54 protein-coding genes are annotated in these 55,628 nt (G+C 65.9%); 21 read left to right on the top strand and 33 right to left on the bottom strand.

The features are described 5' to 3' along the window. Positions 1–123 precede the first annotated feature (123 nt). Positions 124–1,776: a diguanylate cyclase domain-containing protein gene (locus AYB31_RS13975; RefSeq protein WP_068829306.1), complete on the top strand. Its 1,653-nt coding sequence runs from the start codon at positions 124–126 to the stop codon at positions 1,774–1,776. A gap of 1 nt (position 1,777) precedes the next feature. Here the strand turns inward: AYB31_RS13975 and AYB31_RS13970 are convergent, their stop codons facing one another. From AYB31_RS13970 to AYB31_RS13950, 5 genes are all read right to left on the bottom strand, one after another. Next, positions 1,778–3,442 carry a GMC family oxidoreductase gene (locus AYB31_RS13970; RefSeq protein WP_068829305.1) on the bottom strand — a complete coding sequence of 555 codons (1,665 nt, stop codon included), beginning with the start codon at positions 3,440–3,442 and terminating at the stop codon, positions 1,778–1,780. An 84-nt stretch (positions 3,443–3,526) separates the two neighbouring features. Continuing rightward, on the bottom strand, positions 3,527–4,270 hold the full coding sequence (locus AYB31_RS13965; protein WP_068829304.1) for a tellurite resistance TerB family protein: 744 nt from the start codon (positions 4,268–4,270) through the stop codon (positions 3,527–3,529). Positions 4,271–4,395: 125 nt separating this feature from the next. Beyond that, positions 4,396–4,833, bottom strand: a complete 438-nt coding sequence (locus AYB31_RS13960) for a nucleoside deaminase (protein ID WP_068829303.1) — start codon at positions 4,831–4,833, stop codon at positions 4,396–4,398. A gap of 55 nt (positions 4,834–4,888) precedes the next feature. After that, positions 4,889–6,619 (bottom strand): single-stranded-DNA-specific exonuclease RecJ, encoded by a 1,731-nt coding sequence (gene recJ / locus AYB31_RS13955; protein ID WP_068829302.1) that lies wholly within the window; start codon positions 6,617–6,619, stop codon positions 4,889–4,891. 71 nt (positions 6,620–6,690) lie between these two features. Continuing rightward, complete coding sequence (locus AYB31_RS13950; RefSeq protein WP_068829301.1) at positions 6,691–7,230, bottom strand: YaeQ family protein; 540 nt, start codon at positions 7,228–7,230, stop codon at positions 6,691–6,693. A gap of 199 nt (positions 7,231–7,429) precedes the next feature. Between AYB31_RS13950 and AYB31_RS13945 the strand changes: the two genes are divergently transcribed. Beyond that, positions 7,430–9,148: a hypothetical protein gene (locus AYB31_RS13945; RefSeq protein ID WP_068829300.1), complete on the top strand. Its 1,719-nt coding sequence runs from the start codon at positions 7,430–7,432 to the stop codon at positions 9,146–9,148. 7 nt (positions 9,149–9,155) lie between these two features. On the opposite strand, the gene gtfA is transcribed toward AYB31_RS13945, so the two are convergent. The 9 genes from gtfA to bacA form a co-directional block, all read right to left on the bottom strand. Next, complete coding sequence (gene gtfA, locus AYB31_RS13940) at positions 9,156–10,598, bottom strand: sucrose phosphorylase (protein WP_068829299.1); 1,443 nt, start codon at positions 10,596–10,598, stop codon at positions 9,156–9,158. A gap of 99 nt (positions 10,599–10,697) precedes the next feature. Next, on the bottom strand, positions 10,698–11,390 hold the full coding sequence (locus AYB31_RS13935) for a phospholipase D-like domain-containing protein (protein WP_068829298.1): 693 nt from the start codon (positions 11,388–11,390) through the stop codon (positions 10,698–10,700). Continuing rightward, positions 11,391–11,888, bottom strand: coding sequence for a rhomboid family intramembrane serine protease (locus AYB31_RS13930; RefSeq protein ID WP_068829474.1), 498 nt, complete (start codon positions 11,886–11,888; stop codon positions 11,391–11,393). A gap of 50 nt (positions 11,889–11,938) precedes the next feature. Next, entirely contained in the window at positions 11,939–17,185 is a 5,247-nt protein-coding gene (locus tag AYB31_RS13925) for a DNA repair ATPase (protein WP_068829297.1), read from the bottom strand. A 153-nt stretch (positions 17,186–17,338) separates the two neighbouring features. Then, complete coding sequence (locus AYB31_RS13920; RefSeq protein ID WP_068829296.1) at positions 17,339–17,578, bottom strand: hypothetical protein; 240 nt, start codon at positions 17,576–17,578, stop codon at positions 17,339–17,341. A gap of 70 nt (positions 17,579–17,648) precedes the next feature. Further along, positions 17,649–19,712, bottom strand: a complete 2,064-nt coding sequence (locus tag AYB31_RS13915; RefSeq protein ID WP_082805307.1) for a flotillin family protein — start codon at positions 19,710–19,712, stop codon at positions 17,649–17,651. Positions 19,713–19,752: 40 nt separating this feature from the next. Then, positions 19,753–20,391 carry an OB-fold-containig protein gene (locus tag AYB31_RS13910; protein ID WP_068829294.1) on the bottom strand — a complete coding sequence of 213 codons (639 nt, stop codon included), beginning with the start codon at positions 20,389–20,391 and terminating at the stop codon, positions 19,753–19,755. Between the two features lie 60 nt (positions 20,392–20,451). After that, positions 20,452–21,147 carry a PspA/IM30 family protein gene (locus AYB31_RS13905; RefSeq protein WP_068829293.1) on the bottom strand — a complete coding sequence of 232 codons (696 nt, stop codon included), beginning with the start codon at positions 21,145–21,147 and terminating at the stop codon, positions 20,452–20,454. Positions 21,148–21,158: 11 nt separating this feature from the next. Next, a complete protein-coding gene (bacA, locus tag AYB31_RS13900; RefSeq protein ID WP_068829292.1) occupies positions 21,159–21,779 on the bottom strand; it encodes a biofilm formation regulator BacA in 621 nt (206 codons plus the stop codon). A gap of 263 nt (positions 21,780–22,042) precedes the next feature. Here bacA and AYB31_RS13895 point away from each other — a divergent pair, with 263 nt between their 5' ends. The 5 genes from AYB31_RS13895 (at position 22,043) to AYB31_RS13875 (ending at position 26,455) form a co-directional block, all read left to right on the top strand. Beyond that, positions 22,043–23,239 (top strand): CaiB/BaiF CoA transferase family protein, encoded by a 1,197-nt coding sequence (locus tag AYB31_RS13895; protein ID WP_068829291.1) that lies wholly within the window; start codon positions 22,043–22,045, stop codon positions 23,237–23,239. Further along, on the top strand, positions 23,226–23,471 hold the full coding sequence (locus tag AYB31_RS13890) for a hypothetical protein (protein WP_153020718.1): 246 nt from the start codon (positions 23,226–23,228) through the stop codon (positions 23,469–23,471). The genes AYB31_RS13895 and AYB31_RS13890 overlap by 14 nt, the downstream gene beginning before the upstream one ends. 129 nt (positions 23,472–23,600) lie before the next feature. Next, positions 23,601–24,542 carry an ornithine cyclodeaminase family protein gene (locus tag AYB31_RS13885; RefSeq protein ID WP_068829289.1) on the top strand — a complete coding sequence of 314 codons (942 nt, stop codon included), beginning with the start codon at positions 23,601–23,603 and terminating at the stop codon, positions 24,540–24,542. Beyond that, the gene (locus AYB31_RS13880; RefSeq protein ID WP_068829288.1) at positions 24,539–25,663 is read left to right on the top strand and encodes an NAD(P)/FAD-dependent oxidoreductase; all 1,125 of its coding nucleotides are present in this window, start codon (positions 24,539–24,541) and stop codon (positions 25,661–25,663) included. The genes AYB31_RS13885 and AYB31_RS13880 overlap by 4 nt, the downstream gene beginning before the upstream one ends. Positions 25,664–25,825: 162 nt before the next feature. Beyond that, positions 25,826–26,455: a helix-turn-helix transcriptional regulator gene (locus AYB31_RS13875; protein WP_068829287.1), complete on the top strand. Its 630-nt coding sequence runs from the start codon at positions 25,826–25,828 to the stop codon at positions 26,453–26,455. Between the two features lie 2 nt (positions 26,456–26,457). Here AYB31_RS13875 and AYB31_RS13870 read toward each other — a convergent pair whose 3' ends face one another. The 3 genes from AYB31_RS13870 to AYB31_RS13860 form a co-directional block, all read right to left on the bottom strand. Beyond that, positions 26,458–27,984, bottom strand: a complete 1,527-nt coding sequence (locus tag AYB31_RS13870) for a flavin-containing monooxygenase (protein WP_068829286.1) — start codon at positions 27,982–27,984, stop codon at positions 26,458–26,460. An 82-nt stretch (positions 27,985–28,066) separates the two neighbouring features. Next, the gene (locus tag AYB31_RS13865; RefSeq protein ID WP_068829285.1) at positions 28,067–28,414 is read right to left on the bottom strand and encodes an antibiotic biosynthesis monooxygenase family protein; all 348 of its coding nucleotides are present in this window, start codon (positions 28,412–28,414) and stop codon (positions 28,067–28,069) included. Next, a complete protein-coding gene (locus AYB31_RS13860; RefSeq protein WP_068829284.1) occupies positions 28,411–28,743 on the bottom strand; it encodes an NIPSNAP family protein in 333 nt (110 codons plus the stop codon). Before AYB31_RS13860 ends, AYB31_RS13865 begins: the two co-directional genes overlap by 4 nt. Before the next feature lie 73 nt (positions 28,744–28,816). Between AYB31_RS13860 and AYB31_RS13855 the strand changes: the two genes are divergently transcribed. Beyond that, the gene (locus AYB31_RS13855; protein WP_068829283.1) at positions 28,817–29,497 is read left to right on the top strand and encodes an ArsR/SmtB family transcription factor; all 681 of its coding nucleotides are present in this window, start codon (positions 28,817–28,819) and stop codon (positions 29,495–29,497) included. Between the two features lie 16 nt (positions 29,498–29,513). Here the strand turns inward: AYB31_RS13855 and AYB31_RS13850 are convergent, their stop codons facing one another. From AYB31_RS13850 to AYB31_RS13830, 5 genes are all read right to left on the bottom strand, one after another. Continuing rightward, a complete protein-coding gene (locus AYB31_RS13850; RefSeq protein WP_068829282.1) occupies positions 29,514–30,290 on the bottom strand; it encodes an ABC transporter substrate-binding protein in 777 nt (258 codons plus the stop codon). 242 nt (positions 30,291–30,532) lie between these two features. Then, positions 30,533–30,988 (bottom strand): molybdopterin synthase catalytic subunit MoaE, encoded by a 456-nt coding sequence (gene moaE / locus AYB31_RS13845; protein WP_068829281.1) that lies wholly within the window; start codon positions 30,986–30,988, stop codon positions 30,533–30,535. 1 nt (position 30,989) lies between these two features. Continuing rightward, on the bottom strand, positions 30,990–31,235 hold the full coding sequence (locus tag AYB31_RS13840; RefSeq protein ID WP_068829280.1) for a MoaD/ThiS family protein: 246 nt from the start codon (positions 31,233–31,235) through the stop codon (positions 30,990–30,992). After that, positions 31,232–31,723: a cyclic pyranopterin monophosphate synthase MoaC gene (gene moaC, locus AYB31_RS13835; RefSeq protein ID WP_068829279.1), complete on the bottom strand. Its 492-nt coding sequence runs from the start codon at positions 31,721–31,723 to the stop codon at positions 31,232–31,234. Before moaC ends, AYB31_RS13840 begins: the two co-directional genes overlap by 4 nt. Before the next feature lie 109 nt (positions 31,724–31,832). Continuing rightward, the gene (locus AYB31_RS13830) at positions 31,833–33,224 is read right to left on the bottom strand and encodes a PhoH family protein (RefSeq protein WP_068829278.1); all 1,392 of its coding nucleotides are present in this window, start codon (positions 33,222–33,224) and stop codon (positions 31,833–31,835) included. Between the two features lie 475 nt (positions 33,225–33,699). Here AYB31_RS13830 and yaaA point away from each other — a divergent pair, with 475 nt between their 5' ends. The 5 genes from yaaA to AYB31_RS13805 all read left to right on the top strand — a co-directional run bounded on the left by yaaA (position 33,700) and on the right by AYB31_RS13805 (position 37,595). Beyond that, positions 33,700–34,479, top strand: a complete 780-nt coding sequence (gene yaaA / locus AYB31_RS13825) for a peroxide stress protein YaaA (protein WP_068829277.1) — start codon at positions 33,700–33,702, stop codon at positions 34,477–34,479. A gap of 76 nt (positions 34,480–34,555) precedes the next feature. After that, positions 34,556–35,386 carry an SDR family oxidoreductase gene (locus AYB31_RS13820; RefSeq protein WP_068829276.1) on the top strand — a complete coding sequence of 277 codons (831 nt, stop codon included), beginning with the start codon at positions 34,556–34,558 and terminating at the stop codon, positions 35,384–35,386. Then, on the top strand, positions 35,383–35,760 hold the full coding sequence (locus tag AYB31_RS13815) for a hypothetical protein (protein WP_236715557.1): 378 nt from the start codon (positions 35,383–35,385) through the stop codon (positions 35,758–35,760). Before AYB31_RS13820 ends, AYB31_RS13815 begins: the two co-directional genes overlap by 4 nt. A gap of 3 nt (positions 35,761–35,763) precedes the next feature. Continuing rightward, positions 35,764–36,465 (top strand): 2'-5' RNA ligase family protein, encoded by a 702-nt coding sequence (locus AYB31_RS13810; protein WP_068829275.1) that lies wholly within the window; start codon positions 35,764–35,766, stop codon positions 36,463–36,465. Continuing rightward, entirely contained in the window at positions 36,414–37,595 is a 1,182-nt protein-coding gene (locus tag AYB31_RS13805; protein WP_068829274.1) for an AAA family ATPase, read from the top strand. The genes AYB31_RS13810 and AYB31_RS13805 overlap by 52 nt, the downstream gene beginning before the upstream one ends. On the opposite strand, the gene AYB31_RS13800 is transcribed toward AYB31_RS13805, so the two are convergent. Next, positions 37,592–38,494 (bottom strand): DMT family transporter, encoded by a 903-nt coding sequence (locus AYB31_RS13800; RefSeq protein ID WP_068829273.1) that lies wholly within the window; start codon positions 38,492–38,494, stop codon positions 37,592–37,594. The two genes, AYB31_RS13805 and AYB31_RS13800, sit on opposite strands and share 4 nt — an antisense overlap. Before the next feature lie 142 nt (positions 38,495–38,636). Here AYB31_RS13800 and AYB31_RS13795 point away from each other — a divergent pair, with 142 nt between their 5' ends. Further along, a complete protein-coding gene (locus AYB31_RS13795; RefSeq protein ID WP_068829272.1) occupies positions 38,637–39,506 on the top strand; it encodes a helix-turn-helix domain-containing protein in 870 nt (289 codons plus the stop codon). Here AYB31_RS13795 and AYB31_RS13790 read toward each other — a convergent pair whose 3' ends face one another. Next, on the bottom strand, positions 39,507–39,974 hold the full coding sequence (locus AYB31_RS13790; RefSeq protein WP_068829271.1) for a phosphate-starvation-inducible protein PsiE: 468 nt from the start codon (positions 39,972–39,974) through the stop codon (positions 39,507–39,509). 151 nt (positions 39,975–40,125) lie between these two features. Here AYB31_RS13790 and AYB31_RS13785 point away from each other — a divergent pair, with 151 nt between their 5' ends. Continuing rightward, positions 40,126–40,389 carry a YebG family protein gene (locus AYB31_RS13785; protein WP_068829270.1) on the top strand — a complete coding sequence of 88 codons (264 nt, stop codon included), beginning with the start codon at positions 40,126–40,128 and terminating at the stop codon, positions 40,387–40,389. Positions 40,390–40,487: 98 nt separating this feature from the next. On the opposite strand, the gene AYB31_RS13780 is transcribed toward AYB31_RS13785, so the two are convergent. From AYB31_RS13780 to AYB31_RS13760, 5 genes are all read right to left on the bottom strand, one after another. After that, positions 40,488–41,597: a dihydrolipoamide acetyltransferase family protein gene (locus AYB31_RS13780; RefSeq protein WP_068829269.1), complete on the bottom strand. Its 1,110-nt coding sequence runs from the start codon at positions 41,595–41,597 to the stop codon at positions 40,488–40,490. A gap of 101 nt (positions 41,598–41,698) precedes the next feature. After that, a complete protein-coding gene (locus AYB31_RS13775; RefSeq protein WP_068829268.1) occupies positions 41,699–42,688 on the bottom strand; it encodes an alpha-ketoacid dehydrogenase subunit beta in 990 nt (329 codons plus the stop codon). Beyond that, on the bottom strand, positions 42,681–43,778 hold the full coding sequence (gene pdhA, locus AYB31_RS13770; protein ID WP_068829267.1) for a pyruvate dehydrogenase (acetyl-transferring) E1 component subunit alpha: 1,098 nt from the start codon (positions 43,776–43,778) through the stop codon (positions 42,681–42,683). The genes AYB31_RS13775 and pdhA overlap by 8 nt, the downstream gene beginning before the upstream one ends. A gap of 94 nt (positions 43,779–43,872) precedes the next feature. Beyond that, the gene (locus tag AYB31_RS13765) at positions 43,873–44,895 is read right to left on the bottom strand and encodes a Leu/Phe/Val dehydrogenase (RefSeq protein WP_068829266.1); all 1,023 of its coding nucleotides are present in this window, start codon (positions 44,893–44,895) and stop codon (positions 43,873–43,875) included. 119 nt (positions 44,896–45,014) lie between these two features. Further along, entirely contained in the window at positions 45,015–46,007 is a 993-nt protein-coding gene (locus AYB31_RS13760) for an NAD-dependent epimerase/dehydratase family protein (protein WP_068829472.1), read from the bottom strand. Between the two features lie 203 nt (positions 46,008–46,210). Here AYB31_RS13760 and AYB31_RS13755 point away from each other — a divergent pair, with 203 nt between their 5' ends. After that, on the top strand, positions 46,211–48,169 hold the full coding sequence (locus AYB31_RS13755) for a methyl-accepting chemotaxis protein (protein WP_068829265.1): 1,959 nt from the start codon (positions 46,211–46,213) through the stop codon (positions 48,167–48,169). A gap of 88 nt (positions 48,170–48,257) precedes the next feature. Here AYB31_RS13755 and AYB31_RS13750 read toward each other — a convergent pair whose 3' ends face one another. Further along, entirely contained in the window at positions 48,258–49,142 is an 885-nt protein-coding gene (locus tag AYB31_RS13750) for a LysR family transcriptional regulator ArgP (RefSeq protein ID WP_068829264.1), read from the bottom strand. Between the two features lie 97 nt (positions 49,143–49,239). On the opposite strand from AYB31_RS13750, the gene AYB31_RS13745 reads away from it, so the two are divergent. The 4 genes from AYB31_RS13745 to sodB all read left to right on the top strand — a co-directional run bounded on the left by AYB31_RS13745 (position 49,240) and on the right by sodB (position 51,962). Next, entirely contained in the window at positions 49,240–49,641 is a 402-nt protein-coding gene (locus AYB31_RS13745; protein WP_068829263.1) for an ACT domain-containing protein, read from the top strand. A gap of 1 nt (position 49,642) precedes the next feature. Next, entirely contained in the window at positions 49,643–50,251 is a 609-nt protein-coding gene (locus AYB31_RS13740) for a LysE/ArgO family amino acid transporter (protein ID WP_068829262.1), read from the top strand. Between the two features lie 59 nt (positions 50,252–50,310). Beyond that, entirely contained in the window at positions 50,311–51,153 is an 843-nt protein-coding gene (locus AYB31_RS13735) for an EamA family transporter (RefSeq protein WP_068829261.1), read from the top strand. A 227-nt stretch (positions 51,154–51,380) separates the two neighbouring features. Then, positions 51,381–51,962 (top strand): superoxide dismutase [Fe], encoded by a 582-nt coding sequence (gene sodB, locus AYB31_RS13730; protein ID WP_068829260.1) that lies wholly within the window; start codon positions 51,381–51,383, stop codon positions 51,960–51,962. Between the two features lie 299 nt (positions 51,963–52,261). On the opposite strand, the gene AYB31_RS13725 is transcribed toward sodB, so the two are convergent. The 3 genes from AYB31_RS13725 to AYB31_RS13715 all read right to left on the bottom strand — a co-directional run bounded on the left by AYB31_RS13725 (position 52,262) and on the right by AYB31_RS13715 (position 54,999). Further along, entirely contained in the window at positions 52,262–53,587 is a 1,326-nt protein-coding gene (locus tag AYB31_RS13725) for an OprD family porin (protein WP_068829259.1), read from the bottom strand. Positions 53,588–53,769: 182 nt separating this feature from the next. Further along, positions 53,770–53,994 (bottom strand): hypothetical protein, encoded by a 225-nt coding sequence (locus AYB31_RS13720; protein ID WP_236715556.1) that lies wholly within the window; start codon positions 53,992–53,994, stop codon positions 53,770–53,772. A 75-nt stretch (positions 53,995–54,069) separates the two neighbouring features. Next, a complete protein-coding gene (locus AYB31_RS13715; RefSeq protein ID WP_068829258.1) occupies positions 54,070–54,999 on the bottom strand; it encodes a LysR family transcriptional regulator in 930 nt (309 codons plus the stop codon). Between the two features lie 147 nt (positions 55,000–55,146). Between AYB31_RS13715 and AYB31_RS13710 the strand changes: the two genes are divergently transcribed. Next, a partial coding sequence (locus AYB31_RS13710; RefSeq protein WP_153020717.1) for a biotin/lipoyl-binding protein occupies positions 55,147–55,628 on the top strand: 482 nt, incomplete at its 3' end.

Here is a 55,628-nt window from a genome sequence, read left to right as displayed (position 1 = left end):
GCGCAAGATGTGGGGAGTTTGCAGATTGCGTGGGCTTTGTGTGGAATGTTCGAGCCATACCCTGAACTATGCTCAAGGGTGGGTTACCCTCGCCTCCCGTCAAGCATTCGGAGTCGCCGCCACATGCGCACCCCCGCCAGCCTCCGCAGCCGTTTCGCCCTGCTCATCGCCCTGCTGGTCGCGGCGCTGAGCTGGCTGCTCGGCGGCCTGATCGGCCACGACTCCAGCCAGCGCATCCGCGACGAGATCGGCCGCGACCTGGCCGAGACCTCGTTCCAGATGATCGATCGCCTGGATCGCGACATGGCCAGCCGCGCCGACTACCTGCAGGTACTCGGCAGCCTGCGTGCGCTGCGCGAGCCGACCGACCCTGGCGAGATCCGCCGCCTGCTCGACCGCCTGCAGCAGCAAATCCCCAGCATCGCCTGGATCGGTTACACCGATCCGCAAGGCACGGTTCTGGCCTCCAGCAACGGCATTCTCGAAGGCGCCAGCCTGGCTCAGCGCCCGGTCTACCTGGAAGGACGCAAGGGCCTGTTCGTCGGCGACGTACATGAAGCGGTGCTGCTGGCCAAGCTGCTACCCAATCCCAGCGGCGAGGCGATGAAGTTCGTCGATATCAGCCTGGCCACCTATGGCCTGGACGGCGAGCTGAGTGGCGTACTGGCTTCGCACCTGTCCTGGGGCTGGGCCGAAGAAGTGCGCCAGTCCCTGCTGGAGCCCATGCAGCAGCGGCGCAATGTCGAATTTCTGGTCCTCAGCCAGGACCACACGGTGCTGCTCGGCCCCAAGGCGCTGATCGGTCAGATCCTCGACCTGCCGGCCCTTAATCAACCGAACAGCGACAGCAATCACTGGGCGGTGCAGCAGTGGCCGGACGGCCAGGACTACCTCACCGGGTTCGCCGCCAGCCAGGGCCACCAGGGCTATGCCGGCCTGGGCTGGACAGTGGTCGCCCGTCAGCCCCTGGACGAGGCCTACGCCCCGGCGCGCGAGCTGACCCGTAACATCCTGCTCTGGGGTAGCGCACTGGCGCTGCTGTTCGCCGCCATCGGCTGGTTGCTGACCGGCTATTTCACCCGCCCGCTGCGGCAGATCGCCGAAGCAGCGGATCGTCTCAGTGTCGGCGAGATCACGGTGATCCCCGACCTGCACAGCCCCAGCGAGATTGCCGTGCTGAGCCAATCGATCCGCCATCTGGTGGAGAGCCTGACGCACCAGCAGACCGCCCTGGGCATCATGGAGGACCGCGCCCACAGCGACCCGCTGACCGGTCTGCCGAATCGCGCCGCGCTGGAGAAATACCTGCCGCGCATGCAACAGGACGCCAGCGCCAGCCATAGCTGCCTGGCCCTGCTCTATCTCGATCTGGACGGTTTCAAGCCGGTCAACGACCGGTTCGGCCACGCCGCCGGCGACCTGCTGCTACAGGAAGTCGCCAAGCGTCTGCGCGCCTGCCTGCGCGACGGCGACCTGGTGGCGCGCCTGGGCGGCGACGAGTTCCTCATGATCCTGCGCGTATCGGCCAGCGATGCCCTGCCGCAGGCCAGACAGATCGGCGAGCGCGCTCTGCAGGCACTGGCCGAGCCGGTCGAGCTGGGCGAACAGCAGGCGCGAGTCGGCTGCAGCATCGGCGGCGCCTTCTGGCCGCTGGATCACGCCGAGCTGGGCCAGGCGCTGGAGCTGGCCGACCAGGCCCTGTACCGCGCCAAGCACGCCGGCAAGAACCGTGTGGAATTCCAGCGCCCGGAGCTGCCTGACGCCTTGACGTCCTAATTCACGCCGTCCCTGCCGACACCACGCCAGGCGCCGCCGCAACGACGCTGGAGTGACGTGCTGCGGCGTCGGCGAGAATCATCTGCGCGGCCTTCTCCGCGATCACCAGCACCGGCGAGCAGCTGTTGCCGGAAGTCAGCGTCGGCATGATCGAGGCATCGGCAATGCGCAAGCCGGGCACGCCGTGCACGCGCAAACGGCTGTCCACCACCGCCTGGGCCCCCTCGCCCATGGCGCAGGTACCCGCGGGGTGGAAGATGGTGGTGCCGATCTCGCCGGCCGCCCGCTGCAGATCCTCCTCGCTCTGGTAGTCCGCCCCCGGCTTGTATTCCTCCGGGCGAAAACGCGCCAGCGCCGGTGCCGCAACGATGCGCCGGGTCAGGCGAATGGCGTCGGCGGCCACCTTGAGATCGCGCGGGTCGCTCAGGTAATTGGGCTGGATCAGCGGCTTGTCGCGCGCCTCCGCGGAACGAATGGTCACGCTGCCCCGGCTATGCGGGCGCAGGTCGCAGACCGACGCGGTGAAGGCCGGAAAAGCATGCAGCGGCTCGCCGAAACGCTCCAGCGACAGCGGCTGCACGTGGTACTGCAGGTTGGCCCTGGCCTGGCCGGGGTCGGACTTGGCAAAGGCGCCCAGCTGACTCGGCGCCATCGACAGCGGACCGCTGCGCCGCAGCAGGTACTCGACGCCCATGCCCAGCTTGCCCCACAGGCTGCCAGCGATGCGATTCAGGGTCGGCGCCCCGCTGATACGGTAGATAAGGCGCAACTGCAGATGATCCTGCAGATTGCCGCCGCCCCCCGGCAGAGCGTGGTGCACGCCGATGCCCAGACGTTCGAGCAGCTCGCGCGGACCGATGCCGGAACGCTGCAACAGGGTCGGCGAGCCGATTGAGCCGGCGCACAGGATCACCTCGCGGCGGGCGTGCAGCTCGCGGCGCGCGCCCTGCCAGTCCACCAGCAGGCCACTGGCGCGGCCGCCCTGCAGGATCAGGCGCTGCGCCTCGACACCGGTGAGCACGGTCAGGTTAGGGCGCGCCATGATCGGCCGCAGGAAAGCCTTCGAGGCATTCCAGCGCACGCCGCGCCGCTGGTTGACCTGGAAATAACCGCAACCGGCGTTGTCGCCACCATTGAAGTCGTCGACGCTGGGGATACCGCTCTGCGCCGCCGCCTCGCGGAAGGCATCGAGAATCGACCAGGACAGGCGTTGCTGCTCGACCCTCCACTCGCCGCCGGCACCGTGCAGAGCGCTGGCGCCGGCATAGTGGTTCTCCATCTGACGAAACAGCGGCAGCATGTCCTGCCAGCCCCAGCCCGGGCTGCCGGCTGCGGCCCAGCCGTCATAGTCGGCGGCCTGGCCGCGCATGTAGATCATGCCGTTGATCGACGAGCTGCCGCCGAGCACACGGCCACGCGGATACTTCAGGCTGCGACCGTGCAGGCCAGGCACCGCCTCGGTATCGAAGCACCAGTCGGTGCGCGGGTTGCCGATGCAGTACAGGTAGCCGACCGGGATATGGATCCACGGGTAGTTGTCCGGCCCGCCGGCCTCCAGCAACAGCACGCGGTTGGCGGGGTCGGCAGACAGCCGGTTGGCCAGCAGGCAACCGGCAGGGCCGGCGCCGACGATCAGGTAGTCGTAGCAATCCGCAGGTAAAGGCATGGCGTGTCTCGCTCGGACGGTTCTTGTTGTTCTGCCCTTTCGAGCCTAACTGCAGCGACCGTCCAGCGAAACCACCTACGCGACTTAACCCAGTTCCTGGCGCACCTGGGCTTCCAGTTCGGCCTTGAGCGCGGGCTCCAGCTTGAGCTGACGGGCCAGCTCTTCCAGGTAGGCGCGCTCCATGAAATGTTCCTCATCGACCATCAGCACGCTGGCGATGTACATCTCGGCAGCCATTTCCGGAGTACTGGCGGCACGCGCCACTTCCGCCGGGTCCAGCGGCTTGTTCAGCTCGGCATCCAGCCAGCGCAGCAGCTCGGGATCATTGGCCAGCGCACCGATCTGCTCCTCGATCAGCTGGCGCTCCCTGGCATCCACATGACCGTCGGCCTTGGCCGCCGCCACCAGCGCCTTGAGGATGGCCTGGCTGTGCACCTCGGCCTGCGGTGCCGGCAGGCGGTCGACGGTCTGCGGCTCGATCTGCCGCTGCCCGGTGGCGCCCTGCTGCTGGGCCTGCCAGTTGCCGTAAGCCTTGTAGGCGATCACCCCGAGGGCGGCCAGGCCACCGTAGGTGATGACCTTGCTGCCCACCTTGCGCGCACTCTTGTTGCCCAGCAGCAGGCCCAGAGCACCGGCTGCCAGCGCACCACCGCCGGCGCCCTTGAGCAGGGTAGAGAGATCGCCGCCGCCCTTGCCGCCACCGGCCGCGCCACCAGCCATCCCCCCGAGCAGGCCGCCCAGGCCGCCGGACGAAGAGTTGCCGGACTTCTGCTGCAGCAGGTCCTGGCCGGATTTGAGCAGTTGATCGAGCAATCCACGTGTATTCATTCCATCTTCCTCGCACGCATGGTCACTCCATGAAGTGACCGATTCTAGCCGTCGAGGTTGCCAGCGGGCCCGTGGCGCTGTGCTTCCGAATATTGCAGAGAACCAAGAGGCCGCCTTGGCATGCCTTATTCGCCGATATCCTCGTTCCACAGCTCGGGGCGGGCGGCGATGAAGTTCTCCATCAGGTGTACGCACTCGGCATCCTGGAGTACCTCAAGCTGCACGCCGCGTTCGCGCAGCCAGGCCTCCTCGCCCATGAAGGTGCGGTTTTCGCCAATCACCACCCGGGGTATGCCGTACAGCAGGATTGCGCCGCTGCACATGGCGCAGGGCGACAGGGTGGTATAGAGCACTGCATCGCGATAGACGCTGGCGGGCTGGCGCCCGGCGTTCTCGAAGGCATCCATCTCGCCATGGCGGATGGCGCTGCCCTGCTGCACCCGACGATTGTGGCCACGGCCGATGATCACGCCGTTGTGCACGATCACCGAGCCGATGGGGATGCCGCCCTCGGCCAGGCCCTGACGGGCTTCCTCGATAGCGGCTTGCATGAACGGGTCCATAGACACTCCTCGCTGGTTTTGCCCTAAACCCTAGCGCAGAAGTGACCGACAGCGCCTAGCGCGGTGCCAGATGCGCCACCAGCAGCTGCACGCTTTCCTGGCCGCGGTACTCGTTGACGTCCAGCTTGTAGGCCAGCTCGACCCAGCGCAGGTTGGGGTTGGGCCAGATCTCACGGTCGACGTTGAAGGCGATGCCATCCAGGGTCTGGCTGCCGCACTCGGTCTTCAGCACCAGTTTCAGGTGTTTCTCACCCACCACGCGCTGCTGGACGATCTGGAACACGCCGTGGAACAGCGGTTCGGGAAAGTGTTGCCCCCAGGGTCCGGCGTTGCGCAGGGCGCGAGCCAGTTCCAGGTGGAACTCCTCGGCACCGAGCTGGCCGTCGGAAAGCAGGCGACCGGCGAGGTCGTCCTCGCTGAGCTGGCGTCGCACCTCGGCGTCGAAGGCCGCGGCGAAGGCGCCGAAGTTTTCCTGCGGCAACGACAGGCCGGCGGCCATGGCGTGACCGCCGAACTTGCTGATCAGCCCCGGATGCTTGGCCGCCACCGCGTCCAGCGCATCGCGGATATGCAGCCCCGGTACCGAACGCGCGGAGCCCTTGAGCAGGCCGTCACCTGCATCGGCGAAGGCGATGGCCGGGCGGTGGTAGCGCTCCTTGAGGCGCGAGGCGAGGATGCCGATCACGCCCTGGTGCCAGTCCGGTTCGAACAGGCACAGACCGAACGGCAGGCTGTCCAGCGGCAAGTCCTTGAGCTGGGCCAGGGCCTCGCGCTGCATGCCCTGCTCGATGGCCTTGCGATCCTTGTTCAGTTCGTCGAGCTGCTGGGCCATGTCGCGGGCCAGGGCTTCGTCCTCGCACAGCAGGCACTCGATGCCCAGGCTCATGTCGTCCAGGCGCCCCGCGGCATTCAGGCGCGGGCCGAGGATGAAGCCGAGGTCGGTGGAAGTGATGCGCCCGTGCTGGCGGCCAGCCACTTCCAGCACCGCCTTGAGCCCCGGCCGCGCCCGGCCGGCACGAATGCGCGCCAGGCCCTGGTGCACCAGGATGCGGTTGTTGGCATCCAGCGGGACCACGTCGGCCACACTGCCCAGGGCGACCAGGTCGAGCAGCTCGCCCAGATTCGGTTCGGCCGGACGCGGCTCGGCCATGCCCGTGCTGGCGAACCAGCCCAGCTCGCGCAGTCTGGCGCGCAGGGCCAGCAGCACATAGAACATCACCCCGACCCCGGCCATGGCCTTGCTGGGGAACTCGCAGCCAGGCTGGTTGGGGTTGACGATGGCGTCGGCCGCCGGCAGTTCGGGGCCCGGCAGGTGGTGGTCGGTGACCAGTACGCGCAAGCCCGCTGCCTTGGCGGCGGCCACGCCGTCGACGCTGGAGATGCCGTTGTCCACGGTCAGCAGCAGGTCGGGCTGGCGTTCCAGCGCCACGGCGACGATCTCCGGGGTCAGGCCGTAGCCGTATTCGAAGCGGTTCGGCACCAGGTAATCGACATGCGCCGCACCGAGCATACGCAGGCCGAGTACACCAACCGAGCTGGCGGTGGCGCCGTCGGCATCGAAGTCGCCGACGATGAGAATGCGCTGGCGCTGCTGCAGCGCCTCGACCAGCAGCTGCACCGCCGCTTCGATGCCCTTGAGCTGCTGATACGGCAGCAGCCGCGCCAGGCCCTTGTCGAGCTCGGCGGCGGACTGCACACCACGCGCCGCGTACAAGCGGGTCAGCAGCGGCGGCAGTGCGCCCAGGTCGGGCAGAGTTTCGGGTAGAGGGCGAAGATCGATGCGCATGGGTATTCCGGTTGTTCTGCTGGGCTGGACGGCTAGCTACCTCTCCCTGCGGGAAAGGGTAAATCCGGCGTTCAACGCTCGCCGGCCAGCCACTCCAGGGGAATCTCGTGCTGGCCGCGCTCGTCGGTCACGAACAGCTCGCCATCGCTGATCATCACGCTCCAGGTCAGCGAACGCGGCAGGTCGCGGGCCAGCGCTTCCAGCGCCTCCTGCTGCACGGCCACCACATTGATGTTCTTCAGGCTGCGCACGGTGTCGAGCACCTTGGTCTGCCACACGCGCAGGCTGCCGTAGGCGACCAGGCTGAACTTCTCGGTACGCCGCGAGCACCAGGTGATGCGCTCGGCATCCGGTTGGCCGACCTCAATCCAGTGCAGCACGCGGTCGTCCAGGCTCTTCTCCCACAACGCAGGCTCGTCGACATCCGACAGACCGCGACCGAAGGCCAGCTGCTCGTGGTACCACAGCGCATAGGCGATCAGCCGCACGCACAGCCGCTCCTCGGTCTCCGAAGGGTGCTTGGCCACGGTGAAGCGCAGGTTCTCGTAGACATTGCGGTCGATGTCGGTGAGGTTCAGTTCGATCTTGTAAGGCGTGGCTTGCAGGGCCATAGGAGCGGTACCGGCTGGGAAGCGAAGGGGCGCAAGTCTAGCGCGAAAGCCTTCACAGGTGCGGAGCACACGACCGGGCGAGGTTGGCAAATGGCGCAATGCGCGGTTGTCGCATCGCGGCGGGCACCGTATAAGACCGCGCACGCGCTTCTTCATGGTCGAAGGAGCCGACAAGGACTCTAAGCAGGAAAGGACTTCCATGGATATCTTTTTAGTATTCATTTTCATCGTCGTCGTCTTCGCCGTCATCGCAATGACTTCCGAGCCTCCCAAGGATGCTGCAGAGCTGGCGCAGATGCGTCTGCCCGTGCAAGGCAGCCCGGCGCGGATCACCCTGGCAGAAGCCGAGTACATCAACCGCGTCGCCTATTTACAGAACCTCAACCCCGGACTGGCCCTGAGTCTGGCCGAGCGCATGCAAGGCGATGCCTGGCAAATAGCCTGCAGCAGCTTGTGCCCTGACTTACTCATGCAGACCGGCGAAGAACCCGCCCTGCAGTTACTGAGCCGGCTCGACCCGCACCATCGACAGCAAGCCCTGAACGGCATGCTGAATCGACTGATCGAAGCAGGTGAAGAGCAACGCGCACTGGATCTGCTGCAACATTTGGGAGAGGAGCTACCGCAAATTCCGCAAACGCGCATCGCGCTACTGCATGCAAGCGGGCGTGAACAGGAGGCCGAATCCGAACTCCTGCTTCTAGTAGGTGAACAACAAGCGGAAGTCCGTGAACGCCTGACGCTGGCCAGGCTACAGCGTCGCCTCGGCCAGCGGGAGGCAGCCACCATCAGCCTCGAACGTGCCTGGCAGCAAATGCAAGCGGAGCAAACAGACGCCTTGCTGGATGAGCTGATCGAGGAACTGTTCCAGTTAGGCCAGTTCGAGCGCGTGCAACAGATGGCCGAGCAGCTGCCTGCTGAGCAGCATGCGCCCCTGATCTCAGCACTAACCAAAGCGGGTCTGTTCGAACAGGCTAACAGGCTTATCGCCGGCCTGACTCCGTTCGCTCAGAAGCAGGCTCGAGAAGGGTTGCTCGACGCCATGCTGGAGCGCAACCAACTGCGTCTGGCAGAGGAGCTACTGGACGCCTGCGAAGACTCAACACGCTACCCACTGTTGCTGCACTGGGCACAATGGCTGTTGCAACGTGACGACCTGGCTGGCCTGAACGCACTGATCGAAACACGCAGCGCGTCCGACGAAGAGCGCGTCCAACTCTACTTGCTGCTCCCCCATCTCACTCAAACCAACCCGCAGCAGGCGGCGGACCTGCTGCAGCAAGCCGAGCGCTGGTACGAGACGCTGTCGCGGGAGCAGCAACAGGAATGGCACTTCAATTTGCTGGAAGCCAAGCTCAAGCTGCAGAGCCAAATGCCTCCACGTGAACGCACCAGCTACGAGCTGCGCCGCGGGCTGGACGCAATGAGCCGACTGACCCGCGATGAGGATATCGACTGCCATATCAACAAACTCATCCGGCTGGCTCGCCTGCAGCAAAGCCTGGAGCGCCATGAAGACGCCAAAGCCCAGATGAACGAGGCCCTGCAAAAACTACGCGACAACGCGGACGACCTCGACAAGCTGGACTGGGAGCTACTGCTCGACAACATGATCGGTGGCTATATGGACCTTGGCGACTTGGAGCAGGCCCGTGCGTTACACATCGAGCATCAGAGAGCAGCGCCCCTTGATAGCGGCGAGTGGATCAGCAGCCTTCTGCGGCATGACCATCTGGAACTGGCTATCGACTCGCTCAACTATTTCGACCTGCTCCAACCCGAGCCGCCTCTGACCAAGCTAGAGACACGCATAGAGCAACTCGCAGAACAGTCGCCCGAGCGCAGCCAATCCCTCAAAGAGCGCTTGCTGGAGCGCCTGGAGCAACCGAGCTTCTGGGCAAGCAGGCAGCCGGCCTGAGTCGCGTTCAGCAGAACAGCTGTTTAACCTGCTGATCCTCCAGGTCGCTGTAGTCGATGATCGCCTGCGCCGTGCCCAGGTCGACGCACAGCCGGCAGTAATGCTCGCCATGGCGCCAGGCCATGATCACGCTGGCATCGCCGGACTGGTTGAGTTCGAAGCGCCCGTCGAAGGCCGGATGCCTGTTGCGCAAACGCATCAGCGCCAGCAGGCGCTGCACCAACGGTTGCTGCAGAGCCTCTTCGGCTTCCGTCAGGCTGTAGTAGTGACGATTGACGTCACGCGCCTCGCCGCTCGCCTCGCACAGCTCGAAGTCGTTGCAGCCGGCCAGCAGGCCGACGTAGTAGACCTGCGGGATGCCTGGGGTGAAGAACTGGATGGCGCGGGCGGCGATGTAGGCATTCTCGTTGCGCATCAGCGCCTCGAAGAAGGTGCAGGTCAGCTGGTAGATGGCGCCGACGCTGTGCACGTTGACCGCCGAGCGGCGCATGATCGGGTCGGCGCTGCGCGCCGAGACCTCGTCGATGAGGAAGCGGATTTCCGTCTCCGGCAGCATGCTTTCCACATCGGGAATGCAGATGCCGTCGTGGGTATCCAGCACCGTGACCTGGTTGCGCGGGCACATGCGCAGCCACTGCTTGAGGTAGCGGCTGTTGCCGCTGAGAAAGGCATGCAGCACCAGCGGCGGCAGGGCGAAGGCATAGGGCCGCATGTGCCGCCGCGAGATGGCGTACTGGTAGCTGATATGGTCGTGTACTTCGGGCAGCATCTCGGCGCCGTACTTCTCGCCGGTCTCGCGGAACCAGTCAAGGATGCGGTAGACGTCCGGCTCGACCAGGAAGCAGCTGCTGCCGATCTTCTTGGTGGTGTAGCCGAAGGCATCCAGACGGAACAGCTTGACCCCGCGCGCGGCGAGGAAGGCCAGGTAGCGTTCCATCAGCTGGTAGGTCTGTGGCGACTGGTAGTTGAGGTCGATCTGTCGCTCGGTGAAGGTGCACCACACCCGGCAGCGCTCGCCGCTGGCCAGCTGTACCTCGCGAAACGGCTCCTTCTCCTTGCGGATATGGATCTTGGCCAGGTCTTCCAGGGTGATCTCGCCCAGCTCGTCTACCCGCACGAACAACTCGGCATGGGGCGAGGCGTGCCCCTTGGCCAGGAAGTCGAGAAACTCCGGCGACTCGTCGGAAATATGGCTGATCACCAGGTCGACACACAGGTCGAACCGCGCGGAGATGCGCTCGACATCGGCCCAGTTGCCATAGCGCGGATCGACTTCCATATGGGTCAGCGGCGAGAAACCACCATCGGCATTGGACGGGTACAGCGGCAGGATGTGCACGCCACCGAGTGCATCGGCCAGGTGCTCGTCGAGCAACCGGTAGAGACCGGCCAGGTTGCCGCCCAGACGATCCGGATAGGTGATCAACTGCACCGCGTTACGCAACGACATGCGCCCTCCCCCCCCTGACAGTGGCAAACCCCTACCGTCCGTTAAAGCAGGCTGAGCGCTGAGGTCAAGTGAGCACAGGGGGAGTCCTGCGCGGATGGCTCAATGATTGTTGGCGTATCGCACCCACAACTCGTCGAACTGACGGGCGTAAGCCGCCAGCAGCTGAGGGTGGTCGATCACCAGCAGGTTCTCGGCATTGCTGGTGCTGGCACTGCGGGTCCAGTTGAAGCTGCCGCTGAGCAACCACTGACCGTCGAACAGGGCGAACTTGTGGTGCATGTGGTACGGCCCGGCATCGATACGCAATGGCACGCCCTGCCCGCGCAGATAGGCGATGTCGCTGCCTTCGTCATACTGTTTCTCGTTGTCGGTGATCACCCGCACGGCCACACCGCGCTGGTGGCAGGCCAGCACCTCGCTGCTGAGACGATCGTCGGAGATGGTGTAGACGCAGATATCCACCGTCTGCCGCGCCTGGCGGCACAGCTCGCGAATCTTGCGCAGGCATTCTTCGCCCGGACTGAAGTGGGCGCTGGCGACGGCCGGGCGCGGGGGGGTGCTGGCAGCGTCGAGAGTCTTGACCACCTGCTCCAGCCACTTCAGCGCCGCCTGGGCATTGGCCGGCTCCACAACCAGCTCGCGAACCAGGGCGAAGGCGCGGTTGCGCAGATAACGCACCTGATCGGGGCTCAGGTCACTGCCTAGCTGGCGCAGTTCGTCGCGCTCCTCGTTGCTCAGTCGGAGATCGGCCAGGCTGTCGCGCAGCTGCTGGTCGAGGCGTGCGAAATCCATTCAGTTTCTCCTTGAGGTGCGGCTCAGAGCGGCATACAGCACCCCGCACAGGGCACCGGCCAGGTGGTATTCGAACGAGATGCCCTGGCGCGGCAGCAGGCCGAACCACCAGCCGCCATAGTAGAACAGCACCAGCACGGCGATCAGCAGGCTGCCCAGGCTGCGCTCGAACCAGGCACGGCCGAGCAACAGGCCCCACAGGCCGAAGACCCAGCCGCTGGCGCCCAGGTGCATGCCCGTCCGGGCGAACAGCCAGACCAGCACCCCGCTGCCGAGGATGATGAAGGCACTGGCGGCGAGGAACTGGCGCGGCGAGCCGAGCATGGCCAGCCAGCCCAGCAACAGCAGGCCCGGCAGGTTGTTCAGCAGGTGCCACCAGCCGGCATGCAGCCAGGGCGCGAAGAGAATGCCGGGCAGGCTGCCGACATGCCGGGGCAGCACGCCCCAGACATTCAGGGCGTTGCCGCTCAGGCTGTTGATCAGTTGCAGCGCCAGCATCAGCGCGGCAATGCCGGCCAGCAGCTGCAGACGCGGCGCCAGCCAGGCCGTCACGCCTGCTCCGGCCCTGGTTCGACAGGCGGTTGTGGCGCGCCGAGAAACTGCCCCAGCTCGCGCAGGCGCTGGGACATCTCGTGCATACGGTTATGCGTGCGCAGGTCGATGTCGATCTTCTTGTCCATGGCGTTCATCAACGGCAGGAAGCTGTTCTGCAGGGTGCCGGCCAGGCTCTCCAGCAATGTCTGCACGCCAGGTTGCGGCGGTGCCTGCACGGCCACCTCGACCTGCGGTTGCAGGGTGCCAAGGCGCTGCAGCCCGGCCAACAGCTCGTCCCAGGGCACCTGCGGGGCGGCCTGGGGCTCGCGCTGCAGATTGCCGCCAAGGGCGCGGATGCCTTCGACCAGGTCGTTGAGCTGGGCCACCACACGGGCCCCAACATCGCTGTCGCTGCCGCCCATGGCCTTGTTGCGCAGGAAGTCGCGCTTGATCTGCGCCCAGCGCTCGCCCTGCTCCGCGGTCATGTTACCGCGCAGCTCTGCCAGCTTGAGCAGGTTCTCCTCGGCCCCAGTGGTGAGCAGTTGCGACTCGCCCTGGTAATGGTCGGCGATCAGCTGCAGCAGCTCGGCGTCGTTCATCACCGAGCTGATCTTCTCCGCCATCTTGTTCATGTTGCGATAGCTGCCCTGAAGCTTGAACGGCGGCTCGCTGCGGTAGTGGTCGGCCTGGGCGGCGCTGGCGATGTACTGCTGGTTGACCTTGAGCACCACGTCACGCACCTGCATCAGACGCTGCAGGGTACTGACGATCTCGTTGATCTCGGCGCCGCTGTAGCCATGGCTCAACTCGTTGGCGGAGAACGGCTTGCCCTCGGCCTTGGCGACGAAGCGGTAGACATCGGCCATGTCGCGGGTAGCCAGCGGCGCCAGCACCGGGTTGGAGGTCAGGCCGTTCTCGATGTAGGACAACGCGAAGGCTTCCTGCATGCCGCCCAGGGTGTCGCCGAGGTTGTAGATGTCGGCGCGGTTGGCCAGCATGTCCGGAATCTTGAAGACTTCGCCGGACTCGGTGTAGGGGTTGCCCGCCATCACCACGCAGAACTTCTTGCCGCGCATGTCGTAGGTCTTGGTCTTGCCCTTCCACACGCCCTCGATGCGCCGGGTCCCGTCGCACAGCGAGATGAATTTCTGCAGGAATTCCGGGTGGGTGTGCTGAATGTCGTCGACATAGAGCATCACGTTGTTGCCCATCTCCAGCGCCAGGTTGAGCTTCTCCAGCTCCTGACGCGAAGTGGCGTCCGGCGCCTGCGCCGGGTCGATGGAGCGCACCTCGTGGCCCAGCGCCGGGCCGTTGATCTTCATGAAGATCAGGCCGAGGCGGTGCGCCACGTATTCCATCAGCGTGGTCTTGCCGTAGCCGGGCGGCGAGATGAGCATCAGTAGGCCCATCAGGTCGGTGCGCTTGTTCTCGCCGGCGGTGCCCATCTGCTTGGCCAGGTTGTCGCCAATCACGCCCAGGTAGACGTCGTTGATCAGCTTGTTGCGCACGAAGGAGCTCAGCGGCTTGGGCTTGAACTCGGCCAGGCGCAGGGCCTCGCGCTCGCGGTTGATCACCTCCTGACGCAGCGCCTGGTAGCGCTGCAGTCCCGGCAGGAAACGCTGGCGATGCGCGCGCAGACGGGCGAAGAAATCGTCTACCGCCAAGACCAGCTGCTGCTCCTGGATGCGCGGGTGCTCGCCCATCAGACCGCTGACGGTGAAGCGCAAATCCACTTCGCTGGAGCGACCGGGGAAGCCTTCATCAAGCAGCGCCAGGGCGGTGGCTTCGGCCACGTAGCCGCGCAGCGCGGCGAACTCGTCCTGGGCACACAAGCCCTGCAACCAGTTGCCCGCCAAGGCCCACTGCGCCGCCGGGCGGCCTTCGAGCTTGGCCAGGGCCTGCTGGTAGTCGTCCCACATGCGCGCGCCTTGCAGGCGCAGCTCGAGGCCTTCAAGTAGTTGCTTGGCGTATTTGCTGAAAACGAATTCGATGCGCTCGGCAGCCAGCTCCTGCACCAGGTACTCGGCCGCCTCGCCTACCACCGCCGTGTCCAGTCCCAGCGGCTGCTCGCCGAGGAAGACCTGCAGCGCGCCGTCGATCTCGCCTTGCAACTGGCGCAGGCCGGCATCCTGACCGAACAGCTGCTGGATATGCCGACTGGTGCGCGCCCGCTGCGGCCACTGCGCGGCAGCCTCCACGCCCGACTGAATGTCCCAGAACAGGCAGGCCAGCGCCCGCGCCTCGGCGCCATAGCGCAGCAGCCCGGCGCTGTCGCGCAGCGGCAGCAGGGCGGCGAGAATCGCGGCGGCGTCGTGGTCGTGAATGCCCTTCTCGTAGCCTTCCTTGTAGCGCGGCGCAGCGAAGTCGCGGATCAGCTTGGCCAGTTCGTCCGGTTGCGCCAGCAGGGATTTCAGGCGTTCCAGGTCGAGGCCTTCGCGGCCCTCGTCGGCGGCGGCAAGCACCTCGCCGGCCAGGTATTCGGCACGGTACAGATGCTCGGATTCGGACTCCAGCGCCACCTGCCAGAACGGCTTGAGCGCCTCCAGCTCGGTATTGGCCAGGGGTTCGAGGAAGTCGGTGCCGGTCAGGTGCAGGTACAGCGCATCGCCGCGCGGCAGCAAGGTCAGGTCCAGCTCCTGGGTGTTGACGCTGAAACGGTGACGCGGGCCGAGCTTGATGACGTTGCCGCCCTCTTCGAACAGCTCGCTCTTGTCGCGCAGTGCACGCACCGCCTGGTCGCGGGCACCCTTGAGGCGCGCCTCGATATCGTCGGCCTTGACGCTGTCCTTCAGCGCCCGCAGGCGCTCGCCCATCTCGCGCAGCTTGAGGATCAGCGGGTCGGCGGCGAAGAAGGCGTTGAGCTCCTCGGCCAGGGTGAACTTGGCGGTGCGCCGGCCGAGGCTGTCGAGGATGCGCTTGGCCGCATCCAGCACGCTCTGCGCCTTGCGCTGACGCTCATCGAGCAAAGCCTGTTTGTGCGCCTCGAAGGTTTCCAGCAGCTCCTCGCGCTTGGCCAGGATGTCGCCGAGGAACTGCTCCTGGTCGCCGAACTGGCTCTCCAGTTCCTCCAGCTGCACCAGCAGGCGCGCCAGCTGCTCGTCGCAGCGCTCCGGGTCCTGGGCCTGGCCTAGGGCGTTGGTGATGCCCTGGCTGAACAGTTTGAACTGGGCACCGAACTGCGCCACCGTCTCGGCCGAGCCCAAGCCTTTGCGCCGCTGCTCGGCACGCGCCTTGGCCTGGTTGAGGCGCGCATAGATCTCGGAAATCGACTCGACGATACGCGTGCGCTGGGTGGCGTCGTCGATCTTCAGCGACGCCATCAGACTGGACAGCATGTCCAGGTCCGCAGCCATGGTTTGAAGCTCGCCCAGCGGCTCGTTGAGCTGGGCCACGCTCTCGGCCTTCTGCGCCTGCTCGTCGAGCGCCTGCAGGCGGGTGACGAAGGGCTGCAGCGCCGCCTCGCTGGCGAGGAAGCTGGCAGTGGCCGCCGCGGTGCGCTCCTGGGCGGCCAGCAGTTCGGCCTCCATCGCATCCAGGCGCGCGATGTCGATGTAGCGGTACTCGCGAATGGTCAGCAGCAGGCCGCGCTGAGCGGTGATGCCGTTGAGGCCATCGACGAAGCTCTGCACCTGATCCCAGCTGTCCGGCAGCAGGCCGCCGAGCAGCGTCTTGTGGCGGCTTTCGGCGTCGACCATGGCCTGCGCCGACTGCTTGCGGATGCTCTCGACCTTCTCGTACTCGTCCAGCACCAGCTCGGCGGTGGCGGCGATCTCGCGCAGCAGCGGCGCCAGGCCGGCCAGCTGCTCACTGCCCAGCCAGTGGTAGGCATCGAACAGGCGACGGGTGTTCTGGCACAGCAGACCATAGCGCTGCACCGAGACTGACGGCGTGTCGATCTCGCGGCACAGGTCGTAGAGGTCGGAGACGCCTCGTACCAGCTCGGCGTTGCCGATCTTGCCGAGGAAGCCGCTGCGCGCCGGCTGGCGGGCGGCGAATTCTTCGCTGCAGAACGGCGTCTGCCAGATCTGCATCGGGTGGATGCGCGTCGGCTCCTCGCCTTCGGCGGCGAAAATCACCGTGCGCCCATCTTCCAGGCGCGCGTAGCCATGACCGAACAGCGGGTTCTGCAGCTGGCGGTTGATCATGTTGTAAGTGAGCAGTACCGAACGACCTTCCTCCGGGTGGTAGAAGATGTACTGCACGTCCTCGCCGTTGGGCGAGCGCACGGCGCGCTTGAAGCGCATGCCGTCCATCGACTGTTCGAAGGTCTTGTGCTCACCGCTCTGCAGGTAGTAGCCGCCAGGGAAGATGATGCCGTGGTCTTCCGGCAGCTGCACGCAGGCCAGGCCGATGGCGTCGATGCGTTCGACCTTGCCGGTGAGGCCATTGAACACCAGATAGCGCCACTGCTCCTCGCGGTACGGCAGGATCTTCAGCAGGATCAGGCCGCCCAGGCGGGCGAACTCGATCTGGCCGTCGTCGAGCGACTGGGTCTTGTCCAGCACCTCCTCGCGGTAGATGCCCAGGCCATCCTCGGTGTTGTTCTCGACCTTGATGGTGAGGTCGCCGCCGATGGTCTCGACGAACAGGGTATCGAGGATATTGATGTGCGGATGGCGGCCTTCGACCACCATCTCGCGGGTGGCCTTGGTCCACTCGAAATCGAACGGCGCCGGCAGGGCGATGTCACGTTCGCCACGGTTGTCGATGTAGCGCACGTCCTTGCCGTCGACCGAGATCGACCAGCGAAACACGCGAATGTCGCTGATCCGTTCGCCGATCTGGAAGCTGGCCAGCAGCTTGCCGTCGCGCACCATCAGCTGCAGCAGACGGGTGTTCTTGTAGTAGCTGTACAGCTCGTTGAAGTCGGCAACGAAGCTGGCCTGGGCCAGGAAGCTGCCCTCCAGTGGCACCGGCTCGGCTTCGTAGCCTTCGTCCTGTTCGACCAGCCGATAGAGCGAGAACACATCCTCGACGCGGGTTTCCTTCTTCAGGCCGAGGAACACGTTGTAGCCGAACAGCAGGCAGTCGCCGACCTGGACGATGTCGCGGGCGATGCAGTTGTTCTCGGTGCGGATGCGCACCCGTCCGACCACTTCCATCTGGCTGCTGCCAAACTCCTCCAGGCGCTGCTGGTTGAGCTGGTCGGTGGTCTGCCGCAGACGCTGGCCCTGGTCCAGCAGGCGCTTGTGCAGCACCTCGTAGGCGCCGCCCTCGGCGACGGCCTTGTCCAATACGTCCTGGGTGTGTGCGTCCGACATCGTGACCTTCCTGGATCTGCCCGGCGGGTGGGCGATAACGCCCGACCGAGCGTGACTGAACTAGCGAGTGAAACGGGAGCTCGGGCGAGCCCCGCGAGCCGTCGGCAAGCACGTTCGACGGCTCAAGGCGGCACAATGCCGCCTGGGCGGCATTCAGGCGCCGATTTTCTGCATGACCTGGGCGATCTTGTCCTGCATGGGGGCATCGATCTCCTCAGGTTTGATCCGCGCGACGATGTTCTTCAACACGCGGATCTCGTTGTCGTCGATCACGCCATCGCGCTCGGCGATGGCTAGCAGCGAGCCCAGCTCCTGCACATCCAGGCGGCCGTCGTTGGCGAAGCACTGGATCGAGCGGAAGGACATTTCCAGATAGTCTCTTGGTTCAGACATAAGCGTTCCTTGTCTACTGACGTTGAATGGAGAGGTATGCAGCGGACGCTACGTCCGCTGCGCAGGTGCATCAGGCGCCGGCGGCCGGTGCAGCGCCGTCGAGCTTGCTCTCGGCGAGTACCGAGGCGGCTGGCGCCTTGCCGGCCAGCAGGCGCGACAGGACGTCCTGCACCACCGGGCTCTTGCCGACCACGCCTTCGATGGCCTTGCCCACCGACAGCGATTTGGCGAAGGAGTTGAAGAAGTCGCCTTCGCCGCCGACGATTTCGATCTTCGCCTTGCCCAGCGCGGTGGCGAGCACCTCGGCCTGGTCCTTGGCGATGTCCTTGTTGGCGGCGATGGCGGCCATGGCCTCCTCGAAGCTCTTCTCCAGCTGCATGCGGAACTCTTCGTGCTGACGCGCGCTGTCGCTGAGGGCGTCGAGCGCACCGAACTTCTTGCCCAGGCCCTCGGCCTCGGCATTCAGGCGTTGCAGCAGGATGTCCGCTTCGGCAGTGCCCAGATCCTTGGTCGCCTGGGCCTTGGCGGTACCGAGCTGCTGCTCGCCGCGCGCCTGGGCGCCCAGCTTCTCTTCCAGCACCTTGGCTTCGGCCAGGCCGTCCTTCTCCTTGGCAGAGGCCTGGGCCTCCAGCACACGGGCCTCGGCCAGGCCTTTCTCCTGTTCGCCCTTGGCTTCGGCGATCAGCTGCTCGGCACGTACGCGGGCCTCGGCCAGACCTTCCTTCTCCTTGGCCGCAGCGGTGACTTCCAGTACGCGGGCGTCGGCCAAACCAGGCGCGGCGCGCTCGGCCTCGATGCCCTCGGCCATGCGCTTCTTGGCCTCGGCCTGCTTGGCCGCGGCTTCCAGTTCGGCCTGGGCCAGGTTGTTGATTTCCACTGCACGGTGCTTGGAGCGGGTCTCGTCGGCTTCGGCCTGCTTAACCTGGCGCACCAGCTCCTGCTCGGCCTGCGCCTGAGCCTGCAGCACGATGACCTGCTTGGCGCGCTCGGCCTCGGAGACCTCGCGCACTTCCTTGATGCGCTCTTCTTCCTGGGCCACGGTCTTCTCGACTGCGACGCGCTCGCGGATCACGTTGGCGATGTTCTTGCGCTGCTCTTCCAGAGCCTTCTCGGCCTCGATGCGCTGCAGCTCGACCTCGCGCTCGCGGGCGACCACTTCCAGGTCCTTGGCGCGGGTGACTTTCTCCACCTCGATGACCACGGCACGCTGGCGGTTCTGCTGCGCCACTTCCACTTCGCGCTGGTGATTCTCGGCGCGGATGTCCAGCTCCTGCTGGGTCTGGATGCGCGCCTGCTCGGCTTTCAGACGTTCCTCTTCCTTGACCTTGAAGGTCTCGGCCTCTTCGCGGGCACGGATGGTCTCGATCTCACGCTTCTGCCGCGCCTCGGCATCGGCCTGCTGGCGCTCCAGGGCCAGGGTGGCCTCGCGGGTCTCGACGTTCTTCTTCTTGATCGCCAGTTCCTCGTTGCGCTCCAGGTCATTGGTGATGACGTTCTGCGCGGCGGTCAGCTGGGTGATCTTGCGGATACCCTCGGCGTCGAGAATGTTGCTCGGGTCCAGCGAGGCCTTGGAGGTCTGCTCCAGGTAGTCGATGGCGACGTCTTCCAGCACGTAGCCGTTGAGGTCGTTGCCAATCACCTCGACGATGCGGTCGCGGAAATCCTGACGGTTCTCGAACAGCTGGACGAAGTCGAACTGCTTGCCGACAGTCTTCAGCGCCTCGGAGAACTTGGCGTTGAACAGCTCGTTGACCGCCGCGCGATCGGAAGCCCGGTCCACACCGATGGCCTTGGCCACCTTGAGCACGTCTTCCTGGGTCTCGTTGACGCGCAGGTAGAAGGCCACGGTGATGTCGGCGCGCATGTTGTCCTTGCAGATCAGGCCGTCCTTGGCGCGACGGTCCACCTCCAGGGTGATCAGCGAGATGCGCATGAACTCCTTGAGGTAGATCACCGGGTACACCAGGGCACCGGTGAAGTGCACCTTGGGCGTCGAGGACATGTCGTTGACGATCAGCGCCGTGCCCTGCGGGACCTTGATGTAGAAGGCCTTGAACAGCACGAAGAAGCCAAAGATCACCAGGAAGAAAATACCGACGCCCATCAGGAACGGCATCACCATTTCGAGGCTCATTACAATCAATCTCCTTTGATTCTGAAGGTGGTTCTGCGGCTCAGAGGCCCTTGAACTCGTCCTCGGTTATGACCCGGTAGGCGTGTTCGCCCTCCAGATACTCCAGCAACACGACTCGGTCGCCACGTTTGAAACCACGTGCCTCATCGGCACGCACGCGCAGGATCAGGCCCGCGCCACCGTCTTCCAAAGTCGCTTCGCCATGACTGAGGGTCACCCGCCCGCTACGCACCACGGCGGTCTGTCCCAGCACTGACTTGCTGGTGGTGGCCTCCAGCTTGCGAAACAGCGGGCGCAGCGGCCGGCACAGCGCAGCGCTGACCGGCACCGCCAGCACCAGCGCACCGAAGGCAATCACCAGGCCCAGCGGATAACGCAGAAAACCCAGCGGCAGATAGCGCAGCAGCAGCAACTCGACGAAGTAGCTGACGAGCCAGGCGAAGAAGAACAGCAGGGTCAGCACCAGAGTCACCGGCACCCCGTTCAGCCCCAACTTGAGCAACAGGCCAGCCAGCCCCTCGGGCTGCACCGAGTCCAGAGTGGAGTCGGCCTCGATATCGAGCAGGTCCACCTCAAGGATGCCCAGTGCGGCGACGCACCAGTACAGCACCGCCACACACAGCAGGAAGCTGAAGATGACGGTGGGAAAGGCAAAAGCGGTGAGCAGGAAATTTTCCATGGTGTTCCTATTCCTGAATCAAGAAGCAGGGCCCGCAGGCCCCACCCACTGCCACCAAGATCAGGACTTGGCCTTGTCCTTGAGGCGCGCCAGCACGCTGTCGGCACTGCCGTTGTCAGCGACGATACCGGCAGCACGCAGCTTGGCTTCCAGCGACTCGTCGACGTTGCTCGCCTCAGCCAGCTCGGCGGTCGCCTCCATCTTCGCTGCCCGCTCGGCCTGCTGTTGCTTGATTCGCTCCAGCGACTCCACTGCGGTGTGCAGCTTGGCCTGCGAGCCGCCATAGCGCTGGGCCACGGCCATCTGCGCCTTCTGCACGCTCTCGGTGGCCTTGACCGTATCCACCTGTTGTTTCAGGCGTTTGATGTTGGCCTCGGCCTGGCTCACTGCCTTGCGCAGCTGGGCCACGCTGGCGGCATAGGCCTCCGCCTGCTCGCGCTCGCCAGCCTGCTCGGCTTCCAGGTTGGCGATCTTGATCGCCACTTCCTTGGCCAGCTCCTCGTTACCAGCCTCCAGGGCCTTGAGCGCGTACTGCTCGTACTCGTCGACCTTGGCCGTGCTTTTGCCGGCGCGCTCGGCGGCCAGTTTCTGCTTGGCCATGATCTCGGCCAGCGCTTCCTTGGATTTGCGCAATTCCAGGTCGGCGTCGCGAATCTCCTGATCGAGAATGCGCAGGGCCTGGCTATCCACCATGGCTTCGCCCACTTCGTTAGCACCGCCGCGCAGTGCGGTCAGCAGTTTGCTCCATACATTCATGGCAAAACTCCTTAGGCAGCGGCCTTGAGGAAGCCCTCATAGGCTTCGGTGGCCTTGATCACGTTGTCCGCCAGCAACTCGATTTCCAGCACCACGTTGGACAGGATCGAGGTCGCGCTCAAGGCGCCGAACATGGTGTAACAGTCCTGCCCATCCGGCAGCTTTTCCAGGCCGATGCAGGACAGCGGGAACAGCTTGTGGCTGCGCAGCACTTCCTCGTTGAAGGCCGCAACATCACGTACCTCGCTGGTCGGCCAGAGCACCGCCTCGACGATGATCTGCTCGCCAACCACCGCCATGAACAACGGCAGGTCGCCGTACTCGGCCATGGTGATATGCAGACTGGCGTCCGCGCCCTGGATCAGCTCGATAGCTGCGCGCCCATCCTTGAACAACTCCGTCGCGGCCAGCGCATCGAACAGCGCCTGCGCGTTCCACACCTGAGGCATGCTCATACCTCCCTCCTTCTCCGTAGAGTCCAGCCTCGGTTGAGGCTGGCGTAGTTTGCGTTCGAACGCCGCGAGCAACGGGGCGTGCTCGGGCAGGATCCACACCTCTTTCTTGACCAGGCCCTGCTCACGCAGGCGCTGGCGAAAGAGACGTTGGTAATGGGCTGATGATTTGCTTTCCATGAGGGCAGACTAGGCAATCACATGTAATGAATCAACAACTCACATGTAATATTTTCAAACGAGTGTATGAGGCCCGCGCAAGACTCGGCCTTGCAGCATGACAGCCACCGGATAATCAACGAGAAAGGCAGACGAACAGCAGGAGGGGAGCCATCCTGGCCCGAAGGAGAGAGTGCGCATCCTTTCGCTCGGTGATTTAACCGCAGATACTGCGCCGACGAAACCCACGGAGCGCCGACCAGGTCGCACTAAGAGGAAGCCAGATGACCCCCAGCAAACCCCTCGCCGGCCTGAAAGTGATCGAGCTCGGCAGCCTGATCGCCGGCCCTTTCGCCTCGCGTATCTGCGCCGAGTTCGGCGCCGAGGTGATCAAGGTCGAGTCGCCGGATGGCGGTGACCCGCTGCGCAAGTGGCGCAAGCTGTACGAGGGCACCTCGCTGTGGTGGTTCGTGCAGGCGCGCAACAAGCGCTGCATCACCCTCAACCTCAAGCACGAGGACGGCCGAGAAGTCCTGAAGAAGTTGCTGGCCGAGGCGGACATCCTGATCGAGAACTTCCGCCCCGGCGTGCTGGAAAAGCTCGGCCTGGGCTGGGACGTGCTGCACGCGCTCAATCCCAAGCTGGTGATGGTGCGCCTGTCCGGCTTCGGCCAGAGCGGCCCGCTGAAGGATCAGCCGGGTTTCGGCGCGGTCGGCGAGTCGATGGGCGGGCTGCGCTATATCACCGGCTTCGAGGACCGTCCGCCGGTGCGCACCGGCATCAGCATCGGCGACTCCATCGCCGCCCTGTGGGGCGTGATCGGCGCGCTGATGGCGCTGCGTCAGCGTGAGGTCAATGGCGGCGCCGGCCAGGTGGTCGACGTGGCGCTGTACGAGGCGGTGTTCGCCATGATGGAGTCGATGATTCCGGAGTTCGATGTGTTCGGCTTCATCCGTGAGCGCAGCGGCAACATCATGCCGGGCATCACGCCCTCCTCCATCCACACCTGCGCGGATGGCAAACATATCCAGATCGGCGCCAACGGCGATGCGATATTCCAGCGCTTTATGCGCGCAATCGACCGAGAAGACCTGGCTAGCGACCCGAGCCTGGCCGACAACGCCGGTCGCGACACCCGCCGCGACGAGCTCTATGGCGTGATCGACCGCTGGGCCGGCTCGCTGCCCCTGACCGAGGTGGAAGCCGTGCTGGTGCGTGCCGAGGTGCCGGCCAGCCGCATCTACTCGGCCGAGGACATGCTCGGCGACCCGCAGTTCCTCGCCCGCGAAATGTTCCTCAGCGCCAAGCTGCCGGACGGCAAGCCGTTCAGGATGCCCGGCATCGTGCCCAAGTTGAGCGAGACGCCGGGCAGCGTCGAGTGGACCGGGCCGCAACTGGGCGAGCACAACGCGCAGGTGCTCGGCGAACTGGGCTACAGCGCCGAGCGCATCGCCGAACTACAGGCCCGTGGCGCGATCTGAGGTGCGCCGGGCCATCACGCTGCTTCTGACCAGCCTGGCTGCCAGCTACCTCGGCAGCGCCTTGCTGGCCGCCAGCTGCGCGGCATTCGTCTTCGCCCAGGCCTTCGGCAACACCTGGAGCAGCCGCGAAGTCATCCTCGGACTCGTCGTGATGCAATTGCCCCTGTTCGCCCTGGCGGCGCTGCCGGGCGCTCTACTGGCGGCCGTGAACCGCAGCCCTTCAGGCCGCTGAAGCCACGGGGTTCGCCCCAGCGGTTTGATCATCCTGCGACATAAGCGACCAACCAAGCGTCAGCCCGATTGCCGATATAAACTTTTATGTCCAATATAGACTTAATAGTTTACATCTTGGAGAGTCGCCATGACCCGCGTGATTGACCAGACCGAGGCCGAACGCCTGCTCGCGCGCATCGACGTGCACCAGGCCATGCGCACCATGTTCGCCAGCCTGGCCAGCGGCCGTGCCGTACAACCGGCCCAGCAACTGGTCGAATTCCCCGGTGGCGGCGACTTCATCAACTACCTGGGCGTGCTGGCCGACGAGGGCGTCTACGGGGTCAAGACCTCGCCCTATCTCCCCGGCCCGCATGGCGCCACCGTCACCGCCTGGACCCTGCTGATGTCCATGCGCAGCGGCCAACCGCTGCTGCTGTGCGACGCCAAGAGCCTGACCACCGCGCGCACGGCCGCCACCACCGCCCTGGCGGTGGACGAACTGGCCCCCGCAGGCGCCAGCCGCCTGGCCATCATCGGCAGCGGCCCGGTGGCCCAGGCCCATCTGCACCATGTGCAGAACCTGCGCGAATGGCAGAGCATCGGCGTCTACTCCCCAAGTCTGGCCAGCAGGAGTGCAAGCGAACGCGAGGCGCTCCAGGCGCTCGATCCACGCCTGCAGCTGTGCGCCAGCCAGGACGAGGCCGTGCGCGAGGCCGAGGTCATCCTGCTGTGCACCTCCTCCGCCGCGCCTATCCTCGATCCGCTGAGCCTGGGCCACAACGCGCTGGTCACCTCGATCAGCACCAACGCGCCCCGCGCCCACGAAGTGCCGCCGGCCAGCCTGAGCGGCATGGATGTGTACTGCGACTACCGTGTCACTACCCCCGGGGCGGCCGGCGAAATGCTGCTGGCCGCAGAGCGCGGCTGGAGCCCGAGCCTGATCCGCGGCGACCTGGCCGAGCTGGTCAGCGGCCTCGCCGAGAAGCCGGACTACACCCGTCCGGTCTTCTTCCGCTCCATTGGCCTGGGCCTGGAAGACATGGCCCTGGCCAACGCCCTTCACCAGTTGCTGGAGCAAGACCTGTGATCGACGTCGACTACCTGATCATCGGTGCCGGTATCGCCGGTGCCAGCACCGGCTACTTCCTCGCCCCACACGGCAAGACCGTGCTGCTGGAGCGCGAAACTCAGCCCGGCTACCACAGCACCGGGCGTTCGGCAGCGCTCTACACCCTGGCCTATGGCACGCCCCAGGTGCGCGCCCTGACCGCCGCCAGCCGTGCCTTTCTCGACCAGCCGCCAGCCGGCTTCAGCGAGCACCCGCTGCTCAGCCCGCGCGGCGAGCTGGTGGTGGATTTCAGCGGCGACCCGGACGAACTGCAACGCCAGTTCGCCAGCGGCAAGGCCAGCGTGCCCGACATGCGCCTGCTCAGCGCCGACGAGGCCTGCGCACTGGTGCCGGTATTGCGCCGTGACAAGGTGCACGGGGCGATGCTCGACCCCAGCGCGGCCGACATCGACACCGACGCCCTGCACCAGGGCTTCCTGCGCGGCATCCGCCAACAGGGCGGGGAAATTCATTGCGGGCAGGCGGTAAGCGATATCGACCCGCTTGCCGATGGCTGGCAGGTGCGTTGTGGCGAGCAGCTGTACCGCTGCCGCGTGTTGGTCAACGCTGCCGGCGGCTGGTGCGACGAAATAGCCCGGCTCGCCGGCGTCGACCCCATTGGCCTGACACCCAAGCGCCGCGCCGCCTTCACCTTCCTGCCACCGGAAGGGCTCGACAGCCATGCCTGGCCCTGCGTGGTCGACCTCAATGAAGCCTTCTACTTCAAACCGGACGCCGGCCAGCTGCTCGGTTCGCCGGCCAACGCCGACCCGGTCGCCGCCCACGACGTGCAGCCCGAGGAGCTGGACATCGCCATGGGTATCTACCAGATCGAGGAGCACACCAGCCTGACGATCCGCCGCCCGCAACACACCTGGGCCGGCCTGCGCAGCTTCGTCGCCGACGGCGATCTGGTGGGCGGTTACGACACCAACGCCGCCGGTTTCTTCTGGGTCGCCGCCCAGGGCGGCTACGGCATCCAGACCAGCGCGGCGATGGGCGAAGCCTGCAGCGCCCTGATCCGCCAGCAACCGCTGCCGGCACGCTTCGCCGAGTTCGGCCTGAGCGCCGCCATGCTCTCACCCGCACGCCTGCGGTAACGGGCAACAACCTCTGTGGGAGCGGCTTCAGCCGCGCGATTGGCAGCGCGGCGCCGCACCGTTCCAGCAAAGGCCTGCACCGACCACAAGATCGACGCGAGCCTGCGCCATGCGGCACACTCGCAACGCTCCGCCTCGCGGAGCGCCGAACGGAGCCCTTGCATGAAGCCAACCCCCGCCGCCGACCTGGACAACTTCCGCGCCGTCGCCGATGCCATCGCCACCCTGTTCTTCCCGCATGTCGAGGTGGTCCTGCACGACCTGCGCACGCAGAAGATCGACCACATCGCCAACAATATTTCCAAGCGCGCAATCGGCGACGAAGCGGCGCTGGAAGACCTGCTGGAAAACACCCCGGACGAGCGCAATATCGGCCCCTACGAGAAGCTCAACTGGGATGGGCAGAAGATCCGTTCGCTCAGCACCGTACTGCGCGACAGCGCCGGCACGCCGATCGCCGTGCTGTGCCTGAACCTGAACATCTCCATGTTCGAGAGCGCCAAGCAGGCGCTGGACCTGTTCCTCTCGGCCAGCAAGCTGATCCCGCAGCCCGACGCCCTGTTCCGCGACGACTGGCAGGAACGCATCAACACCTTCCTGCATGGCTGGCTGCAACAGCGCCAGCTCGGCCTCAACCTGCTGACTCGCGAGCACAAGCGCGAGCTGGTCGAGGCGCTGCACGCCGAAGGTGCATTCAAGGGCAAGAGCGCCGCCAACTACATCGCCAACGTGCTCAACATGGGTCGCGCCACGGTGTACAAGCACCTCAAGGAGATCAAGGGCGAGGCCTGAGCCTAGCGCCCGGCCTGCAACTCCTGCACGCAGTCGCCCTCGGCGCCTGCCGTCTCCTCGGCGCCCCCTGCACGGAACGCCTCGAAGCGCAGGATGCCATCCTCGATCGGCCCCTTGCACAGCAGCTGCACATCCTTGCGATAGTCGTTGAGCACCTGCCAGGGCGCGCGATCCCCCTGGCGCGGCAGGATGCCGTCGGCACGCCGCACATAGCCCGAATTCAGCGAGCTCATCACGCTGCTGTCCAGCGCACAGCCCTGCTCGTCGCGAGCCACGAATACCTGCTGGCCGTGCTCGCCCAGGTGATTGAGCAAACGACAGACATACTCGGCGGCGATATCCGCCTTGAGCGTCCAGGACGCGTTGGTGTAGCCGAATATCCACGCCGCATTGGGCACGTCCTGCACCAGCACGCCCTTGTACACCAGCTTGCTGGGCACCCGGCAGGGCTCGCCATCGATGCTCAGCTGCATGCCGCCGAGCAGCTGCATCTTCAGGCCGGTGGCGCTGACGATGATGTCCGCCGGCAACTCCTGCCCCGACTGCAGACGCACCCCGGCGGCAGTGAGCGTCTCGATGGCACCGGTCACCACCTGGGCCTTGCCGGCCTTCAGCGCCTTGAACAGGTCGCCATCGGGTACCGCGCACAGGCGCTCGTCCCACGGCTGGTAGCGCGGGGTGAAATGACTGAGGTCATGGTCCTCGCCCAGCTCCTTGCGCACGCCACGCAGCAGCAGCCAGCGCATGAAGCGCGGCCAGCGCTTGGCCGCCTTGAACATCTGCCGTTGCACGGAGATGTTGCGCTGGCGCGCCAGGTGATACACCCAGCGCTCCGGCAGCACCTTGAGCAACAGTGCCGAGAGCTTGTCCCGTGAGGGCATCGAGAAGATGTACGACGGCGAGCGCTGCAGCATGGTGACCTGCGCCGCCTGCTCGGCCAGCGCCGGCACCAGGGTCACGGCGGTGGCGCCGCTGCCGATCACCACCACGCGCTTGTCGCGGTAGTCGAGATCCTCGGGCCACTGCTGCGGGTGCACAAAGCGTCCGCGAAACTGCTCCATGCCGGGAAAGTCGGGCTGATGCCCGGCAGCATGGTCGTAGTAGCCGGTGCAGGACAGCAGGAAGTCGCAACTGAAGTGACGCGCCTCGCCGGTTTGGCTATCGCGGCCGATCAGCTGCCAGCGCCGCTGCGCGCTGGACCAGTTGGCCGCGAGCAGATCCACGCCATAGTGAATGTGCTGATCGACCCCGAACTCGCGCGCCGTATCCCCCAGGTACTGGCGGATCGAGGCGCCGTCGGCCAGCACCTTCAAGCCGTTCCATGGGCGCAGGGCATAACCGAAGCTGAACATGTCGGAATCGGAACGGATGCCGGGGTAGCGGAACAGGTCCCAGGTGCCACCCAGCGCCTGCCTGCGTTCGAGGATGGCGAAGCGCCGCTGCGGGCAGTGATGGCTGAGGTGACAGGCCATGCCGATGCCGGACAGGCCGGCACCGATGATGAGGACTTCGAAGTGCTGCGAATCCATGAACACGACTCTCCTGCGGCGACTGTTTTGACCCGCAAGCATGGACCCGAACCGGGCTGCGCGCCTAGTGGCATGCACAGACTCAGGCGCCGTGCAGCTCTCGAGAGTCGCGCGGCGCCTGTTCACGCTCGTGCAGGCCGTAGTCTCGCAGCACCTGAGCCACGCGCAGGCGGTAGTCGGCGAACACGCCGTCACGCCCGGCGCGCTGGGCTCGGCGATGCTCCTCGCCATTGCGCCACTGACGAATCGCCTGCTCATCGCGCCAGAACGACAGCGACAACAGCTTGCCCGGTTGGCTGAGACTCTCGAAGCGTTCGATGGACAGAAAGCCGTCGATACCTTCGAGCTGGCCACGCAGGTCGGCGGCCATGCCGAGATAGGCATCGTGCTGCCCCTCGGCTGGCTGCACCTCGAAGATCACCGCGATCATGTCCAGGCCTCCAGGCCCAGGGTGCCTTCGACGCCCTCGAGGAAGCTGCGCTGCTCGCGCAGGATGAACCGCTTGTCCTGGGCCAGGGCGAAGTTGGCTCGGCCTTCGGCATCGGTTTTCAAGCGTGCCCGATAGGTTTCATAGGCCGCCAGACTGGGAAAGGCGATCAGCCCCCAGGCAATGTCGTTGCTGCCCTCATGGGGCAGGAAGTAGCCAAGCAAATGACCGCCGCAACGCGGAATGATGCGCCCCCAGTTTTCGGCATATTCGCGGAAAGCCTCGCGCTGGAATGGGTCGATCTGATAACGGATGAAGCAGGTAATGGGCATGGGCCTGTCCTCCTGATTGACGTGCCCAGGCTAGCCCTTTGTCGACAGACAATGGTTCGACTAGGATCGAACCATGAAAGACGGACCCAATATCGCCCGCATCGCCGCCCTGATCGGCGACCACGCCCGTGCCGAGGTGCTCACCGCGCTGATGGCCGACCGCGCGCTGACCGCCACCGAACTGGCCGATCTCGCCGGCGTGAGCAAGTCGACCATGAGCACGCACCTGGCCAAGCTGCTCGACGCCGGGCTGATCGCCGCGGTCGCCCAAGGCCGTCACCGCTACTTCCGCCTGGCCGATGCCGATGTCGCCCACCTGCTCGAAGCCCTGATGGGCGTGGCCTTTCGCGCCGGCGCCGTGCGGGTCCGCTCCAGCCCACGCGAGCCCGCTCTGCGCAAGGCGCGCGTCTGCTACGACCACTTGGCCGGGGAGCTGGGAGTAAAGACCTACGAAGCGTTGGTGCAACGCGGCTGCATCGAGGAAAGCGCCGCAGCCCTGCACCTGACCGAGCGCGGTCGACAGTGGTTCAGCGCCCTGGATATCGACATCGAGGCTGCACAACACAAGCGCCGCCAGCTGTGCCGCCGCTGCCTGGACTGGAGCGAACGGCGCCACCACCTCGGTGGCGCACTGGGCGCGCAGTTGCTGCAACGCCTGCTGACGCTAGGCTGGGCCAGGCGCGACCCGGCATCGCGGGTCGTCACCTTCGGCCCACACGGCGAGCGCGAACTGCTGCGCCTGCTGCAGGACTGAGCCGCGCAGCCCGCCCTCAGTCGCCGTAGATATCGAAGCTGAAGTACTTGTCCTGGATCTTCTGGTACTCGCCACTGGCGCGGATACCGGCGATGGCGGCGTTGAGCTTGTCCAGCAGCGCCTGGTCGCCCTTGCGCACGGCGATGCCGGCGCCCTCGCCGAAGTAGTGCGGGTCGGTGAAGGCCGGGCCGACGAAGGCGAAGCCCTTGCCCTGCTCGGTCTTGAGGAAGCCCTCGTCGACCGGAATCGCATCGGCCAGGGTGCCGTCGACGCGGCCGGAGACCAGATCCAGATAGATCTCGTTCTGCGAGCTGTAGCGCACCACTTCCACGCCCTTGGGCGCCAGCACTTCGCTGGCGAAACGGTCGGTGGTGGTGGAGCGCTGCACCGCGATGCGCTTGCCCTTGAGGCTGGAGAAGTCCGCGCTGACCTCGGTGCCTTCCTTCATCGTCAGGCGCGCGGGGCTGTAGTAGTACTTGCCGGTGAAATCCACCGACTTGCGCCGCTCGTCGGTGATGGTCAGGGACGACAGCACCGCATCGACCTTCTTCACCTTGAGCGAGGGGATCAGGCCATCGAATTCCTGCTCGACCCACTGGCACTCGACCTTCATCTCGGCACACAGGGCGACGCCGATATCCACGTCGAAACCGGCGATGGAGCCATCGGCCTGCTTGAAGGCGAAGGGTGGGTAAGCGGCCTCGATCCCCAGGCGCAGGGGCTTGTCGGCGGCGAACAGGCTGGAGGCCATCAGGCCCAGGGCGAGACCGCCCAACAGTGCGAGTTTCTTCATGGTGTGACTCCCGGATGCGCCCACCACAGGGTGGGCAGGTTGGCGAGCAATAGCTGGGCAGAAGAACGCGCCGCCGGCCTAGGCCGGAGCAAGCAGAGCATGGGATTGCGCAAGAGCGTGAGCATGATCGGCAAACCGCTGATTTATACTTATAAGTCCATGTTGGACTTTTATGTATATATCGTCAACAGCCTGTCACAACCGCCAATCGGAGCGAGTGGCGGGTCTGGGTGTAGCCAGTCTCAGGATTTCGACCAGCGCTCGACGGCCTGCTGGTCGCTATGGCGCCCTTCCACCCAGCGCTGCCCGTCCGGGGTGTCTTCCTTTTTCCAGAAGGGCGCGCGGGTTTTCAGGTAGTCCATGATGAAGTTGCAGGCGTCGAACGCCGCCTGACGGTGGGCACTGGCGGTGCCGACGAAGACGATCGGCTCGCCCGGTTCGAGCCGGCCCACCCGGTGCAGCACCTCCACGCGCAACAGCGGCCAGCGCTGCTCGGCTTCGCTGACGATCTTCTCCAGGGCCTTCTCGGTCATACCCGGATAGTGTTCGAGGAACATGCCGCGCACGTCCTGGCCGTCGTTGTAATCACGCACATAGCCGACAAAGGTGACCACCGCGCCGATGCCCAGGTTGGCGGCATGCAGGGCATTGACCTCAACACCCGGATCGAAGGCTTCGACCTGCACGCGAACAGTCATCTCACCCCCCCGTGACCGTGGGAAAGAACGCCACTTCGTCGCCATCGGCCAGCTCGGTTTCCAGGCCGCACAGCTCCTGGTTGCGCGCGCACATCAGGTTCTGTTCGGCCAGCACCTGCCACACCCCGCCGCGCGCCAGCAGGTGCTGACGCAGCTCGTCGAGGGTCGCCAGCGCAGCGCGCTGCAGCTGTTCACCATCGATGCCCAGCACCTCTCGGTAACGGGCGAAATACTGTACGCGGATCATGTCGGGCTCCCTGCCACTTGGTCTTCCAGTTTGAAACTACCGCTCTTGCCGCCGGACTTCTCCAGCAGGCGCACGGTCTCGATGGTCATGCCGCGATCCACCGCCTTGCACATGTCGTAGATGGTCAGGGCAGCGACGCTGGCGGCAGTCAGCGCTTCCATTTCCACGCCGGTCTGCCCGGCCAGCTTGCAGCGCGCCTGAATACGCACGCAATCCACGCCTTCGGCCTGCAACTCAACCTTGACGCTGGTGAGCATCAGTGGGTGGCACAGGGGAATGAGATCGGACGTTTTCTTCGCCGCCTGGATGCCGGCGATGCGCGCCACGGCGAACACGTCACCCTTGGGGTGGCTGCCGTCGGCGATCATCGCCAGGGTGGCTGGCAGCATGCGTACGCGGGCTTCGGCCACCGCCTCACGCGAGGTCACCGCCTTGTCGGTGACGTCGACCATGTTGGCGCGGCCCTGGGAATCGAGATGGGTCAACACTGCGAAAATCTCCTCGTCGGTGCCGCTCGGGCGGCACGCGTCGAGTCGATTGTATACAAGTCAGTCGGTGAATAGGCAGCGGGCGGCCGCAGCCGCCCGCCCAGCGGTACTACATGTGGCTTTCGGCGTACTCGGCCAGCAGCGAACGCGGCACCCCTTGCAGGGTGATGTGCACGCCGTGTTCGAAGTCCTTGAAGCGCTCGGTGAGGTAGGTCAGGCCGGAGCTGGTGGCGGACAGATAGGGAGTATCGATCTGCGCCAGGTTGCCCAGGCAGATCACCTTGGAGCCGTTGCCAGCGCGGGTGATGATGGTCTTCATCTGGTGCGGGGTGAGGTTCTGGCACTCGTCGATCAGGATCAGGCTCTGCTGGAAGCTGCGCCCGCGGATGTAGTTGAGCGACTTAAATTGCAACGGCACCTTCTGCAGGATGTAGTCGACGCTGCCGTGGGTGCTCTCGTCGTCCGAATGCAGGGCCTCCAGGTTGTCGGTGATGGCACCGAGCCAGGGCTCCATCTTCTCCGCCTCGGTGCCAGGCAGGAAGCCGATGTCCTCGTCCAGCCCCTGCACGCTGCGGGTGGCGATGATGCGCCGGTAGCGCTTGCTGACCATGGTCTGCTCGATGGCCGCGGCCAGCGCCAGGATGGTCTTGCCCGAGCCGGCGGCGCCGGACAGGTTGACCAGGTGGATGTCCGGATCGAGTAGCGCATAGAGCGCCAGCGACTGGTACACGTCACGTGGGCGCAGGCCCCAGGCCTCCTGGTGCAGCAATGGCTCCTGGTGCAGGTCGAGGATGGTCAGGGTGCTGCCCTCGATGCCCTTGACCCAGCCGACGAAGCCCTGCTCGTCGATGATGAACTCGTTGATGTGCACGGCCGGCAGGTTGTCGGTGAGCTGCACCTGGTGCCAGGTACGGCCATGGCCCTGGCGGGTCTCGACCTTGCTCACGCGGTCCCAGAACGAGCCGTCCATGTTGTGGTAGCCGCGCGACAGCAGGGACACGTCGTCCACCAGCTGGTCAGTGTGGTAGTCCTCGGCGGCGATACCACAGGCACGCGCCTTCAGGCGCATGTTGATGTCCTTGGTCACCAGCACCACGGGCGAGCCGCTGCGCCGGCTCTGCAGTTCCACCAGCTGGTTGATGATCTTGTTGTCGTTGAGGTGCTCGGGCAGCCAGGTGATGGGCTCCGCGCGTTTGCTCATGAGAATCGACAGGGTGCCCTTGGGTTCGTTCTTGCCACGCTGAATAGGCACGCCCAGCTCCACCTCCTCCGGCGTGGCTTCGCCCAGCATCTGGTCGATCAGGCGGATGGCCTGGCGGCATTCGGCGGCGACCGTGTGCTTGCCGGTCTTGAGCTTGTCCAGCTCCTCCAGCACGGTCATGGGGATGGCGACGTGGTGTTCCTGGAAATTCAGCAGCGCGTTGGGATCGTGGATCAGGACGTTGGTGTCGAGGACATACAGGGTAGGCTGGGTGGAGCGGGTGCGTCCGTGATCATCCATACTCGGTCACCTTATCGAGAGGCCAGACGGCGACGGTGCGACAACGCTCCGTCGCGGGAGAACCGTCTTCCTGCCGGGACTGTCGACAGGATGCCTGCAAGGTGATGGCCGAGGCCCGCCACCTGATTTGCAGGGTTCGGCGGTCTGACTTCGTTAATACCCCAATCCTGATGACGGAAAAAAGACTTTTTTCTTCCCTTCGAGGCTTTTTTATCGGCACGACGAATAACCCTTGGCGCATCGGATAAGCGCCGTTACAGTCGGAAGTCCGGCCTCCTCGAATCGCCCCGGCGATTTCCTTCTCTCGGCCTCGACCGCCTCCGCCGAAAGCCCCGCACCACGTGCTCTGTAGCGCACATCAGTGTTCTGAACAGCCAGCATCTGCCGCGTGTCGACAGAACCAATCGCCCCCATAGGTAGAGTCACCACCCCCATCCGGCCTAGAATCGCGCCACGCTTTCTGGAGAGCCATTCGATGCTGTTGGTGATATCCCCCGCCAAGACCCTGGACTACGACACCCCTCCGGCCACGCCGAACTTCACCCAGCCGCAACACCTGGACCACGCCCAGGAACTTATCGGCCAGCTGCGGCAGATGAGCCCGCAGCAGATCGGCGAGCTGATGCATCTGTCGGACAAACTGGCCGCCCTCAACGTGGCGCGCTACGGCAGCTGGCAGCGGCCGTTCAATCCGTCCAACGCCAAGCAGGCGCTGCTGGCCTTCAAGGGTGACGTGTATACCGGGCTGGCCGCCGAAGACTTTTCCGAGGCCGACTTCGACTTCGCCCAGCAGCACCTGCGCATGCTCTCCGGCCTTTACGGCGTGCTGCGCCCGCTCGATCTGATGCAGCCTTACCGCCTGGAAATGGGCACCAAGCTGGCCAACGCCCGGGGCAAGAATCTCTATGACTTCTGGGGCGACGCCATCAGTGGCTGGCTCAACCAGGCACTGACCGAACAGGGCGATGACGTGCTGCTCAACCTGGCCTCCAACGAGTACTTCGGCGCGGTCAAGCGCAAGGCCCTGAACGCACGGGTCATCGACACCGAGTTCAAGGACCTGAAGAACGACCAGTACAAGATCATCAGCTTCTACGCCAAGAAGGCCCGCGGCCTGATGGCCCGCTACGTGATCAAGGAGCGTATCCGCGACCCCGAGCAACTCAAGGCCTTCGATTACCAGGGCTACCGCTACAGCGCCGAGCAGTCCAAGCCGGACAGCCTGGTGTTCCTGCGCGACCACGCGGAAGACTGATCTGGCCGGCAAAGCCAGTTCGGCCACGGCCGCTGGCAGCTATGCTCGGCGCACGAACCACGACAAGGAGCGCTCCATGAGTCAACCCGTAGCCCTGATCACCGGCTGTTCCAGTGGCATCGGCCGTGCCCTGGCCGATGCCTTCAAGGCTGCCGGCTACCGGGTGTTCGCTGCCGCGCGCAAGGGCGAGGATCTGCAGCGTCTGAACGCCGCCGGATTCACCGCGCTCAAGCTGGACGTCAACGACGCCAGCGATATCGCCCGTGCCAGCGAGCGCTTAAGCGCCGAGGCCGGGCGTCTCGATGTGCTGATCAACAACGCCGGCTACGGTGCCATGGGTCCGCTGCTCGATGGCGGCGCCGAGGCCATGCGCCGGCAGTTCGAAACCAACGTGTTCAGCCTGGTCGAGCTGACCCGCGCCTGCTTTCCGCTGCTGCGCGCCAGCAAAGGCCTGGTGGTGAACATCGGCAGCGTGTCCGGGGTCATGGTCACGCCATTTGCCGGCGCCTACTGCGCCTCCAAAGCGGCGGTGCATGCGCTCAGCGACGCCCTGCGCCTGGAGCTGGCGCCCTTCGCCATCGAGGTCATGGAAGTGCAGCCCGGGGCCATTGCCTCCAGTTTCGGTAACAGCGCCAGTGCCCAGGCCGAACAGCTGATCCGCGAGGACTCGCCCTGGTGGCCGCTGCGCGAAGGCATCCGCGCCCGCGCCAAGGCCTCCCAGGACAACCCCACGCCGGCAGAGGACTTTGCCGCCACCCTGCTGGCCGCCGTGCGCAAGCCCAAGCGCCCGGCACTGCTGCGTATCGGCAATGGCAGTCGGGCCCTGCCGCTGCTGGCGCGCTGGGTACCGCAGGGCCTGCTGGACAAGGCTCTGAGCAAACGCTTCGGCCTCGGCCAGCGCCTGTGAACAGGGCCCGGCGTTTCCCGCTGCATCACTACGCGCTCGGCGCCGCCGCGGCGGTATTCGTGCTCAACCTGCTGGTGCGCGGCCTGCTCAAGCTCGGTGGCTACCCCGCCACCCTGCTGGTCGCCGTTGCCGTCGCCCTGGGTTTGCGCTGGCTGTTCCTGCGCCTCGAAGGCCACCTGCCCCGCCACGCCGAAGCCTGGGGCCTCAACTTGCTCTACGCCGGGGTGCTTGGCCTGCTCTATCTGGGCATATGGGGCCTGATGTGGCTGAAGGATGAACCTGGGCGCATGGGCCAGCTGATTTTCCTGCTGCACTACCTGAGCTATCCGGCCGCCCTGGCGCTGACCCTGCACTGGGGGCGCCGCCCGGCGTAATCCGTGCAGCGCACTCTCGACGGCTACCGCCACAGTCTGGTCAGTGCACAGCGCGACTACCCGGAGTGGCATCGCGGGCGCCCACGCTACGCACTCTGGGCCATCGAGGTGGCCAGCCCGGCGATCCTCGCGCGCCTGCACAGCGCCCGTGAGCTGCTCGGCGACTGGCTGCATCCCGCCGGTCAGCGCCAGGCCCATATCACCCTGTTCGTCTGCGGTTTTCCCTGCCAGGCAGCCGGGCACGACGACGATATTCCGCTGGCCCTGCTGGAAGCCCAACGCATAGCCCTGCAGCGCCTGCACGCGGAGCGCTTCGAGCTGCACATCGGCGGCCTGGACAGCTTTGCCAGCGCGCCCTTTCTGCGCGTGGAAGACCCACAGGGACGCCTCCCTGCCCTGCGCCAGGCACTGGCGGCAGTCCACCCGGAGATCCGCCAGGCCGCGTACCTGCCGCACCTGACGCTGGGTCTGTATCGCCGCCGGATCAGCCCGGAGCAATGGCATGCCCGCAGCGCGGCGCTGCGCGACTGCCCGGCACTGAGCCTGCCGGTGACTGCCCTACAGCTGGCCAGCTACCGTGCCGCTGAGTTGCAGGGCGCACTGCGCTACGATAGCCGCGTCGCGCTGCATCCACCCCGTCAGGAAGACTCCCCATGCTGCACACCCTCGCCGTTGGCAACTACCGCTCCATCAACAATCTGGTGATGCCCCTCGGGCAACTGAACCTGATCACCGGCGCCAACGGCAGCGGCAAGTCCAACCTGTACAAGGCCCTGCGCCTGCTGGCCGAGACGGCGCGCGGCGGAGTGGTCAATGCCCTGGCCCGCGAGGGTGGGCTGGAGTCGACCCTGTGGGCCGGGCCGGAGAAGATCAGCCGGCGCATGCACAGCGGCGAAGTGCCGGTGCAGGGCGGCCCGCGCCGTGAGGCGATGCGTCTGCGCCTGGGTTTCGCCGGCGAAGACTTCGGCTACGCCGTAGCCTTCGGCCTGCCGGAGTCCAACTCCGGCGAGGATCGCCACACGCCCAGCGCCTTCTCCCTGGACCCGGAGATCAAGCGCGAATGCATCTGGGCCGGCCCCAGCTATCGCCCGGCCTCCCTGCTGGTGGATCGCCAGGGGCCGATGGTGCGCCAACGCGAGGGGCGCAGCTGGCAGGTCGTGGCCCAGCACCTGCCGAGTTTTGACAGCCTGTTCGACCAGATCGGCAACACCCCCGACTGCCCGGAAGTCTTCCACCTGCGCGAGCAGATCCGCCGCTGGCGCTTCTATGATCACTTTCGCACGGACGCCCAGGCACCGGCACGCCAGCCGCAGCTGGGCACCCGCACCCCGGTGCTGCACCACGACGGCCGCGATCTGGCTGCCGCCCTGCAGACCATCCGCGAGATCGGTGATCCGGAGGCACTCGACCATGCCATCGAAGACGCCTTTCCCGGCTCGCGCCTGCGTATCGACTTCCAGAGCGGCGGCCACTTCACCCTGGCCTTCCATCAGGACGGCCTGCTGCGCCCGCTATCGGCCGCCGAGCTGTCCGACGGCACCCTGCGCTATCTGCTACTGGTCGCCGCTCTGCTCACGCCGCGGCCACCGTCGCTGATGGTGCTCAACGAACCGGAAACCAGCCTGCACCCGGACCTGCTGCCGGCCCTGGCGCGCCTGATCGTCGAGGCCTCGCGGCATACCCAGGTGTGGGTGGTGTCCCACGCCAGCCGGCTGATCGCCGCGCTGCAACAGCACCCGGAATGCAACTCCATCGTTCTCGACAAGCACCTCGGGCAAACCGCCATCCAGGGCCAGGGCCTGCTCGACGAGCCGCTCTGGCACTGGCCGGACTAGCCCCGGGCCGGCTCGACCACAGGGGCCGCCGGCTTGGGCTGGCGGAACACCAGTACGTTGCCGAGCATCACCAGCAGCAGGCCGCACAACGCCGGCGCCGTCCACTGGTAGCCCTCGACGAACACCGAGATGTTCAGCGCCACCACCGGGAACAGCACGGTGCAGTAGGCCGCGCGCTCTGGCCCCATGCGGCCGACCAGGGTCAGGTAGGCGGTGAAGCCGATCACCGAGCCGGGAATCGCCAGGTACAGCAGCGAACCGATGTAGCGCGGGTTGGCCTCGAAGCCGAACGGCACGCCGGCCACCAGGCAGTAGCCAACCAGCAGCAGCGCACCGTAGAACATGCCCCAGGCGTTGGTGGTCAGCGGCTTGAGGCCTGCCTGCTGCTGCAGGCTGGAGAGCAGGTTGCCGGCGGAGAAACACAGGGTACCGAGCAACGCCAGGCCGATGCCGAGCAGGGTTTCATGGCTGGCTTCGTGGTGCGCCAGCTCCGGCCAGAACAGCAGACCCAGGCCGAGCAGCCCCAGGGCGCCGCCGGCCAGCACATTGACGGCGACCCGCCGGCCCATGAACAGCCGGGCATTCAGCGCGTTCCACAGGGTTGCGGTGGAAAAGATCACCGCCACCAGGCCACTGGGAATCCACTGGCTGGCGGTGTAGAAGCACATGAAGTTGAGGCAGAACAGGCACAGCCCCTGGGCCAGGCACAGCAGCTGGCCACGCCGGTCGAGGCGCTGCAGGCGGCGACTGAGCAGAAGCACGCCGAACAGCACGGCGGCCGCCAGGGCGAAGCGATAGGCGATGGACACGGGGATGGCCACCTCGCCCAGTTGCAGCTTGAGGGCGATCCAGGTGGTGCCCCAGATCAGCACGGTGAGCAGGTACAGCGACAGGTTCATGGCAGGGCTCCGTAGACCCCTGCAGTCTCCTCCCCGGCAGCCGCGCCGCGCTTGCACAAACTTGCGCTTATCTGCCGCCAGACGCTGGCGAAGGCACGCAGCGGGAGTAGGATGGCAACATCGCACCGCCTGATCCCCAGCCATGGCCGCACTCGAACATAACCAGGTCTTCCAGTCGCTCAGCAGCTCGCCCAACGCGCGTCTGCTGCGCGGCGCCGAGCTGGGCGACGAGCTGGCCGCGGCACTGTGGAGCAACCATCACGACGCCCGCGACTACCAGGGCCCGGAGCATCACACGCTGTCCTGCTACCTGGCCGGCGGCACCGGCACCTTTCGCCGTGAGCGCCCCGGCACCAAGGGCTCACCGGACAAGCTGTGCGTGCTGCCTGCCGGCCACGAGTCATCCTGGGTGATCAACGGCGACATCCGCCTGGCCCACCTCTACGTCAGCCCGCAGCGTTTCGCCGCCAGCGCCGTCGCCCTGCTCGACCGCGAGCCGCGCGAGCTGCAACTGCGCGAGAGCACCTTCCTCGACGATCCACGCCTGGCGCTGCAATTCCGCCAGCTGGCGATGCTGACCTGGGACGAACCCGGCGAGCGCCTGCTGGCCAGCAGCCTGGCCCACGAGATGATCAGCCACCTGCTGCTGACCCAGGTCGGGCTGCGCCAGGGGCTGAAACTCAAAGGCGGGCTGGCGCCGCATCTGCGCCGGCGCCTGGTGGACTACATCGAGCAACACCTGGATCAGGCACTGACCCTGGGCGAACTGGCGCAGCTGGCAGCGCTTTCCGAATACCACTTCGCCCGCATGTTCCGCGAGAGCTTCGGCCTGCCGCCGCATCGCTACGTGCTGCAGCGACGCCTGCTGCGGGCGCGCGAACTGTTGCAGCACGGAGACCTACCTCTGGGCGAGATCGCCCTGGCCTGCGGCTTCGCCAGCGCCAGCCACTTCAGCAACCGCTTTCGCGAAGCCTTCGGCGGCGCCCCCGGCCTGCTGCGCGCCGCGCGCTGATCAGCTTTCCTCCGTATCCTTTCCCAGTCGCGCCGGCACCTGCACCGAAGGGAAGCGTGCCGAGGCGTAACGCACCACCAGGATCGCCACTGCCAGCAACAGAATGGCGCCGGAGACGTAGACCACGCCCATGTCCGGACGATGATGGTGTGACACGTCGGAGATCAGCAGGCGGGTCAGCGCGGTGATCGCCACGTAGATCAGGAAGCGCACCGGCATATGGTTGGTCTTGAAGTAGATGCCGACCATGGCGCCCAGCTCCAGGTAGATGAACAGCAGCAGGATGTCGTCCACCGTGATGTGGCCCTTGTCCAACATGCCGAGGAAGGCCACCACCGAGGCCCAGGCGGTAATGCCGCCGATGGCGAACAGGGCCAGATAGTGGAAGCTTTCCACCAGCAGGTTGCCCAGGGATTGGGCCAGATCATGCACGCCTTCACGCAAGCTATCGATTCTCTTCAGGCTCATCGCACACTCCTTCGATCACTGCAGCTCAGACTGGACCCATTCGATGACAACGGCTATGCAGGATGAAGGCCATGGGGGTTGCACCCGGCTAAGGGAATCAAATACTGTATATCCATACATATCAGCCAAATATACGGGAATGAGGTGATGAATGGCCGTCGAAGTGGTGTACCGCAGCAGTCGCGATCCGGAGCGCCTGTTCATGGATAAATCCGAAGCCGATCGTTACGACAAGATGCTGGAGCTGGCCGAGGCCCTGTCCGGCGCGCTGCACAAGGCGGTGCCCTCGCTCAGCGAGGAGCAGGTGGAGGAGCTCGGCATCTTCATGGCGAAGAACCGCGACACCTTTGCCAAGGCCTTCAAGAACCAGCCCGATGCCCTCGCTGAGCTGGAGCAGGCAGAGGCTCAGGAGTAAGCCGATATTGATCGCCCGAGGGGGCTAGCGCCCTGGCCCCTTCAGCGGTCGCCCCAAGCCTGCTCTCCCCCGTCACAACCGCCCGACGTCTATCCAGACTAGGCCTCGACCTCCAGCGCCTGTACCAAAGCCTTGAGAAAACGCGCCGCCTCGCCGCCGGTCACGGCGCGATGATCGAAGGTCAGCGACAGCGGCAGCACCGGATGCACTGCCGGCTGACCCTGCCAGGCCACCACCTCGTCGCGGATACCGCCAGCACCGATGATCGCCACCTGCGGCGGCACCACGATGGGGTTGGCGTAGCGGCCGAACAGGTTGCCGAAGTTGGACAGGGTAATGGTCGCGCCCATCATCTCCTGCGGCGGGATGGAGCGCGCCTGCACGTCGGCGCGCAGGCGCGCCATGCCTTCTTTCAGGTCCTCCGCGCTGCGTTCGCCGACATTGCGCAGCACCGGCACGAACAGGCCGTCCGGGGTGTCCACGGCGATCCCCAGGTCGAGCTTGTCATGCTGGCGGATCGAGGGGCCGCGCCCGTCGAACCAGCTGTTGAGCACCGGCTCCACCGTACAGGCATGGGCGATGGCCTTGGCCAGGCGAATCAGCGGGTCGCGCGCCTTGCCCCAGCGATGTAGATCGGCATCGCCGTAGATGGTCACCGGCACGACCTCGGCATGCGACTTGGCCATGTTGATCGCCATGCTGCGCCTGACTCCACGCAGGCGCTCGCCGCCGATACGCGACGAGGCCACCTGGGCGGCGCCCTCCACATCGGCAGCGGTGATCAGCCCCTCGGCGCCACTGCCGGCCAGCCCTGCCAGGTCGACGCCGAGCTTGCGCGCCAGTTGGCGTACTGCCGGCGTGGCCCGTGGCGCCATATGCTCGCGGGTCGAGGGGGCGGCGCCGACGCAGAAGCTGTCCTCCTGCGCACCGCCGGGCCCACCTTCCAAGCGGCCGACCACGGTGCCGGCATCGTCCTCGCCCTCGTAGGCCAATAGCGGTTCGCCCACGTGCAGCAGGTCGCCCTCGCCGCCGAAGGTCTTGGCCACCACGCCGTCATAGGGCGCCGGGATATCGACGATGGCCTTGGCCGTCTCCACCGAGACCAGCAGCTGGTCGGCCTTCACCGAATCGCCAGCCTGCACGTGCCACTGCACGATCTCGGCCTCCTGCAACCCTTCGCCCAGGTCGGGCAGCTTGAAGTATTTCATCGTTCCTCCTTGTTCTCCCCTCTCCCTCTGGGAGAGGGGCGGGGGGGCGAGGGATTTCCAGACCACTCCGAGCAGCCGATGGCACCCTCACCCCTAAGTTGTTACGCGTAGTTCAGGGCGGCATCGCAGGCGGCGAGGATGTCCTCGACGCCGGGGATGTACAGCTGTTCCAGGCGATACAGCGGCGGCGGAATATCCGGCGCGGTGACCCTCTGGATCGGCGCCTGCAGGTCGAGCAACGCGCGCTCGTAGAGGCTGGCGGCGATCTCCGCACCCACGGCGCAGGATTTCGGCGCCTCGTGCACGATCACGCAGCGCCCGGTCTTGCGCACCGAGGCTTCCAGGGTGTCGAGATCCAGTGGCTTGAGACAGGCCACGTCGATCACCTCCGCGACCACACCCTGTTCGGCCAGGCGTGCGGCGGCCTGCAGCGTTTCGTGGATGCTCGCGCCCCAGCTGACAAGGGTGATGTCACCGCCCTCGCGCAGGGTGAAGCAGCTGTCCAGCGGCAGACGTTTGCCATCGTCGAGCAGCGGCTGCGGGTTCATCCGATACAGACGGGTCGGTTCGAGGAACACCACCGGGTCGGGATCGTCGATGGCCGCCAGCAGCAGGCCGTAGGCCCGCGCCGGCGACGAGGGGATGACCACGCGCAGGCCGGGGATATGGGCGAACAGCGCCTCGGTGCTCTCGCTGTGATGCTCCGGCGCACGGATGCCGGCGCCCATCGGGCTGCGCAGCACCATGGGGCAGCTCAGCCGGCCACGGGTACGATTGCGCATGCGGGCGGCGTGGGCCAGCAGCTGCTCCATGGCGGCGAAGACGAAGCCGAGGAACTGGATCTCCATCACCGGCTTCAGCCCCTGCGCCGCCATGCCCACGGACAGGCCGGCAATCATGGTCTCGGCCAGCGGCGTGTCGAGCACGCGCTTGAAACCGTAGGCCTCGCGCAGGCCCAGGGTGGCGCGGAAGACCCCGCCGTTGACGCCGATATCCTCGCCCAGCACCACCACGTTCTGGTCTTCCTGCATGGCGCGGTGCAGGGCCAGGTTGACGGCTTCCAGCAGGGCGTACTTCTTCACCTCATTCATGCTCCTGCCCTCCCGCGCGGCGCGCGGCGCGCTCCAGCAGCATCTCGCGCTGCTCGGCCAGGGCCGCCGGCCAGCGCGCATAGACATGCTCGATGGCCGCCTCGGCTGGCGGCACCTCGACCGCCTCGAAGGCCTCCACCGCCTGTTGCACCAGGGCCTGGCACTCGCCGATCAAGGCCTGCTCGCGGCCCTCGTCCCACACCCCCTGGTGCAGCATGAAGCGCTGCAGGCGCTTGATCGGCTCCTCGTCCCAGGCCTTCTTCACTTCCTCGCCGCTGCGGTAGCGGGTGGCGTCGTCGGCGGTGGTGTGGTCGCCCAGGCGATAGCTGAGGCACTCCAGCAGCGCCGGCCCCTTGCCCTGGCGCGCACGCTCCAGCGCCACGCCAATGCGGTCGTACACCGCCAGCACGTCATTGCCGTCGACCTGCTCGCCGTGGAAGCCGGCGCCGATGGCCTTCTGCGCCAGAGTCGGCGCGCCGCTCTGGATGCGCCGTGGCGTGGAGATGGCCCACTGGTTGTTGTTGATCACGAAGACCACCGGCAGCTGCCAGGCGCCGGCCACATTGAGTGCTTCGAGGAAGTCGCCCTTGCTGGTGGCGCCGTCGCCGCAGGTGGTCACGGCCACCCGGTGCTGGCCGCGAATCTTGAACGCACTGGCCACGCCGCAGGCATGCAGGGCCTGGGTGGCGATCGGCACGCAGAGCGGGAAGTCCTCGGCCACCGCCGGGTCGACATAGGCACTGCCGCGCTCGTCGCCGCCCCAGTAGAGCAGGATTTCTTCCATCTTCACGCCGCGCATCAGCTGCACGGCGGTGTCGCGGTAGTAAGGCACCAGCACATCTTCGGCGTGCATGCGGCAGCCGATGGCCACGCCAATGGCCTCCTGGCCGAGGGTCGGCGCGTAGGTGCCGATGCGCCCGGTACGCTGCAGGGCCACGGCCTTCTGGTCGAACAGGCGGGTCAGCTGCATCTGCCGATACAGACGGGCGAGCAGGTTGAAGTCGTCGGCCCACTCCGGCAGCTCGCCAACCAGGCTGCCGTCGGGGGCCAGATAACGGGTCAGGGGTAGTTCGAGCGAGCATTGGCTCATGGCACTCCTCCTCGCGGCACGCCGGATAGGCATGCGCTGTGGCCCCGCGCTTGTGGCGCCAGGCATGGGGGCAGCAAGGCTCCGGGTGGGGAGGCTAGCTGCCGTAGAGCAGACGTTCGGCCAGGGCGTCGGCAACCCGCGCCGGCGAGCGCTTGTCGGCCTGGGCGTGGGCGTAGATTTCGGTCAGGCGCTGGCCGATCTTGGCCAGGTGGGCGGTGATCGCCGGCAATTCCTCGCCGCGATGCTTGAGCGCCACGTAGATCAGGCCGCCGGAATTGATCACGTAGTCCGGCGCATAGAGGATGCCGCGCGCCTCCAGTTCGTCGGCCACCTCGGCGCTGGCCAGCTGGTTGTTGGCCGCGCCGGCCACCGCCGCGCAGTGCAGCTCGCTCACCGTCTGCGGGTTGAGCACCCCGCCTAGGCCGCAGGGCACCAGGATGTCGCAGGGGGTGGTGAGCAGCTCCTCGTTGCTCACCCGCTGGGCACCGAGCTCCTCCACCGCCAGTTGCACCCGGCCGACATCGAGATCGCTGACGAACAGCTCGACTCCGGCCGCCGCCAGTTGCTGGGCCAGGGCATAGCCGACATTACCCAGGCCCTGGATCGCCACCCGCAGGCCCTGCAGGTCGTCGCCGCCCAGGCGCGCCCGGGCCGTGGCACGGATGCCGGCGTACACGCCCATGGCGGTATGCGGCGAGGGATCGCCAGCGGCTGTAGTACTGGTGACGTGGCGGGTCTGCTGGGCGATGCAGTCCATATCGGCGCTGGAAGTGCCGCTGTCCATTGCGGTGATGTAGCGCCCGTTCAATGACTCGATCATGCGGCCGAAGGCTTCGAACAGCGCGGCACGACTCTGCACATGGGGCGGACGGATCAGCACCGCCTTGCCGCCACCCTGAGCCAGGCCGGCCAGAGCGGCCTTGTAGCTCATGCCCTGAGCCAGGCGGATGGCGTCGCAGATGGCGCTGCTGTCGTCGGGGTAGGCCAGGTAGCGGCAACCGCCCAGGGCGGGGCCAAGTTTGCTGCTGTGAATGGCGATGATGGCTCGCAGGCCGGTGGCAGTGTCTTGGGCAAGATGCAGGGCTTCGAGCCGGGCGTTTTCCATCATGGCGAACATGCGGACGTCCTCGCTGGCTTTATCCGCCAGTATAGGTCGCCCAGCGCAACCGGCAGGATCGGCCGGCTATAAGCCGGCGCCGATAGATAACACCCCGGCCACCCTCGCCCGGGGTGACCTCATCGGTAACCCTGCACCTTCCACCAGGTGCAGAACTCTTCCAGCGCGGTCCAGATCGGCACCTGCGGCTCGTAGTCCAGGAATTGCCGGGCACGGGAGATATCCAGGGAGAAATCGCGCGCCATCACCGCCACGCCGAGGCGGAACAGCGCCGGTTCCGGGCGCCCCGGCAGCAGCTTGCACACCGTCTCGTTGAGCGTCGCCGCGCCATAGGCCAGGGCGAAGGGCATGTGCTTGGTCACCGGCGGCAGGTCGAACTGGCGCAGCACGAAGTTGACCACGTCCCACAGCGGCAGCGGCGCGCCATTGCTGATGTTGTACACCTTGCCCAGCGCCGGCCCGGCGGCCAGCAGGCTGCTGAACAGGGCGTCGTTGAGGTTCTGCATGCTGGTGAAGTCGACCTTGTTCAGGCCGTCGCCGATGATCATCAGCTTGCCCTTGCGGTGCATGTTGATCAGCCGTGGGAAAATGCTGGTGTCGCCGGCGCCAGTGACGAAGCGCGGACGCAGGGCGATCACCTCCAGGCCGAACTCCTGGGCCTCCATGACCTTCAGCTCGGCCAGGTACTTGGTCGCGCCATAGTGGTCGACGAACGTCTTCGGCACCTGCTCTTCGCGCAAACCGACATGCGACTTGCCATCGAAGTACACCGAGGGCGAAGACAGGTGCACCAGGCGTCGCACCTTCTGCCCCAGACAGGCCTCGATGACGTTCTGGGTAACACCGACGTTGGCCTGGTGGAAATGCTGGTAGGTGCCCCAGGTGCCCACGGCGCCAGCGCAATGCACGACCATTTCCACATCGCGACAAAGCTTGTGCACCAGATCGGCATCGTTGAGGTCACCCTGGACGAACTCCGCGCCGCGCTTGATCAGATGCTGCACCGCTTCGGGGCGGCGCCCATTGACGCGCACCGTCAGGCCCTGTTCCAGGGCAAAGCGGGCGAAGCGCCCACCGATGAAACCGCTCGCACCGGTCACCAGAATTTTCATCAGCATTCCCCACATTCGGATCTTGTTATGCCTGCGACTCTAGCAGCCACGACGGCCCGTGCCTGTTGCCGAACAGGCCAAAAAGACGGCCTTGCAACTCAATGCTCGACTTTTCTTACACTCGTAAAACAATTTGCACGCTTCTTGCAGAATCTTTGACAGTATCCCGATCTGTCACCCATCTACCCGCGGAGTCGTATTGCATGCCGTTGCGCCTCAAGCTAGCCATCAGCTTCCTGCTGATTGGCCTTATCCCCGTCTTGGCCATGGCCGTCACGGTCTACCTGCAAGCCAGCCAGGCCCTGCGCGAACAGGCGCTGAACGGCCTGGAGGCCGTAGCGAATATCAAACAGCAGCAGCTACAGGACAGCTGGCAGGCACGCCACAACCAGTTGAGCACCCTGGCCAGCAACCTCGGCACCAGCTACGCCGGGCTGGACGATACCGCGCTGGTCAGCACCGCCAACTATGACCGGCCGATCTTCGAAAACTTCGCCAAGACCTTCGGCTATCGCGAACTCAAGCTGGTGTCGCGCGCCGGCAAGGTGCTGTTCAGCCTGCAACGTGGCGCCGACTACCAGCAGGACCTCAACGACAGCACCTGGCGCGATACCCCGCTAGGCCGCCTGGCGCGCGCAGGGCTGAGCAGCGGCCAGGCGCAGATCGGCGACCTGGCGGTGAACAGTCCCGGCAGCGAGCCCAGCCAGTATCTGGCCGCACCGGTGCTGGACGAGGGCGAGCTGCAGTTGCTGCTGGTCCTGGAGCTGCCCCTGGCCGAACTGAACCGGGTCATGCAGGCTCGCCAGGGGCTGGGCGAGACCGGCGAAACCTACCTGGTCGGCGACGACGGCCTGCTGCGCTCGGACTCGGTACGCTTCGCCGAGCGCCAGGTGGCGCGCGACGCGACACCGGCAGAGCCTCTGCCGGGCCAGGCCATCAGCCAGGCCCTCGCCGGCCAGCAAGGGCGCCTGGCCGAACCGGGCCTCAACGGCCAGCCGGTGCTCAAGGCCTTCGTGCCCTTGCAGCTGGACGGCCGGCGCTGGGCGCTGATCGCCGAGATGGATCAGGACCAGGCCTTCGCCGCCGTGCGCACGCTGATGTGGCAGGTGGTGATTCTGGTGCTGCTGACCATCGTCGGCGTGGCCCTGGCCACCTGGCTGATCAGCCGCAGCGTGATGCGCCCGCTGGGTGGCGAGCCACGCAGCATGGCCGAACTGGCACGGCGCCTGGCCGCCGGCGAACTGCGTCTGCAGGGTGACAACGACGAACACAGCGGCCTGATGCTGGCCCTGCACGAGATGGCTCGCGCCTGGCGCGAGGTGGTCGAGCGCCTGCGCCAGGCCAGCCAAGCGGTGGACAACGCCAGCGGTGACATCCTCGGCGCCGCGGGGCAGACCAGCAGCAGCCTGGATCAGCAGCAGGAAGCCCTGGAGCTGGTGGTCAGTGCCGTCGACCAGATGGCCGCCACCGTGCAGGAAATCGCCAGCAACGCCAGCCAGAGCGCCGACGGCAGCGCCGCCGCGCGCGACGCCTTCGTCACCGTGCAGGGCAGCCTGCAGCGCATGATCGGCCAGCAGGACCAGTTGCTGGCCAACCTGCGCGACGCCGACCGGGTGGTGCAGACCCTGGCTGCCGACAGCCAGCAGATCGGCTCTGTGCTCGATGTGATCCGCGCCATCGCCGAGCAGACCAACCTGCTCGCCCTCAACGCCGCGATTGAAGCGGCGCGGGCCGGCGAGCAGGGCCGCGGCTTCGCCGTGGTCGCCGACGAGGTGCGCAACCTGGCCCTGCGCACGCGCAGCGCCACCGAGGAGATCGTCACCATAGTAGCGGCACTCGGCGACTCCTCCAGCCAGGCCAGCCAGCGCATGGTCGCGTCCAGCCAGCAGGCGCGCGATCTGGAAGTGGAAACCCAGGCGGTGCTCGGCTCTCTCGACCAGCTCGACGACTCGCTGCAGGGCGTGCATGCCCTGGCCTTCCAGATCGCTGCCGCGGCCGAACAGCAGGCGGCCACCACCCAGGAGGTCAACCAGCACATGCACCGTCTCAACGACATGACCGGCGAGAACCGCCGCACTGCCGCCCACACCCGCGACTGCGGCGAACACCTGCGCAAGGTGGCCGGCAGCCAGGAGCAGTTGGTGGCGCAGTTTCAGCTCTAACCCCTCCGGCGGGCTGGTATAGATAGAGGTTCCAGGCTGTCCCGATCCACCTATAGCCCCCTCGCCCGAGGGTGAGGGGCTCGCGTGCCTACACCAGCCAGTCCCGCACGCCGCGCTCCAGATGCCGGGTCAGGCTGGCCAACAGCTCGCCGCCGTTGCGCCAATGGTGCCAGTAGAGCGGCACGTCCAGCGGACGATTCGGCAGCAGCTCGACCAGCTCGCCAGCGGCCAGTTCGCGCCGCACCTGCAGCTCCGGCACCAGGCCCCAGCCGAGGCCGGCGCTGGTCAGGCGAATGAAGCCTTCCGACGAGGGGCACAGGTGATAGTTGAAGGCACCGTTTAGCCCCAGGCCGGCAATGTAGCGATGCTGCAACAGGTCGTCCGGGCCGAAGACGATGGCCGGTGCCCGGGCCATGCTCGCGGCATTCACGCCATCGGCAAAGTGCCGGGCCATGAAAGCCGGGCTGGCCAGCGCACGGTAGCGCATGGCGCCCAGGCTCAAGGCCCGGGCGCCGGCCACCGGGCGTTCGGCACCGCACACGCAGGCAGCCACCTCGCCGGCGCGCATGCGCTTGAGGCCGACATCCTGGTCCTCCACCACCAACTCCAGCAGCAACTTGTGCTCGGCGCAGAAATCGCCCACCAGCGGCGCCCACCATGTCGCCAGGCTGTCGGCGTTGAGGGCGATACGCAGGCGCTCCACCGGCTGATCCTCGGCCAGGGTCGGCACCTGGCCCTGCAGGTCGCGCTCCAGCAGGCGTACCTGCTGCACATGGTTGAGCAGACGCCGGCCGACTTCGGTCGGCGCCGGCGGCGTGGCGCGCAGCAGCACAGGTTGGCCGACCCGCGCTTCCAGCAGCTTGATGCGCTGCGACACCGCCGACTGCGACAGACCAAGCAGTTGCGCCGCACGCTCGAAACCACCCTGTTCCACCACGGCGGCCAGGGCCGCCAGCAGTTTGTAGTCGAACATAAGATTTCCTAATGGGAGATCAGCATGATTTGTTTTTCTTATACAGCGCCACCACCCAGACTGGCCAGCATTCGCCACCGCCCACAAGGAAACCGTCATGGCCGGAGAAACCGATCTGAAGACACTGCTGGCCACGCTCTCGCCGCGCCTCAATCCAGGCGAGTTCGTGTTCTGCTGCGTCAGCGATCCCAACCTGGCCGCCGGCGCCGAGGTGCTCGGCAGCTTCCGCGAGACCGAAGGCACCACCCTGATCCTCGCCCGAAGCGATGCCGAACGCCTGGGCCTGGCCTACGACTACGTGGCCGCCTGGATCACCCTCGACGTGCATTCGGCCCTGGCCGCTGTCGGCCTCACGGCCGCCTTCGCCAGCGCCCTGGGCCGCGCCAACATCAGCTGCAACGTGATCGCCGGCTATCACCACGATCACCTGTTCGTTGCCCGCGAGGACGCCGAGCGGGCCATGGCCGTGTTGCGTCAACTGGCCGTGGAGGGCTGCTGAGATGTGGCAGAGCTATCTCAACGGCCTGCTGGTGGCTGCCGGCCTGATCGTCGCCATCGGCGCGCAAAACGCCTTCGTCCTGGCCCAGAGCCTGCGCCGCGAACACCACCTGCCAACCGCCGCGCTGTGTGTACTGTGCGATGCCCTGCTGGTCAGCGCCGGGGTCTTCGGCCTGGCGGCGCTGCTGGCGCAGAACCCGACCCTGCTGGCCATCGCCCGCTGGGGCGGCGCGGCCTTCCTGCTCTGGCTCGGCGCTCAGGCGCTGCGCCGTGCGCTCAATCCGCAGGCCCTGCAGCGTGAGGACAACGGCCCGCGCTCACGGCGTACGGTATTGCTCGCCGCCCTGGCGGTGACCCTGCTCAACCCGCACGTGTATCTGGACACCGTACTGCTGATCGGCTCGCTCGGCGCCCAGCAGCCCGAGCCTGGCGCCTACGCCCTGGGCGCGGCCAGTGCCTCGGCGCTGTGGTTCTTCACCCTGGCCCTGGGCGCCGCCTGGCTCGCCCCCTGGCTGGCGCGCCCGGCCACCTGGCGCCTGCTCGACCTGGCCGTGGCCTGCATGATGTTCGCCGTCGCCGCACAACTGATCCTGCAGGCGCCCGGAGCATGACCTGAGTAGCGGCGCGGCGGTATGCTGCGCCGCTCACGACCAGGACATGGAGAGCGCTTTTGGATACGACGGTGTTTGCCGTAGTGATGGCCGCCGCGGCGCTGCATGCGGGCTGGAATGCCCTGCTCAAGATCGGCCTGGACCGCTACCTGACTGCCTCGCTGATCCAGATCGGCGCCGCTTGCGTGGCCCTGCCGGCCCTGCCCCTCTTCGATATCCCGGTGGCCAGCGCCTGGCCCTGCATCGCCCTCTCCGCCCTGCTACATATTGGCTACAACATCTTCCTTTCCCGTGCCTACCAGCATGGCGACCTGTCGCAGGTCTACCCTATCGCCCGCGGCAGCTCGCCGCTGCTGGTGGCGCTGCTCGCCCTGCTGGCCGGCGATATTCTGCAGGCGGGGCAGTGGGCAGGACTGCTGATTTTGGTCGGCGGCATCTGGCTGATGGCCTGGCACGGCGGCCACCAGGGCAGCACGCTGAACGGCCCGTTGCTGTTCAACGCCGTGGCCACCGCCGCCTGCATCGCCGGCTACACGGTGGCTGATGCCCTTGGCGCGCGCAGCAATGGCGACGCCATCGGCTACGCGCTGTGGTTGTTCCTGGTCAACGGAGTGGTAGCCACCACGGTCATCACCCTGCGCCGCGGGCCGCGTATCTTCCTTCAACTCGGCCCGCACTGGCGTGGCGGCCTGGGCGGTGGCGCCATGTCCATGCTGGCTTACAGCCTGGTGATCTGGGCCACTACTCAGGCACCGGTAGCCCTGGTCTCTGCTCTGCGCGAAAGCAGCGTACTGTTCGCCCTGTTGATCGGCTGGCTGTTTCTCAAGGAGTCCATGCAACCGTTACGCCTGCTCGCCTGTCTGGTAATCGCAGCCGGCGTAGCATTAATGAAACTGACCTGAAGCAAGCTGCACTTTGGCTGCCCATATCTGTCCATCCCCAAGATGGACAAAGCCCCTGGCACCGGCTTTCCCACACAGTTGCTGCGTGGTTAAGGCCCGGCTCGGGTGCTATGATCCCGGCCTCGCGGCACATTAAAGAGTTCAAGCTCGTCGCCGCCCGCATTCCGGCCGCCCGTGAACGGCCTGCGCTAGTCGCACATATCCCGACCTGATGAAGGAGATAGACCATGGCTTTCGAATTGCCGCCGCTGCCGTACGAGAAGAACGCCCTCGAGCCGCACCTGTCCGCCGAGACCCTGGAATTCCACCACGGCAAACACCACAACACCTACGTGGTGAACCTGAACAACCTGGTGCCGGGCACCGAGTTCGAAGGCAAGAGCCTGGAAGAGATCGTCAAGACTTCCTCCGGTGGCGTATTCAACAACGCCGCACAGATCTGGAACCACACCTTCTACTGGAACTGCCTGAGCCCGAACGGCGGCGGCCAACCGACCGGCGCCCTGGCTGACGCCATCAACGCTGCCTTCGGTTCCTTCGACAAGTTCAAGGAAGAGTTCAGCAAGACCGCCATCGGCACCTTCGGCTCCGGCTGGGGCTGGCTGGTGAAGAAGGCCGACGGCTCCCTGGCTCTGGCCAGCACCATCGGCGCCGGCTGCCCGCTGACCAGTGGCGACACCCCGCTGCTGACCTGCGACGTGTGGGAGCACGCCTACTACATCGACTACCGCAACCTGCGTCCGAAGTATGTAGAAGCCTTCTGGAACCTGGTGAACTGGGACTTCGTGGCGAAGAACTTCGCTGCCTGAGTCCAGCGCTAGTCGCCTCGGCGACTGCACCACAAACGCCCCGGCAGTGCCGGGGCGTTTGCGTTTCAACCAGTAGAGAAACTGCAGCGCCTGGCGGCTGAATTGAGATGGACTCAATCGCGGCTCAAGCCGCTCCCACAGGGTGCTGGGCGTTGGTGGAAGCGGCTTTAGCCGCGATGAAACCAAGTGGCAGCGAACCCTAGGAGGGGCCTTGGCCGCGACAGCTTCTGCGCCGCGGGGGGTCGCGACCAAGAACCCTCCTACATGTCTCCCGCTTCCGACATTGACTGCAGCGTTCGTCAGAACACCTCAATCGGGTAGTCGACGATCAGGCGCAGCTCGTCGACATCCTCGTCCACCGCGCTGTAGCCGTTACCGCCACGATGCTGGGCCCAGCGCGCACGCACGGACAGATCCTTGGCCGGCCCCTGCTGTACCACGTAGCGCACATCGAGATTCAGTTCGCGATGCTTGGCATGTTCGCCATCGGCGCTGTACCAGCTGCCGTAACCCGGGCTGCTCGGGTCCGGCTTGGTCAGATCCAGCTCACCACGCGAGTAGGCCGCCAGTGCGCTCAGGCCCGGCAGACCGAGACCGCTGAAGTCATAGGCGTATTGCAGTTTCCATGATTCCTCGTTGGGCCCGTTGAAGTCCGAATACTGCTGCGAGTTATCCAGATAAATGCTGTCGCCCTGGTTGATGTAGTCGAACGGCGTGTTGCCATTGACCTTCTGGTACACCGCCGTAAGCGTGTGCTGACCGACGCCAAGCCCCAGGTGCAGGCTGTAGGTGTTGTTGTCGATTTCACCGAGCAAGGCATCGCCAGTGTCCTGGGTGCGGTAGTAGTGCACGCCGGGATTGAGGCTGACCCGTTCGCTGAGCTGCCAGCGGTAGTCCAGGTCGGCGTAGTACTGGTGCCACACGTTCTGCAGCTCGGCCGCATACAGGCTGCTGGTCAGGCCTTCGATACCACTCCAGCTACCGCCCAACCAACTGATGTGATCGCTCTCGCGCCCGCCCGGCAAGCTGCCGTAGGACAGGTCGATGCGGCGGTGACCGCTCTGGTTGTAGGGCTTGTTGAAGCTGACCTGACCGCCTTCGAGCAGCAGGTCGTCGAAGCTCTGGTTGCTCAGGCTCACGCCGCGAAAAGTCTGCGGCAGCATGCGCGTGGTGCCACCGGCGATCACCGGATTGCTGATGAGCTGGTCGCCGAGCTTGAGCTCCGTGTCGAAGGCGCGCAGCTTGAGCGCCGCGCCGCCGCTGGAGAACTGATCCGGCGCCTCGCCGTAGCGCAGCCCGGCCTTGTCCGGTGCGGTCACCGGCAGGATTGACGAGCCACCCGTACCGCCACCGCCATCGAGCTTGATGCCGAGCATGCCGTAGGCATCCACCCCCACGCCCAACGGGCCCTCGGTGTAGCCGGAGCTGAAACTGGCAACAAAGCCCTGGCCCCATTCCTGGCTGTTCTGCGCATCGTCGCGGCGATCTCGATTGAAGTAGTAGTTGCGCGTCTGCACGCTCAGATGCGAGTCCGCGACAAAGCCCGCCGCGACAGGCTCGTCGGCCTGCGCGTGGCTGGCCAGCAGGGCTAGCGCGAGAGGGCTCAACAGGTACTTGGTCTTCATTGGTGCTCCTTTGGTGGGTGCGGCAGTGAACTGGGTAAGGCTTCCTTCTGCGGGAAGCTGGACTCCTGGCGCGCCTGATGGACGAAAAAAAGCCGCTCGGGGGAGGAGCGGCCGGGAAAAGACGTCGATCAAGGAGCAATCACGGATCAACGCCAGGAGGAAAAAACGGGGGAAGTCGCGGATCAGCTGTCGCGGGCGCCGCTCTGCTGGTCGGCCTGCTTGGCAATCGCCTGCTGTTCGGCACTGTCACGCTGCTGAGCCAGTTCTGCTTTATGAGTAACAAAGCTGGCAGACTCTTCGGCCAACGTCACTTGCGAGAAAAACAGGGTAGAAAGGGAGAAAATGGCAGTAAAAATCAGGTTACGTTGCATATCTTTGACCTCTTCGATGAGCTTCCTGCGAAGCATGGCGCCATCTTATGGAGGTCAAAGCAGAGGAAAAATCGCTAGATCAGTGAATGACTATTTCTGATTCAGTAACAATCAATCAGCATCCGCCCAACAACGGCTGTCCTCCAGCAGCGCCTCGTCAGCGGCCAGCAACGGCGGCAGCTCGGCCTTGAGGAAGTCCACCCAGGTGCGGATCTTGGCATCGAGGAAACGCCGCGACGGGTAGATGGCGTAGATACTGCGCTGACGCAGACGCCGTTCCGGCAGCAGGCGCAGCAGGCTGCCATCGCGCAGGGAAGGCCCGGCGACGAAGGACGGCAACAGACACACCCCCATGCCGGCCTGCGCCGCCCTGACCAGCGACTCGGCGACGTTCACCTGAAAACACTCCGCCGGCAGCTCGCCCAGTTCACTGTCCACCGCGTCCTGGTAGAGCGGGTCGAGCAGGCGCAGCATGCGATGGTTCTGCAGGTCGGCGGGCTGACGCGGTACGCCGTGCTGGGCCAGGTAGGCGGGCGAAGCGCAGAGCACGCTGAACATAGGCCCCAGCAGCTGCGCCACCATCTGCGAGTCGGGCAGCTCGCGGGCGAAGGTGATGACCACGTCCTGACCATCCTCGAGCATGTCGGGATTGCGCTGCGACAGGGTCAGGTCGACCACCACCTGCGGATAACGCTCGCTGTAGCGGGCGATCAACCCGGTGAGGTGCTGCAGGCCCAAGCCGGTCATGCTCTGCACGCGCAGGCGACCGCTGGGGTTGAGATGCGCGCCGCGCGCCTCGGCTGCCGCCTCGTCCACCTCACCGAGAATCTGCCGGCAACGCTGCAGGTAACGTTCCCCCACCTCGGTCAGCGCCAGGCGCCGCGTGGTGCGATGCAGCAGGCGCGCCTGCAGCTGCTGTTCCAGCTCGGAGACCAGGCGCGACACCTGTGCGGTGGACAAGTCGAGGGCCTGGGCGGCGGCCGTGAAGCTGCCGCAGTCGATCACCCGAACGAAGACCCGCATGCTGTGCAGCGTATCCATTGTTACCCCTTGCGTAAGTCTGCTTCTCGTATCGACGGGATTATCCACGATAGGCTGATCAATATACTGCCCCGCTCCGAACGACGCAGGCGGCGCCTTGCCGTTGCCGTCTGAAATGCCCGCGACGCGGGCCCCAGCGAGACAGGTATGACCCCGGATCAGAAATTCGCCCGACGCGTGCAGGCCGGAATCGTCCTGTTCGCCGTGCTGTTCGCCTACTTCCTGGCCGCCGACCTGTGGCTGCCGATTACCCCGCAGGCCCAGCTGACCCGCCCGGTGCTGCGCATCGCACCGCGCATCAGCGGCCAGGTCGTCGAGGTGGCAGTGGTCAACAACCAGCACGTCGCCGCCGGCGACCTGTTGTTTCGCCTCGACCCAGAGCCGTTCCAGCTGGCGGTGGACAGCGCCGTGCTGGCCCTGGAGCAGGCGCAGCAGGACAACCAGCAACTCGACGCCGCACTGGCCGCGGCCGAGGCCGAACGGCTGGCTGCCCAGGCCAGCGCCGACGAGCTACGCCGCGAAACCAGCCGCCTGGGCCGCCTGCTGCAGACCCAGCATGTGTCCCGCCAGCTGTTCGAGCAGACCGAGGCGCAGCTGCGCGCGGCCGAGGCCAAGCTGGCCGCCGCCGC

This window comes from Pseudomonas sp. BMS12, from assembly GCF_001592875.1.
Classification (GTDB): Bacteria; Pseudomonadota; Gammaproteobacteria; order Pseudomonadales; family Pseudomonadaceae; genus Aquipseudomonas.
The sequence above is the reverse complement of the archived record's forward strand: the minus strand, read 5'-3'. Positions and strand labels throughout refer to the sequence as shown.

Coding starts and splice junctions, on each gene's coding strand:
- AYB31_RS13975 (WP_068829306.1), top strand. CDS start 124: ATGCGCACCCCCGCCAGCCTCCGCAGCCGTTTCGCCCTGCTCATCGCC.
- AYB31_RS13970 (WP_068829305.1), bottom strand. CDS start 3,442: ATGCCTTTACCTGCGGATTGCTACGACTACCTGATCGTCGGCGCCGGC.
- AYB31_RS13965 (WP_068829304.1), bottom strand. CDS start 4,270: ATGAATACACGTGGATTGCTCGATCAACTGCTCAAATCCGGCCAGGAC.
- AYB31_RS13960 (WP_068829303.1), bottom strand. CDS start 4,833: ATGGACCCGTTCATGCAAGCCGCTATCGAGGAAGCCCGTCAGGGCCTG.
- recJ (WP_068829302.1), bottom strand. CDS start 6,619: ATGCGCATCGATCTTCGCCCTCTACCCGAAACTCTGCCCGACCTGGGC.
- AYB31_RS13950 (WP_068829301.1), bottom strand. CDS start 7,230: ATGGCCCTGCAAGCCACGCCTTACAAGATCGAACTGAACCTCACCGAC.
- AYB31_RS13945 (WP_068829300.1), top strand. CDS start 7,430: ATGGATATCTTTTTAGTATTCATTTTCATCGTCGTCGTCTTCGCCGTC.
- gtfA (WP_068829299.1), bottom strand. CDS start 10,598: ATGTCGTTGCGTAACGCGGTGCAGTTGATCACCTATCCGGATCGTCTG.
- AYB31_RS13935 (WP_068829298.1), bottom strand. CDS start 11,390: ATGGATTTCGCACGCCTCGACCAGCAGCTGCGCGACAGCCTGGCCGAT.
- AYB31_RS13930 (WP_068829474.1), bottom strand. CDS start 11,888: ATGCTGGCGCTGCAACTGATCAACAGCCTGAGCGGCAACGCCCTGAAT.
- AYB31_RS13925 (WP_068829297.1), bottom strand. CDS start 17,185: ATGTCGGACGCACACACCCAGGACGTATTGGACAAGGCCGTCGCCGAG.
- AYB31_RS13920 (WP_068829296.1), bottom strand. CDS start 17,578: ATGTCTGAACCAAGAGACTATCTGGAAATGTCCTTCCGCTCGATCCAG.
- AYB31_RS13915 (WP_082805307.1), bottom strand. CDS start 19,712: ATGAGCCTCGAAATGGTGATGCCGTTCCTGATGGGCGTCGGTATTTTC.
- AYB31_RS13910 (WP_068829294.1), bottom strand. CDS start 20,391: ATGGAAAATTTCCTGCTCACCGCTTTTGCCTTTCCCACCGTCATCTTC.
- AYB31_RS13905 (WP_068829293.1), bottom strand. CDS start 21,147: ATGAATGTATGGAGCAAACTGCTGACCGCACTGCGCGGCGGTGCTAAC.
- bacA (WP_068829292.1), bottom strand. CDS start 21,779: ATGGAAAGCAAATCATCAGCCCATTACCAACGTCTCTTTCGCCAGCGC.
- AYB31_RS13895 (WP_068829291.1), top strand. CDS start 22,043: ATGACCCCCAGCAAACCCCTCGCCGGCCTGAAAGTGATCGAGCTCGGC.
- AYB31_RS13885 (WP_068829289.1), top strand. CDS start 23,601: ATGACCCGCGTGATTGACCAGACCGAGGCCGAACGCCTGCTCGCGCGC.
- AYB31_RS13875 (WP_068829287.1), top strand. CDS start 25,826: ATGAAGCCAACCCCCGCCGCCGACCTGGACAACTTCCGCGCCGTCGCC.
- AYB31_RS13870 (WP_068829286.1), bottom strand. CDS start 27,984: ATGGATTCGCAGCACTTCGAAGTCCTCATCATCGGTGCCGGCCTGTCC.
- AYB31_RS13865 (WP_068829285.1), bottom strand. CDS start 28,414: ATGATCGCGGTGATCTTCGAGGTGCAGCCAGCCGAGGGGCAGCACGAT.
- AYB31_RS13860 (WP_068829284.1), bottom strand. CDS start 28,743: ATGCCCATTACCTGCTTCATCCGTTATCAGATCGACCCATTCCAGCGC.
- AYB31_RS13855 (WP_068829283.1), top strand. CDS start 28,817: ATGAAAGACGGACCCAATATCGCCCGCATCGCCGCCCTGATCGGCGAC.
- AYB31_RS13850 (WP_068829282.1), bottom strand. CDS start 30,290: ATGAAGAAACTCGCACTGTTGGGCGGTCTCGCCCTGGGCCTGATGGCC.
- moaE (WP_068829281.1), bottom strand. CDS start 30,988: ATGACTGTTCGCGTGCAGGTCGAAGCCTTCGATCCGGGTGTTGAGGTC.
- AYB31_RS13840 (WP_068829280.1), bottom strand. CDS start 31,235: ATGATCCGCGTACAGTATTTCGCCCGTTACCGAGAGGTGCTGGGCATC.
- AYB31_RS13830 (WP_068829278.1), bottom strand. CDS start 33,224: ATGGATGATCACGGACGCACCCGCTCCACCCAGCCTACCCTGTATGTC.
- yaaA (WP_068829277.1), top strand. CDS start 33,700: ATGCTGTTGGTGATATCCCCCGCCAAGACCCTGGACTACGACACCCCT.
- AYB31_RS13820 (WP_068829276.1), top strand. CDS start 34,556: ATGAGTCAACCCGTAGCCCTGATCACCGGCTGTTCCAGTGGCATCGGC.
- AYB31_RS13805 (WP_068829274.1), top strand. CDS start 36,414: ATGCTGCACACCCTCGCCGTTGGCAACTACCGCTCCATCAACAATCTG.
- AYB31_RS13800 (WP_068829273.1), bottom strand. CDS start 38,494: ATGAACCTGTCGCTGTACCTGCTCACCGTGCTGATCTGGGGCACCACC.
- AYB31_RS13795 (WP_068829272.1), top strand. CDS start 38,637: ATGGCCGCACTCGAACATAACCAGGTCTTCCAGTCGCTCAGCAGCTCG.
- AYB31_RS13790 (WP_068829271.1), bottom strand. CDS start 39,974: ATGAGCCTGAAGAGAATCGATAGCTTGCGTGAAGGCGTGCATGATCTG.
- AYB31_RS13785 (WP_068829270.1), top strand. CDS start 40,126: ATGGCCGTCGAAGTGGTGTACCGCAGCAGTCGCGATCCGGAGCGCCTG.
- AYB31_RS13780 (WP_068829269.1), bottom strand. CDS start 41,597: ATGAAATACTTCAAGCTGCCCGACCTGGGCGAAGGGTTGCAGGAGGCC.
- AYB31_RS13775 (WP_068829268.1), bottom strand. CDS start 42,688: ATGAATGAGGTGAAGAAGTACGCCCTGCTGGAAGCCGTCAACCTGGCC.
- pdhA (WP_068829267.1), bottom strand. CDS start 43,778: ATGAGCCAATGCTCGCTCGAACTACCCCTGACCCGTTATCTGGCCCCC.
- AYB31_RS13765 (WP_068829266.1), bottom strand. CDS start 44,895: ATGTTCGCCATGATGGAAAACGCCCGGCTCGAAGCCCTGCATCTTGCC.
- AYB31_RS13760 (WP_068829472.1), bottom strand. CDS start 46,007: ATGAAAATTCTGGTGACCGGTGCGAGCGGTTTCATCGGTGGGCGCTTC.
- AYB31_RS13755 (WP_068829265.1), top strand. CDS start 46,211: ATGCCGTTGCGCCTCAAGCTAGCCATCAGCTTCCTGCTGATTGGCCTT.
- AYB31_RS13750 (WP_068829264.1), bottom strand. CDS start 49,142: ATGTTCGACTACAAACTGCTGGCGGCCCTGGCCGCCGTGGTGGAACAG.
- AYB31_RS13745 (WP_068829263.1), top strand. CDS start 49,240: ATGGCCGGAGAAACCGATCTGAAGACACTGCTGGCCACGCTCTCGCCG.
- AYB31_RS13740 (WP_068829262.1), top strand. CDS start 49,643: ATGTGGCAGAGCTATCTCAACGGCCTGCTGGTGGCTGCCGGCCTGATC.
- sodB (WP_068829260.1), top strand. CDS start 51,381: ATGGCTTTCGAATTGCCGCCGCTGCCGTACGAGAAGAACGCCCTCGAG.
- AYB31_RS13725 (WP_068829259.1), bottom strand. CDS start 53,587: ATGAAGACCAAGTACCTGTTGAGCCCTCTCGCGCTAGCCCTGCTGGCC.
- AYB31_RS13720 (WP_236715556.1), bottom strand. CDS start 53,994: ATGCTTCGCAGGAAGCTCATCGAAGAGGTCAAAGATATGCAACGTAAC.
- AYB31_RS13715 (WP_068829258.1), bottom strand. CDS start 54,999: ATGGATACGCTGCACAGCATGCGGGTCTTCGTTCGGGTGATCGACTGC.